This window comes from Lysinibacillus sp. AR18-8 (assembly GCF_001705465.1).
Taxonomy (GTDB): domain Bacteria; phylum Bacillota; class Bacilli; order Bacillales_A; family Planococcaceae; genus Lysinibacillus; species Lysinibacillus capsici.
Window position 1 is genome coordinate 1 of the sequence record NZ_MDGU01000054.1, and the last position, 55343, is coordinate 55343.

Genomic DNA, 55343 nt, shown 5'->3' on the forward strand with positions numbered 1-55343 from the left:
GTAGGTTCGTCGGCAGCGTCAGATGTGTATAAGAGACAGTTTTTAATCTACCTCTCTTAAAATGTGTTCGTGGTTGAAAACATTCTAACCAAGAGGAGAGAAAATGACCCCTTTTCTTTTTACACAATTATATGGACTTAATCATTCTATCCTGCTATTTGAGGGTTATCCTCCACTTTAAGCGTTCTATCCGCTACTTTTTCAGTTTTATCCTCCACTTTTAGAATTCTATCCTGCTATTTGAGGGCTATCCTCCACTTTAAGCGTTCTATCCGCTACTTTTTCAGTTTTATCCTCCACTTTTAGAATTCTATCCTGCTATTTGAAGGCTATCTCTCATTTTAAACGCAAGGTGTCTGATAATTACAGCCTGTTATATAGCATTTCTATATGTTCTATTCCATCTTCTAAATAAACTTCTGATGTCTTTTCAAATCCGAAGCCCTCATAGAATTTTAGCAAATATGCCTGCGCAGAAATGCGGATTGCGTCTTCTCCAATATCATCTAGAATGTAATCAATTGCTCTTTTAACCATTTCCAGAGACAATCCCTTTTTTCTGTAGGTTTGCTTTGTTAATACTCTTCCGATTGCTGCTTCTTCATATGCTATTCCTCTGGGGAGAATCCTTAAATACCCAACTACCTCTCCTTGGTCTTCACCAAATAAATGATAAGCATTTTCGTCTTTTGAATCTAGATCCTGATAGACACATTCTTGCTCTACCACAAAAACTTCCGCACGAACCTTCAGTATCTCATATAGTTCTTTTACGGTTAATTCATCAAATTTTTTTATCTTCCAATCCACTTTTATAGCCTCCTATACTATTCAATTTCATAAAGTATAGCAAAAGTAGAATAAAAGTGGATCAGCCCCCTTAAAAGATTAAACTACATATCTATCTAGAAATTTACTTGCTTCACTATTAAACTTCCATAGGATTCCGAATTCTAACTGATAGGTTCTCCATCTCTTCTATGAGCAGTTTTCGTTTGGCTAATATCACCATATCATCCATCTCAGACCGTTAAATCATTTTCTAATTTTATATTCGTCACTTCTTGTAGAAGCCGCTGGAGGACAGCCGCAAAAATGGCGATAACTAGTGAAACAAAAATGATGAGGAGTCCCACTATTCCAAAAGGAGGATCCATTTTGTTTGTTATAAAATGAAAAAGTGGTGAAGCTAATAGGTGCAAGCCACTGATTATTATCGCACACCACTTTATGTACTTTAATGCTTTTACAGATAATTCCGAGAAAGCTGTATTGGCTTCAATGTACCGTAAAAGATTAAAAGCCTGATAGAGAGCAATGTAAAAAGGTACAGCCGATCCATACATCACAATGAAAATGAGATAATTCATTGGGTAAAAATTCGGATACAAACTCGATGCGAAATGAGCCATAGGAGGTACAAAAAATATACATAGGGCAAGAATGGCCATCCCAGCCAGAAGAATCATTACCTTTAAAAAAGATGTTAAACCTGGTTTAACATTCATTGAAAGCACCTCACTTATTTAATGACACTATAAATTTAACACGAAATTTATTGATTAACAATAAATAATAATTGTTTTTAATTATATTATTATTGTTATTTTTATATTTAACATTCATTGAAATATTCACAAGCGCCTTACTACATTAGATTGTAGTAAGGTTATTTAAAAAGCATTTGACTTTCCCCTGCACAGGAAACTGTATACTTGCATTAAGTTATTAGATTGGAGGTGATATTTTGTTTAAAATCAGTGAATTTTCTAGGCTAAGCAAAGTATCCTTAAAAACATTGCGCTATTATGATCAGATTGGCATATTAAAGCCGAGAAAGGTGGACCATGATACTTGCTACCGATACTATTCAGCAGACCAGCTACTAGAGCTCAATCGGATCTTTCTCTATAAGGAATTGGGGTTTACCTTGCCACAAATTATACGTTTGCTCCACGAAGATATTTCGTTAAAAGATATACAAGGGATGTTTAAGCTGAAAAAAAGTGAGATTCAACATATTATCCAGACGGAACAGGCCAAGCTTGCACGAATTGAAGAACGTATGCAACTTTTAGAACGAGAGGGTCAGGTGGAATCAGATCAAGAAATCCGCATCAAGGCAGTGGATGCTCAGCAATTCCTTTCTTTGAAAGCACGCGGGAGAGAAGAAGATATTCCAGATCTGTTTCGTACATTTAATCAATTACTAACAAAGGAAATGCGCCAATTAGCTCAAAGTCCTCAGGTTGTTTTATGGAAAGAAATAGAGGAGAAAGAAGACGAGTTTGAATTTGAAGTCGGCTATTTTTTAACCAAGGAGCTTTCATCACTCCCTGATACATTTCAACTACGGACTCTTCCTCCTGAGCCAATGATGGCCACAATGACCTTTCGTTCAGATTCTAACTTTGCTTGTACAGCCTGTGTTGATTTAGCTAACTGGATTGTAGAAAATAACTATCAAGTCAAGGAAAACGAACCAGGTAGAGAAATCTATTTACCATTATCTACAACCCAAAACGTGCAATTAATGGAGATACAAATACCTATTATAAATAGCTGAAAGAAGCGTGAATTGAGTTGAAAAATAAGCTGATTATCTATGTTTTATCACTCATTGTTTTCCTAATCGGAACCGTTGAGTACATTATTACAGGCGTTATTGAAATGATTGCCGTCGACTTTGGAGTAACGATTTCAGAAGCTGGGTTATTAGTGACTTTATTTGCCCTAGCAGCAGCCATTTTCGCTCCAATTCTCATTGCGCTCACGATCAATGTGGATCGCAAAAAGTTGCTTATGGCTACCGTTAGTGTGTTCATTATTAGTAACGGATTCATGTTTATCAGCTCTTCTTTTGAGTACGCACTAGGGATACGAATTATTCAAGGGGTTAGCGGAGGAATTGCTACAGTGGTAGCCATGGCAGTAGCTACTCGATTAGTTGAAAAAGAACGAAGAGGCCGTGCTATCGGCATCATTTTGATGGGACTAAGCAGTTCGCTCGTGCTGGGTGTTCCAATTGGCACATTTTTTAGCGAAATATTTGGATGGAGAGTTTTATTTATGCTGATCGGTTTATTAACTATTCTTCCACTGCTTATCATCTATAAAAAAATTCCAGTTATCAAGGAGGAAGAAGCTGTTACACTCAGGTCGCAGCTTTCGATTTTAAAAGATTCAAAAATTCTAACTGCCCTGGCGATTACTTTATTTTATGTCGGTGGCTACGCTACCCTATTTACTTATATTACGCCTTTCTTGCAAGCCACATCCCCTCTTTCTATGACTGAAATTAGTGGCATTCTATTTTTAGCTGGCATCTGTAGCTTTCTTGGCTCAAGAGTGGGCGGGCAATTGGCTGATGCAAAGGGTTCGCGTTTTACCATTTGTTTTGGATTGCTGTTACAAGGAGTAACGCTCCTCTTATTCGCATTAGCTGGTATCAATCTCTTTGTATTGATCTTGATTTTAATGATTTTTATGGTAGCAACTTGGAGTATTTCTCCTGCCCAGCAGCTCCTTCTTGTTACACTAGTACCTCGAAATCCAGACATTGCCCTAAGCATAAATACCTCCTTTATCCAATTCGGTTTTGCACTGGGGTCTGCATTAGGCGGGTTTGTCATCAGTCATACCTCTGTCCTAAATTTGAATTGGGTCGGTTTTGGTACTGTAAGCATGGCTTTATTCCTTGCTATCTGGCTATTCCAAAAATTGAATAGTAGAGTTGAAACCCCTATTATCACTAAAGTCAAATATTAATTTTTTTATCCTACCTTTATATTGAAAATGGCATATTCAATATGAAGGTAGCTTTTCTAAATATGTACTCTTGATTAAAAACATTTATATTTAAAAAATAACAGGTAAAAGCCCCATTGGATAAACCTGTGGCAGCTTCCACATCAATGCCATAGACTGGGCAAAAGTTTCGGCTCTCTGCTATTCCTTCCTTTTTAATAATAATCTTGGTCTTCAAGAATTTTTTAGGCAATGGATCGCAAACTTTTCTAAAAAATTCCATTTAAAATCATCTGTGGTAAAAATAGAAATATACTGGTATATTATAGGTTATATTCTATTTATTTCATGAAGGATGGTGCGTTGATGGATAAAACACTGGAAGATTTACAAAAGGAAATGATCGTTGAAGTAAAAAAGGGATTTCCCATTTTACTTTCTGGTGCGGTTGTCTTTTTACTTTTTACTCTAATGCCCTTAGTTTTGCCAATCGAAGCAGTTCGTTTAAGTTGGATATTTGGCTTAGGTGCCATTTTCCCTATCGGTTTAGGTATTAGTAAAATTCTTGGGATTAATTTAAACGCTACTGGCAATCCTTTAGGGACGTTAGGAGGAATCGTTGCCGCTCCTCAAGCTTTTTACATACCTGTATTTATCATTGTGTATATGAACATACCTGAATATCTTCCCTTTACAATTGGTTTACTTGCAGGCTCTCATTTTCTACCATACATATGGATTTATAAAAGTAAGGCTTATTTATTTGTGACTCTAGGCGTCTGCTTTTCTGCTCTGATTTTAGGTGGCTTCTTTGTCGATCAAGCCTTCACACTTGTACCTTTAGCCATTTCTATTGTGTATGGAATGGGCGTTCTTTTAATTCTAAGAGAACTTAAAGTCAATCCGATTTAATCACCTTCCTCTAGGTGATTTTTTTAATATTCCAGACCTCTTTTAATCTGAGAAAAAAGGATTCATTTCCTATCCCGTGCTTGTTCCTATACAATAAACCTATTAATAAATGAAAGGATGTATAGATGTGCTATTTCCATATCGTAATGATCTTAGGAAAACGTTAATACCTTACCTAAGCACACTTGATGAGACGTTTTGGTTTAAGACATCTGAGTTTTATCCAAATAATGTAGCATGGATTATTTCTCATTTATCAAGTAGCGAAGACTATTGGGTGAATGAAATTGGACTTAAAAATCCTTGTATATTAAACCTTCACGATGATTGTTCGCCTAAGGAAATACTAGATAGCTATATTCAAATTAGAAATTATACGGATGACATTCTACATACATTAGACGAATCGCAGCTCAATGAAATAGTCGAGGTGCCGAAGTTTTCCGATGGTTGGACGCCACCTTCCGTCCCTACACTTAACTGGTTGTTTCATCATGTTTACTCACATGAAGCTTACCATATTGGGCAAATCTCTGTTATCGCGCATCTTAGTGGATTGCCAAAGCCTTTATTTTAATAAAGGCAAAGCAATGAAAAGAACAACTTGTTTAAATGGAGGAACAGTAATTTGAAAAAATTTCGTGGGAAAAAGCGTTATTTCCGTAACTTATGGCGAGAAACAACGGCAGACCCATATGATGTAGACTTTGGCAAAGAAGGTTGGTTTGACTTGTGGCACACCCACCTTGATTTTTACGGGTATGGCAATAATAGTTTGAAAATACGAAGAGAGCATATAAAAGCACATATCGCCTTGTATAACCATTTATCAGAAAAGCTTTCGACACTCGGAAAACCCTATCAATTGTGGATGGAGTTCGTGGAGGAAGACGCTAGTTTGGATTCAGTAAATATACATACGCCTAATCCAGCTGAGGATAATTTCCCACTAACAATAGCAAATGTAGATTGGGATTGCCATGTCCCAAAATTCTTTAAGGATTTAATAAATCTGAACGAATTGAATGTAGGACACTATAAGCAGGAATCAACTAATAGCTATTTCATCCAGTCTAAAAATAATGGGGTGAAATTGTAAAGGCGGAAATCTACAAAAGGAAGGTTTCCTCCACCATACTCTCTGTTGTGGTGATTAACAGAATGCAGGTTTGTTCTTCACGTTTCTTCCCCTCTATCTCGTATGGAAGTAATGCCCTTTGCATCCCTCTCCCTTGGAAAACAATGTATATTCTATTATACTTAATAAAAAATGACTTGAGGATGGTGGGATGATTATGATGTTTGCTCCATTATTTGAACAGGATGTACCAGCACTTCTTCTTCCTTAACGGTAGAAGCGCTTTTTCTCCGTTAAGGGCATAGGTATCTATGAAAACGGAGGAAAAAACATGGGAAATCTAGTAATCGGCGCCATCTTTTTATCGCTTGCCGCAAGTATTTGGGGTGCTATGTATGTCGTCGTTAAAGTAGTGGTGGAGGTTGTGCCACCATTAGAGCTTGTTTGGATGCGTTATTTAATTGCGGTGATTGCACTCGGTATCATTGGTATCGTGATGAAGCAATCTTGGAAAATAGTGAAAAAAGATTGGCTGATTATTTTTCTTGTTGGACTTATCGGGAACACCATTTCGATTGTTACGCAGGAAATGGGTACAATGCTGTCCACTGCGCAGATGGGGGCAATCATTACAGCGACAACTCCTGCTTTTATGGTCGTCTTTGCCCGTTTGATTTTAAAAGAAAGCATTACGCTGAAAAAGTGTTTGTCCATCGCTCTTGCCACGATGGGCGTGGGGATCATTGTAGGTAACGGTCAAATCGACGTGACACAGCAATTAGGTGGACTCTACTTACTGCTTGCAGCCTTAACGTGGGCATTGATGTCGGTATTAATCAAAAAGGTGCCAAGCCATTACTCACAAATTGTTGTTACGACCTATACATCTTTGATTGCCGTGATGCTATTGACGCCCTTTGTCCTTCCAAGGCTACAGGATTTGGATCTAGCAAGTGTTTTGCAGCCAACGATTTCAGGGGGCTTGCTCTACTTAGGCATTGTCTCAACAGCTGGTGGTTTTTTACTGTGGAATAAAGGGCTTCAACTAATGAATGCGTCTAGTGGTGGCTTATTTTTCTTCTTTCAACCTATTGTTGGCACATTTTTAGGCTGGCTCTTATTGGGAGAGACGATCGGGCTTTCCTTTTGGATAGGCTCCCTGTTAATTTTTAGTGGCGTTTTTATTGTCATTCGAGAGGAATAAATCGAAGTGCGTTTCTATGTTAGATAGAGACGCACTTTTTATGTTGGCTCAGCTTATGGTCATTGAACGTCTTGTTGACACATATATTGCAAATGCCTAAAGGAGTTGATATTCTGAACATCTTTTTAGATAACTTAAAGGATTTTACTTTATTAATTTTTTTACTTGCTAGTATGATCTATTGTCGACAGCTAAAATTAACGAGGTGGCAACGAAAATTATCGATTGGTGAATGGGGCATGTACATCCTGCTCTCTATTGCCCTTCCCCTTTATGCAGTGCTTTATCTTGCTTTTCTTTTAGGAGCATAGGAAAATAAGACATCATAGGCTATTTTTGGAGGGATTTCATGTTTCAAACAATCGATCATTTTTTACAGTCTTGGGCATTTGAAGCCGCTGCTACGCAAAAATTACTTAATCACCTTACAGATGAATCGCTACATCAGGCAATCACTCCCGAAAACTGGACTTTAGGACGCGTTGCTTGGCACACGGTTACTGCAATTCGAATTATTACCTCGAATTCGAATTTAGCGTTTGAAGCCCCAGCAAAGGATTTTCCAGTTCCTACTTCTGCTCGGTTCATTGCAGATGGCTATCACCAAGCGAGTGAAGCCTTTGTGCAAGCGATACAATCGCAATGGACTGACAAGACAATGACTGAAACGATTGAATTTATTGGTCAACAAATGCCCAATGGTTCCCTGTTATTATTTTTACTACAGCATCAAAGTCATCATCGCGGTCAAATGACGGTTCTGATGCGTCAGGCTGGTTTAACTGTTCCAGGTATTTATGGTCCAGCGAAAGAGGAATGGGCTCAGTTTGGGTTGGAAGCTCCTCAAATGTAGCTAAGCTTGTGCCAAATAATAAAGAGGTTGTCTATTTTAAGACAACCTCTTTTATTTATTGACTATAAAGATGCTAGCCAGTTATTAGTATCAGCGATGGTTGGGTTAGCGAGGTAATGTCCGCCTTCAATTTGCAGTGTTTGGCCCGTCATAAATTTTGATTCGTCAGAGGCTAAAAATACAACTGCATGGCCAATATCATCCGCTTCCCCATGATATGGTAGTGCATTAAATTTCGCATAAATGGCCAGCATTTCTTCTGGCATATTGTTTTTCGCGGCAGGTGTTAATATAAGACCTGGTGCAACCGCATTACAACGGATATGATCCTTCCCAAATTGTGTGGCAATGTTTCTCGTCATATTCACCACACCTGCTTTTGTTGCCCCATAGGCTGTACGAATTTGGTCACTGGCGAATGCAGCCATAGAAGCCGTATTAATAATTGAGCCCCCGCCCGCTTTTTGCATATGTGGGATGGCAAAACGACTTCCTAGTAATATGGATTTTAAATTCACATTGACTAAGCGGTCCCACTCATCTAAATCAATATTTAATATATCTAAATCTTTCTTCAGGTTAGTTAGACCAACATTATTAAAGAGCACCGTTAATGAGCCGTATCGTTCTACAGTGAAGTTCACGGCCGCTTCAATGGAGGAAGCATCCCCTGCATCAAGGAAAACGGCTGCTGCCTCATACCCATTATTGACTAAAGTTGCTGCTGCTTCTTTAGCACCCTCTACATTAAAATCAGCAATGACTACTTTTGCGCCCTCTTTTGCTAACAAGCTAGCTGCTGATAAACCAAAACCAGAAGCTCCACCTGTCACTAATGCCACTTTATTTTTTACTCGATTCATCTTAATTCCTCCTTCAAATTACACAAAAAAAGAGCAAATCAGCTCTCCTGACGTAAAATAGTTTAACATTAAACTATTTATTTTTAAACTAATATCCACTTAGCATTTTTATAGCTCTACTGTAAACTTGCTAATTTTACAAAGATCATGAAGAGGGCATACATGATTCATTAAACATTCTCTATGTTCATAACGCAGTTAAATAGCATATTTTCAGGAAAAGAGTATACACTGCAAGATGGTAGTAAAGGGATTTATTTTGATATCTTCTTGGCATTTATAAAGATAGCACGAATCAGGAAACACCCAATCTATTCGTTCAAATAGCCAATTCGATAAAGTCAAATGAAGTCGCAACATTTATATATTTTCCTTCATCTATACAATGAATAAGTTGTTATGCTATAATACTTTAGAAAACCTCAAGGGGTATCAACCAATTCTGAGCTACAGTGATGCATATCGCTGTAGTTTTTTCTATGCTATAATTTCCTTAAACTTACATTACGAGGTGAGACTATGGAAACAAATACATATAGTTGTAAAGCCTGTGGCAGTCAATCTTTTTCTGAAGGGAAATTAGATGGCTATGCTGCTTTAAGACCCGTGAATACCATCTTTTCCTCAGGTTCACCCCTTATTTTCACTGTCTGTACCCAATGTGGAGAAATTGCCTCTATTAAAGCCACAAAACCTGAAAAGTTTAAGTAAAAAAAAGAGAGCATCATTTCAATAATGAAATTTGCTCTCTTGCTTTATGTTTCTTTATTATTCTTCTTTCTCCATGGATACGGCTTTTTGGACCAATTCCACATCCAAACAAAGAAATAGATGATGACCATTGTGATGACCATCATCGTCACATTTTCTCCCCATGCAATCGGCTCATGCTTCCTCCATTGATTCATTGTTCTAACAATGAAGTACAAAAAAGGATAAATAAAATAACCTACTTGATCCCGTCGCATTCAAACACGCCTCCTTATAGAAAAGATGAGTTTCCCTACTCACCAATCATTGTCGCAAGCTTCATCATCGTTTTCCAATTGCGAGCTGTAGCGGGCACCTCTAGCTTAGTTAGTTGTTGACTAAGCTTGGCATTGCGAATGCTATCGTGAAATAACAGATAGACATCTCTCCCCTTGATAATGCAGCGCTCTTTTTCACTTACATATTGTAATAACTTAGCTCCGTTCTCTTCAGTTGGAACTGTTGAAAGTAGTGCAACATGGAGACTTTCCCCTGTAGCTGTAGCACTTGCATCTGCTAAGTCTTGTTCTGAGAAAGGACAATTGTTCACAATAGAGCGGAATTCTTCAGCTGTACGGATAATTACTGTACTCGTGATAGTGAAGGTACTTTGGATGGTCTCTTGAATTTGCCGTTGCAAAAATTCTTCTGATTCATTCGATTCAAACAGGATATTGCCACTTTGAATATATGTCCGAATGTTTTGGAGCCCCAGTGGTTGCAGCGCGTCTCTCAATTCAGCCATTTTTAATTTATTGTGCCCACCTACATTAATACCTCTTAAAAGTGCTACGTATTTAGTCATTCGCTTCCACCTTTCCTGTTATCTATAGTATAGCAAGAGTTAGGGAATAATAGGAAAAAACTGCATCCTTTGACGGAAGGTGCAGCTTGATTGATTATATTAAACGGTAGATGTCGTCTATTAAACGATCCACATTTTCTTTGGTCGTAGCCCAGCTTGTGCAAAAGCGCACAACCGTATGGGTATCATCGTATGCTTCCCAAATGGAGAAGGAATATTTTTCTTCTAACGTTGGAAGTAGATGGTTTGGTAAAATTGGAAATTGCTGATTCGTTTTTGAATCATAGCGCATTGCGAAGCCTTTATCGAGAAATGCCTGTCGTATAAGCATTGCCATATCTACCGCATGATGCGAAATATCCATATAGAGCGTATCTTCAAATAGCGTTTCGAACTGAATGCCTAATAATCGACCTTTGGCAAGTAGCCCTCCTCTTTGCTTAATCATGTAGCGGAAATCCTTTTGGTACGCAGGATTCACGATGATGACTGCTTCTCCAAACAATGCACCCATTTTCGTACCACCAATATAAAATACATCACAAAGCTGAGCCATGTCAGCGAGAGATAAATCACTGTCTTGTGCCACTAGACCATAGCCTAAACGAGCACCATCTATAAACAGTGGTAAGTCACAGTCTCGGCAAACTTCACGTAAGGCTGTTAATTCTGCCTTACTATAGGTCGTGCCATTTTCTGTAGGGTGTGATATGTACACTAAGCCTGGCTGCACCATATGCTCATGAGTGCTATCCAGCCAGTGCGCATCATAGCAGGCTTTCACCTGTGCCGCAGTTAGTTTGCCATCCTCGCTAGGTAATGTCAGTACCTTATGACCCGTTGCCTCAATAGCTCCTGTTTCATGCACCGCAATATGCCCTGTACTCGCAGCAATGACACCCTGATGAGGACGCAAAATAGATGCTATCACGGTTGTATTCGTTTGTGTACCACCAACTAAAAAGTGAATGTCTGCCTGCTCCGCTGCAATCGCTTTTTTTATATAGGCTCTTGCTTTTTCGGAATGCTCATCCATACCATACCCTGGAGATTGTTCTTCATTTGTAGCCACTAACCGCTGCAAAATTTGTGGATGGGCACCTTCTGCATAATCATTTTCGAATCGAATCATATCAACTACTACCTCCAAATTCTCTCTATCTATTCCTCTATCTTACGCCTGTTGCTTCATTTTCGCTATATCTTAAAGAACAGTTCACAACTTCTCTAGTAACAATAGTTACTAGTGGTGAGGTGATGAAATTTTACATATGTACTTCGGAAGAGATCGGTGCAAAACAGACCTCCTCCGCTTTTTATCACGTTATAAAAAATTTGCTCTTAGTTCGATTACTTTGAATCCTCGTAAGCCAATTTACTAGCAATATCTCCATAATTCAGAATGGGCCACCTTCATTCCCCACCGGAGCCACAGGATGAGTCACTCGTAGTAGCACTAGAATCAGCACACTGTTGGCTGTCCTGGGAGGAAAGATATGCATCATTTGTTGAAAATTCGTTAGTGGAATGGATATGGTGATTGTGCTCATTTGATTTGCTGTTATTTTTATTTGCATTACTGACGATGCCTATGACAACGACAACTCCAACAAATACGATAAATAAAATCATTTATTCCAGCTCCTTTCATTCATTCTATAAATTGTAACATTAAATCAACGCTCGGTAGTACAGTTCTATGTAAAAGTGGCAATAGATAAAATAACACCACAATCGGAAATGATTGTGGTGTTTACGTTATGATTGCGATTTGCGAGTGGCAGATTTTTTTGAACGATTTCCTTCGCTCGAATTTTTCTTTTGCTCTTGTGTTAAAGCATTTTCTTCGCGCACATCTAAATCATCTGGACTTAAATCTGTCGCTAATTCCGCCAACTCTGACTGACGTTTATATTGCTTGCCCTTTGTCAAAATGATCACCTCCAAGTAGTATTACATTGCCCTATTTGGTTTGATCTATTCCCGCGACGGTATGAAATGATTATTTCTAGCTAAACTAATTGCACCATCTGCTGGTTCAAAAGATGGTGATAAGCTTGTAAATCTTGCTCATATAAACGCTGATAGGTCGCTAGGCTATGCTGTTTGATATAGTCAAAGTCCTTTTCAGGAACTAAGTGATGTGTATGGTTAAGCATCCATGCATTTTCCCAAGCCGTTTGCTCAAATTGAATATTCATTTCATGTTCTTCAATCAGCATGGCTAGTAGTTGTTCCTGACGATATATTTCTTTTAAGGCATGTTGCTTTTTCATCGTAAAGATTTCAATTGTACGTGGAAGTGACGCCTGTAATGCTTGTCGATCCACTGCATGACCTAGCTCATGAAGGGTCATTGTTTTGACATAAATTTCAAGTGAAGTTGGAAGCATTAGTTCATTTCTTGCCTCTACTAATCGTTTCGCATCAAATCCTACATAATCCCCAATAAAGTTATAGCTCATATTAATACCTGAATCATCTTGTTTTATCTTGACCGTCATGTTCACAGCCTGCACGACGGATTGAATTACCTGAAATAGTTCTTTATCTATAAGTTGTGTCATTCTCTCTATCCTCATTTCCTCTAAAAACAAATAGAAGCGGATTAAATATATACTACAATTAGGAGAAATTCAACAAATTTATCCTGTGGATTGAGAGGAACTTAACAACAAAAAAGGCGCCTGTAGTTTAAAACTACAAACGCCCTGTGTGTGAAGGGTTTCAAGCTATTTAAAAGTGATTAGTTATTGTTGTTATTTCGACGATTTTGATTGCCGTTGGAGTTGTTACTACGCTGTTTACTGCGTGCTTCTCCACCTTTACGTCCTATTTCTTCATAAAAATCGTCGTCGTGCTTTTCAGAGGTAGCTTCTCCGCCTTTGCGGCCAATTTCTTCATAAAATTCTTCGCCGTGGTTTTCAGCCGTAGCTTCTCCACCTTTGCGGCCAATTTCTTGATAAAATTCATGTCCATGATTTTTAGACGTAGCCTCGCCGCCTTTACGTCCTATTTCTTCATAAAAATCACGGTCATGATTTCTGGAGGTAGCTTCTCCGCCTTTACGTCCCGCTTCTTCGACAGTCATGTTTTCATTGTTGTTTCTGTTGCGATTGTTTTGCTTGTTAGCCATTTCTATTCCTCCTAAATATTTTTTTGAGCTTTTTACTAGCTCGCTATTTATATTCCCAGTCAAAACACATCTAAACATATTTTTTTAAAAAATTGATTTTCTTATTGTAATAGAATACTGTTAGGAGCTGATTGTTAACAAGCCCATCAATCATATACATGTACCCTTTCCAATATAATACTAATCTATAGTATGTCATCGATGATGAAAGAAGGGTGATGGAAAAATGACGACGCTCACAAAGCCATCTATTGGTTTAACACAATTTACAGACTTCACAATGAAGGGAAGTGCAGCAAAGACAAAGTTTGTGAAGGATATAAAATATCAGGGAGAGTACCATCCAATAAAAGATTATTGGAAAGCCTTGCGTGATGGATTAAAAAAATACCATGAGCATCGTTTTAATGATACCTATTTACTCGACATCGTGGATAACGCCCTTCCTGCACGCCAGAAAAATTACCAAGAAGCCGTCAAAGCCTATATAAGATTCTTAAAAAATAAAAACGTACAGTGGTTTGAACCAGGTAAGGCGAATTGGTATTGTGACGATTTAATTGTGCGTTCCAATCCTGAGCTCGGTTTAATCATTGACGATGTGCCCTATTTAATTAAGCTGTATTTTAAAGGAAAAAATGAGCGCATCGATAAACATAAATGTCGATCTGCCCTCACTCTTCTAAAAGACTCCCACTATGCGATTGAACATCCAGACTCTGTTAAACATGCCATTTTAAACGTGCAAAAAGGTCGCTTGATTACAGATGATGATTCAACAGACTATCATCAAATTGCCCTCGAATCGGATGCAGCTCAATTTATGTTTATATGGAATAGGCTCTAGCTAATTGGAAATAGGTACTTCCTTCAATATAAAATGACTGACAAAAATATATTCAGATATGATATTTTATATTCTAATATGATATGCTTTTATTCCATTACAAAAAGACATTCTTTATAGGATAATAAAAATAATCTAGAAAACAGAAAAAAAGGAAGTGCTATTATGAATGCTGAATTGGTGATGCAGGAGCTAGAGGCTCTTGGCAAGGAACGGACGAAAAAAATGTATATGTCAAATGGCGCCCATGAGCCGTTATTTGGTGTGGCAACAGGTGCCATGAAGCCTATTGCGAAGAAAATTAAAATCGATCAGGCTCTAGCAGAAGAGCTTTATGCTACTGGCAACTATGATGCGATGTACTTTGCTGGCATCATAGCAGATCCAAAAGCCATGACTGTGGAAGATTTTAATCGATGGATGGAGGCAGCTTATTTTTATATGCTGTCGGATTATGTAGTAGCGGTTACTTTAGCAGAGGCACCGATTGCTCAGGAGGTGGCAGATGCGTGGATTGCCAGTGGTGAGGAATTGAAAATGTCTGGGGGCTGGAGCTGCTATTGCTGGCTATTAGGAAATCGCAAGGACAGCGAATTTTCCGAGAGCAAGCTGGCTAACATGCTGGATGTCGTGAAAAATACCATCCACGACGTACCCGAACGTACAAAATCGGCCATGAATAATTTTTTATATACAGTGGCTATTTCCTATGTGCCGCTCCACGAACAAGCAGTAGCAACCGCACAGGCGATTGGTCCTGTAGAAATGAAGCGAGACAACAAGAAAAGCACACAGCTAAATGCTTATGAAACAATTCAAAAGGAAATAGAGCGAGGCAGAATTGGCTTTAAACGTAAATATGTAAGATGTTAATCATCCCACTTAAAAGGCATCTATCCTATATGGATGGATGTCTTTAAAAACGAAAAAAATCAATGAATAGTAATATATTTTTATTGAAAAACGATAAATTTTATTTTAAAATCAATATACTATTACCAGTGAGGTGTTTTGTATGAAACATAAAAAGGGGTCAACCATTTTCCTAAAGAGTGTGATTATGCTGCTAGGTATCCCTGTATTAGCTTTAGGACTATTTTGGCTACCTGGGATAGCCAGTAGAGATGCAGCGGCACATCCCGAATCCTCCTATTTGTCTTATCTTTTTTTACTCTATGTGTATGCACTATGCATTCCCTATTACACGGCGTTGTATCAGGCCTATCGCCTCTTAACGAACATCGACCAGCATAAAGCGGTCTCCAAATCATCTGTACGGGCTTTGAGAACGATCAAAAATTGTGCTCTCACTATTGTAGCCGGCCTTGCGCTAGGTATTGCATCAATTATGATAATGTTTACTGGCAAGGAAGATATTACAGGAATTATTACGCTGACACTTATCAGCATCTTTGTAACCAGTACGATTGCAACCTTTGCAGCCGTTCTGCATCGACTGCTCCAAAAAGCCATTGATCTCCAAAACGAAAATCAATTAACCGTATAACAAAATGGCACTACCAATCTTGACTGGTAGTGCCTTTTAATGGGTTAAAACTAATTTCCTATAAAAACATATCAAAATTCTCTTTTCAATAGTATAATAATTACATATTTTGAGAATTGGAGGATTTATATGAAGAAATTGGTTTTGTTGATGGCGATGCTTACATTATTTTTCACCACAGCCACTATTGCGAGCGCACATCCAGGGCGTTTAGATAGCAATGGCGGTCACAACTGTTCTGACAAATCAAAGGCTAAAGGGCTTTGTTCTGGCTATCATTATCATAATGGCAATGGTGGCAATAATGCAGGGTCTTCTTCAGGCGGTCAAAGTTATGCTACGCCAGCACCTAAAGCAACGGTAGCACCTGTATTAACGAAGGTTGCTGTCTATTTAAATGACGTGAAGCAAAATTATACGCCTAGCGCTTATATGAAAAATGGCACAACCTTAGTGCCAATGAAGGCAATCTTTGAATCTCTTGGGGCAACGGTTAGCTATGATAATGCAACGAAAAAAGTAACGGCAACAAAGGACAGTAAAAAAATTGTGATTGGTGTGGGGAATAAAACGGCTTATGTTGATACAAATGGTTCTGCATCAACAATCACACTCAGCCATCCTGCTGAAATATATCAAGGTACAACAATGGTGCCTTTACGCTTTGTCAGTCAAGCACTTGGCGCAAATGTAACATTTGATGAGGCAGCACTTGTTGTTTATATCTCAACTAAATAATGGACAAGTCTTAAGCAGTATGCTCCTACAAGGTGCTGCTTTTTTATTGTTTCTTAAAGTTAAAATCATACTTCTTGTTGATTTTACCAGCAATCGTTTCTAGAAATAAAGCCACTGTCATATTCTCGACTTCATTTGTATACCATGCTAGCTTTGCACCATAGTTCTTTTTATTATAATTCACTTCTAATGGCCAGAAATTTTTTGTTTTATACGTATAATCAAATTTTACATAGAGTTGCTTACCATCGGGACATTCCATCACCACCTGGTATAATGGATTTTTTCTTTCTTGTTCAAATTTTACTTTTCTTATTTTGGTTAACATCAAAACCCCTCCTCTCTTCTACTACATTCGACAAAATTTTGAAAAAACCTTTATTCAATGAAAAAGGATAAAGCTCGTGATGACATAGGAGCTTTATCCTACACAATTAGTTGGCTATAAATTTGTCGTAATAGCGTTTCAGCATGGTCGCCATTTGCTCTCTTGTTAAGGCGCCTGCTGGATTCATGTTCTTACTTCCATCGCCTCGGATAATGCCTTCGCTAATAGCCCACTCCCAAGCCTCTTTATGGGCTGCTCCCACTTCTCTGCTTGTTTGTAAACTAGCTTTTTCAGCTAGTAAGCTTTTCAACGTTTCTATTTCTTGTTTTAGCTCATTATATTGTGACACTGTTAATCCCTCCTCAAGCCCATTTTTAATATCTTGCTGGAACTGTGCTTCTGTAATCCCCATACTTTTTAAATAGTCAAAAGGATCTTTGTGCGTAGTGCCTCCTAGATTTTCCGCAATCCATCGATGTGACTTAATGCCGTTGCCGCTACCATCTAAAACAGTGGGAATCCCTGCCTCTATCGCAAGCTTACGTAACAGCCAAATATAAGCCGCATAGTCCTTTTTAAATTGTTCCTTATCAGCAGTCCGTGCCAATTCCACCTGGGCATAGCTATACGGATTTCCCTTTGGTCCACAGCCATATTGCACGCGATTGACTGGGGCTACTTGTACGATTCTTCCACCACCGCCTACCCAGTGAGAAACAAAGGCATTGGCTTTATTTCGATTCATATAGGCAATTTCGTTTTCCAATGCATTTGGACCTGTATTGCTGCCATTACCTGATTCATGCGCCACAACGTATTTGACTGCCGTTAGCGCTTGATTCGGTAGCCCTGACATCATCTGTTTTTCAATAACATAACTCATGTTGCACCGTCCTTTCCTATTATTTTTAGCGACTGACGCTATGTTATTCTTTTCTTCTTTTTGGGGTTTTTTAGGGTAAACAACAGATAATTAGAGGTTCCTTTTGAGGCTTATTAGCTTCTTTTCGCGCTTAAGGCTACTGCGATCGTTTCACCTCTCTTTCCTCGAAGCTATGAAGTGTGAATGTCACAAGGACATCCACTTACTATTAGTAAATGCGCGCACAAAAGTGTTTTCTAGTTAGTTGTGCTCTTTTACTATTTTTTCATTATGATTTTATAACCTCTTTTCTCGCTTCCAAGCATTGACAAAGTATTGTTTTCTGTAGTATTTTAGTTCTTCTAAAATATTGAAAGCGAGGAAAGAAAGTGTGCAGGCAGTAGAGATTATTCGTCAATTACCAAGCTTACACGGCTTTACACAGCTAGTGAAAATTAACAAAGGCTATTCACCTGATAGCAAGTATCTGGTAACAGTTGGTGAAACGCGCTATTTGGTGCGCTTGTCAGATCTAGCACATCATGACAAACGTGCAGTAGAGTTTTCCTTGCTCCAAGAGTTAGCAAAGCAGGGTGTAAGAACACATAAAGCCGTTGACTATACCTTGTTTCAGGAAGCCAACGTATCCGCAATGGTCGTTAGCTTTTTAGAAGAAACACCAGCAGATGAAATTATTCAGGAACTTTCTGACTCTGAGCAATTCCACCTTGGTCTTGCGGCGGGGAAAGAATTGAGAAAAATACATCAAGTGAGCCCTCCGCAAATAATTCATTGGGAGACAACACAGCTCAAAAAGTTTTCTACCTATTTGAAGGCATACCAACAAGATGCCTATCAACTTCCACAAGAAGCTAAACTATTGCGCTTTATTGAAACGCACTTACCACTGTTAAAGCAACGCCCCATCACCCTGCTTCATGATGATTTTCATCTCGGTCACATTATTTGTAAAGGACATACTTACAATGGGGTGATAGATTTTAATGGCTATGATGTGGGCGATCCTTATCATGACTTTTATAATCTTGCCTTGTTTAGTAGACGACAAAGTATCCCCTATTGTATTGGGCAGATTGATGGCTATTTTTCATCTTCACCAGACGATATGTTTTGGCAGTTATATGCCCTCTATGCAGCCATGACTGTCTTTTCAACCATTGTTTGGACTCGTCACTATGACCCACGCTCCTTTGACGATGCGTTGGAAAGAATTCACATGATTTTACAGGATCATGATAACTTTTCATCGATTAAGCCTTTATGGTATGCGGAGAATTTATTCACTCCGTAAGAGGGCTAAAATTTTTTGTCGTTCTGCTGCAAAATCAATTGTTGGCTGAAATTCTTGTTCCTGATCACCACGCTGCTGAAACCACTGCGGAATGATTTCCCGTCGTCTAGCTTTAGAATGTGATGACACTTGCTGCTTGTGGGCTTGAAAACGCTGCTGGTCGATAGCAATATCTGCAAGACTCTTTATGTTCTGATGGCACCAATTTTGTAAGATGCTCTCTACATACCGCCAGCGTAAAACATTATGCTCCACCGCTAGCTTCATCGCATAGATGACCATGTCCTCTGAAAAAATAGTGAGCCAGTGACGAATTTTACTAGCAATATAGGCTGTTTGTTTGCCAAAGCCTTGTTGCACATAAAAGTGGTAGGCAGTGTTAGTAGACTCCTTATCATCTTTATCTTTTAGTAATTGATTATTTAGTAAATTATTATTTAGTAGTGTGGGCTTTTCCGTCGATGGTACGACCGTTGACGAATTTCCCGTTGACGGTATAGCAGCACGTTTTGATGCTTCATAGACGAAAAATTCTACCCTACCGAACTTGCCGTCTTTTCCTCGTTCCTGTACTTTTTGAAGATAGCCCGCCTCTATGAGTTCGTCCAAAATTTTGGCTGTCGCTTCCCGCCCACATTTACTACGTATTGCTAAATCTGCAAGACTAAATGACCAATCATCTGGCAAAGACAGCATATAGGCAAGCAGACCCTTTGCTTTCCAGCTTAATTGCTCATCATTTAAAAATGCTTTATCCAAAACCACATAATTCTCCTTTTTGGCTACTCGATAAATCATGACGATCCCTCTTTCCATCTAATGTCCTTTCTAACTATATAAAGAAAATTTTTAAAAATGGGACATAAAAAAAGAACATGCCATGAAGCATGCTCTTTTAAGCAGGTGAAAAAATTTTTTTAGCGAATTCCTATAATAACAAGCGAAAGGTGGTAGAAAGAATGAATTTTGTAACGTCCCCTCTTACCAAGAAGGTGAATAATGTTTTTATTCATGTCCGAGATTTACGTCAATCAGCAGAATGGTATAGCCAACTTCTTGGTCTGCCCTTTTGTGAAGAGAAGGTAGTTTCGCCTGTCTACAATTTACCCATTTCCTCTGAGACGGGAATTACCTTAGACGATCACACATTTGATCCTGGCTTTCAGTTACAGCCGTCCAAGCATGTGTTGTTTAATTTCTACACAAACAATATTGACGATGCCTATCAGTCTATGCAAGACAAGGGCATTCCGATTGTTCGGCCTATAGAACGTTTTGATGACTTTGCTTACTTCAACATTCAAGATTTAGATGGAAATATAATCATGATCTGTAATGGGTAATGCAAGCAGCAGAAGCAAACAATTGCTTCTGCTGTTTGTTATTCATAAAGCTCTTTATAGACAATGACTTTTAAAGCTGCAATCTCTTCATCGGATAATTTGCCTTCCACCATTTGTAGAGCTTCTTCCTGCGTCATCGAGCCGTCCTGCAATTTTACACGCATGTCGTTCAAATCGGTAATGCCCACTTTTTGAATTAAGACTTTCGTTGCCTCTTCTTTTGTCGTAAACGGTAATGTACTGCTATCGACCGTTTTCGCCTCTTCCATATAGGCTTTTAATTGTGGGTCATTTTCAATGGTATTTTTGATTTCTTCCTTTTGTCCGCTATTTTCTAATTCTGTCGACAAGGTATCTACAATTTTTTCAGAGGCAAATTTTGTGCCGAAATGTAGTACACCATACCCCACTACACCAACAAATATAGCAATTACCACTAGAAATTTAATCAATCTCAACTACGCTCACTCCTTTATACACGTTCATCATACTATATGGAGCGGTTGTTGAGAAACAATTCTCCCTAGAAATTATGTAAAAAAACCCCATCTTTGTAGATGAGGCTTATTTAACGTATTTCAAATACTTCCGCACAAATTCAACAATGTAGAGAACTTCCTCTTCCGTCATCGTTAGCAGCTTGCAAACACGTTGTAGTCTAGCAGGTAATGCTAATTGCTGACGTACCTGATGAATATACATATATTTGCATTTCCGCGGATTTACTTTGTCTCGTATTTGCTTATATCGTAGGTATGCATAGCGGGCAAAGGCGTTGAGCATCTCCCGCTCCTGCTCATCACGCTCCCTCTTTTTAGCAGCCTCATCAATGATGTCCGTGTCAAATATCTGTGTACCATCTGTTAATTGCATAGTACCACCTCTCTATTGCAAATGTACTCCTCTCTATTAAATGCAACAAAAAAAGCCACACCTAGGGTAGATGTGACACTTTTTATGATTTTTATATGTAATGATTGGTGGATAGAATTCTAAATGTGACGGATACAATGTCTAATTTTACGGATACAATGCTCATTTTGATGGATAGAATCGCTTAGAATGGATTGCTCATTTCAAATCGGTGGATAGAATGCTAAATGTGACGGATACAATGTCTAATTTTACGGATACAATGCTCATTTTGATGGATAGAATCGCTTAGAATGGATTGCTCATTTCAAATCGGTGGATAGAATGCTAAATGTGACGGATATAATGTCTAATCTGACGGATACAATGCTCATTTTGATCGATAGAAATGTTTAGAATGGATTGCTCATGCAAATCGGTGGATAGAATGCTAAATGTGACGGATATACTGTCTAATCTGACGGATACAACGGTTATTTTGATGGATAGAAATGCTTAGAATGGATTGCTCATGCAAATCGGTGGATTGAATGCTAAATGTGTTGAATGCAAGGCTTATTCTTAATTGATGGCTGCTATTAGCTTCATAAATAATAAACAAAGATTGCTACGATAATGTTTGGTATTGCTAATAGTAACGCATTATTCATGAGAAGATTGCGTTCGTTTCTGTCTTCATTGGTTTCTGTTGCGAAATTGGCGCGCATTCTATCTCCGCTTGCGATGGCTCCTGACAATAACATGGCAGAAACGATGAAAATTCCACCGAGTAGCCCTGAAAGCAAATGGGCTTTCTCTGTACCCCATATGAGAATGGAGCATATCACACCTAGAATGGACAAGATGGTGCCAATGCCTATATACTTCATTTTCAGCCCCCCTTCGTTTATTATACGGCTAACCGCTCTTTTTCGTTTCAATAAATCCCTATGTACCTATACAAAATTTTTCCTTTTCCAGTAAAATAACTATAAGGAGGGAGGCTATGCAAATGAAAGACAAAATAAGAGCATTAACGAAAATGACCTTAGATGATTTAGTACATAATAGATATGAGAAACTTCAACAGGAGAAGATATTAACAGAGGATACTGCTATATTTCTGCAGGAGGTTTTCGCCTTGCAAGGTACCTTAACATGGCCGTTGGATGAAGCTTCCGTAGCTATTGATGTGTATGAAATGAATGACCAAAGTTGCTTTACAACAGAAATTCGCTATTTATGGTTTGATGATGAAGAAAGTGCTGTGGTTCTTTTTTGCAAGGCCTATACAAATGCAGATCAAACGGAGATCACTGCTTTCATGATTGATACGGTTGATGCCTAGTATAGTATCCGCGCCAAACGTTCATAGTAAGTATGGTGTGAAACTCACGCCGAATCATACGACGGAGGGATCAATTTATGAATGGAATTCGTGAAGGTTTAATCCCCACTATACTCGGGTCAGCTGTTACGGCGGCAGGCTATGCAATGAAGCAAAAACATGGCTCTAACAAAATGGTGGCCAATACGATTTTTGGCTTTGGCTTAGCACACATTGTGTTAGGTGCGATTGACCTGGTAGAGCATCGTCGTTAACGAGAGAAGGGCACGCAATGTGCTCTTCTTTTTTTGTATTTTTTTCTATTAAATGCTAACATTGTCATAAAAGCTTAAGGAGTACAGAGATGGCGACAATAGAAGATTTTATAGCACTTGATATACGAATCGGCACGGTATTAGAGGCTGAGGAACTGCCAAAGGCTCGGGTTCCTGCGATTAAAATGAAAATTGATTTTGGTGAAGAATTGGGCATTAAACAGTCTTCCGCACAAATTACGAAGCGTTATACACCCGAAGTCATTATTGGGAAGCAAGTAGTGGCGATTGTTAATTTTCCGCCACGTCGCGTTGCGGGTTTTAAGTCAGAGGTATTAGTCATTGGTGGTGTACCTGTGGAGGGAGATGTAATCCTGTTAACGCCCGATCAGCAGCTGCCCAATGGAACGAAAATACAGTAAAAGCCTCTCGCATTATGCAAGAGGCTTCTTTTTCTGAAGTGGTATCCAGATTTCACTTGTAAAGGTTGGTGAGGAAAAATCCGTGCTTGTATGGCGCACGATTTCTGGACCAGCAACCTGTTCATAGCCAGATGATGGGAACCACTCCGCATAAATGCGCCCCCATGTTTCCTGCAGTGTTTGTGGGAATGGTCCAACCGCTTCAAAGACAGCCCACGTACAAGCGGGTACATCCAACTGTGAAAAATGGTGTGACGTTTCGGTTGTGGCTACGCCGATATAATGATCAAGCTCGCCCTTTTCCTCCATTCTGCCCTCAGAAAAGTTTGTGGAGGCTTGGATGATTCCTGTTGGTTCTACATTCGACAGCTTTTTTAGTTGCCCAATATCCTCCATTGTTAATGCACGTGCCATTTCAGTTATCGCTTGATTTTCTCCTTGAAAGACGATAGGTACTCTTTTCATAAGACCCACGATGTGAAACGCTTCTTTTTGTTCGAGTCGGTAATTCATTTCACAACCTCCTTGTATGGTAAGTTGGAAGGTCATTCGTGGAAACGCTTTTAGGTGCTGACCATTTTGCCTCGCCTCCGATGGTGTGATGCCATGCATTTGCTGAAAGGCTCTTGTAAATGCATCTGCAGAGCGATAGCCATAACGAATCGCGATATCGAGAATTCTCATAGATGAATCTGATAGTTCCAGTGCGGCAAGCGTCAGACGCCTACGACGAATATACTCTGATAGCGAGATGCCTGCTAGAAAGGAAAACATACGTTTAAAATGGTATTCCGAGCAATAAGCTAATCTCGCAGCTTCTTGCACATCAATTTCCTCTGTTAGATTGGCCTCGATATACGTAATCGCCTTATTCAACCTTGTTAAAGAATCCACTTCTATCACCTTCCTTATCTTTACTTTAGCAGGAATAGTAGCCCTTCATCCGACAATTGGTGCCCCATTTAGTCGCCTTCCAAAAAATAATCTATCGAGCAGGCAGATAACTAGCTTTTGAAGCTACTTTCACATACATATAATAGTGTAAAGCTAATTTTAGCCTTACACCTCCTGACTTGATACTTAGGGTCACTGCTCGCACAGTGGCCCTATGAAAATAAAAGATCATTGTGTCGGATCATAATTTCCGTTACAATATTTGTAAAAATAGTCTATTGAGCTGGAGGCAGCAACATGGATCGTCTTTTCCAGTGGTACAAGTATTTAAAATACATACTCATTCCTATAATTATTTTAAAATACTTTCATGATGAGGATGTACCGAATGCGCATCCTCTAATCATTTTTGAATATGCTCTCCTATTTGGTGTGAGCTTTTTACTCATTATTCTACAGGATTTTTTCGCCATTCGTAAAAAAACAAAATTCCTACTCCGTCTCATCATACTGATTATTTTATTGTTTTTGTTCATAACTGCCATTGTCTATCAAGCGATAATGTCTATTATTTTTTCAATTCTACTACTATGCGTGTTAGGTATGGCACTTTATTTACATAGAAATGAAGAAGGAGAACAATAAATGGTACATGAAAATAATAGTAAGCGATTACTTTTAATCATCGGTTGGGTCAATGTGGTAGTAGCCCTTCTCCTATTCCAAGCTTTTTGTGGGCTCATGGCTATCTGTATGGGGATTATACTTAAAAAGGATTATCAAGCACCAACCCATGGGCTGGTCTTGATAGTAGTTGGTATCTTGAGTACTGTTATAGGTTGGTTGCTCAATCACTTCTATATGTAAAAATGACCAAGAACCTTGATTCTTGGTCATTTTACAATTAACGATAACTATTATGTGTGGGTTCAAATAATGCTTCGTCGGCGTTTCGTACAAGTGAGAAATGATCCACATTGTAATGGCCATGTAGGATGTCGTTATGGTGTGCAACCGTATCTTCTGGTGATAAGTAGTCGGAACCATTTGTTGAATGGCCATCTCCCACTAAAGTGACATCAAAGCCCTGTATAGTTGCTGCTCTAACTGCTGTATCCACGCAATGCTCGGTTTTGCAGCCCATCATCACCAAATGCTCTACCTCATTGGCCTGTAAGTAATCGAGTAATCCCGTCCTATAAAAAGCGTTTGTAGCCAGTTTATCAAAATAAACAGCGGTAGTAGGTACTTGGATCGCTTGATGTACCTGAAAGCCTTCCCCTTCTCCACCCGCTACATCCTGATCACGTACAAAGATAATATATGCCTCTGCCTCAATAGCTTTTTGAATAACGGCATTGATTGTTTTAAGCAATTCATCCTTGCGATAGACGGCTTGTTCATCCTGATTTCCCTCGATTAATTCTTGCTGTGCATCAATGACCACTAATGCTTGCTTCAAAAGCATCTCTCCCTTATCGTTTGCTAACAATATTTTACCATTAATAGTTAATTTCTGATATGCATTATTTTATAACTTTTGAAACCGTCATACCATCACCAATGGGTAAAAGAATCGAATCCAGCTGCGGATGATTAGCCACTGTGACATTGAACTTTTTCATGATGGCTGTATAGCGCTTGGGTGTCGCCATAGGGTCTGCTACACTGCCTCCTGCTAGGACATTATCTGTCACAATGAATGCACCAGGGCTTGCTAGCTGTATGCAATAGGCTAAATAATTTTCATAGTTATCCTTATCAGCATCAATGAAGAAAAAATCAAAACACTGTCCCGTTGCCACAAGCTTTTCAAGGCTATCCAATGCAGGACCTGTCATATACGTTACCTGCTCGGCAAAGCCTGCCTTGGCAAGATTTTTGGCGGCTAGCTGTGCATATTTATCCTCTAACTCTAGGGATGTCAGTTTGCCTTTCCCTTCCATTCCTCTCGCCAGACAAATACCACTAAAGCCGCCAAGAGCACCAATTTCTAAAATAGCCTTTGACCTAGTAATCGATACAAGCATCGTCAACAGCTTTCCTGATGATCGAGAGACAGAAATAGCAGGCATACCATTTTCGGCAATAGAGGACAGGACATCCTCTAATAGGGCATCGTCCTGATAAAATACCTCATCTATATAGTTATTCATTTGTTTCATGTGCGTTATCTTCCTCTTGTAGACTGTTGTTGGTTTCATTTTCCTGAATATCAAACAACTGGCAAAATTCTTGGATAACTAGATCGATGGCTTTTAATTCACCGACTAAAATTTGCTGAATCGATTGAAATTCTGGCTGTTCTAATTGCTGTTTAATGGTAGCTCGCTTCACATGCAGCATCTCTAAAAATGAAATCGCTTTGCCGCGTCGGAACGTTTTTGCTCCTCGCTGTGGCGCGCCTTCCATGCCTCTGTGGCGTCCTCCACGGTGATGTCCCTCTCTCATATGCTCTCTAAATCCAGATCCTCTCATTTCTAAAACACTCCTTTTGTATACATTTGTATACATTAATTTAAACTAATTGTATACAAATGTATACAAATCGTCAATTAAACATAATGCTTTTATGCTTCAACATATGTTAGACAGTAGGGTAAACGTATCGAAATGGAGGTTAGATGAGTGAAAAGGGTTATAAAATATGTGTTGGGCATCGGTACATTATTGATACTGTCAGGCATATTTTTGATTGGAGCACAATCTCACTATAATCAGAAGGAAATTAAAATTGCCAGTAAGCTATGTCTTGAAAATGGCGGACAGCCCACTATCATCCGCGATTATTTGGCTTTGAATTACTCCTTTTCATGTCAGAAGAACTGAGGTAGTACATATATGGATAGTGAACTGAGTTGCTAGAAAATCGGGTAAATTTCATCTATCTTTCAGGCAAATGGCTAGCTAACAAGATTACTTTTACATACAAATAGTAGGGTAAAGCAAATCTAGCCTTTCCACAGCTCTCCTGTTTTGAGGTCACTTTCCTTGGAAGGTGGCCTTTTTGGCATGAAAAAAGACGTCATGTCGACGTCTTTAATGTTTGATCGATATCCTCAATCAACCTATCCACTTGTTCCTTTGTTATCTTGATGACATATAATTCTGTCGTTTCGATTCCATCAAGGCTTGTTAGGTGTTTAGGATATTGATAGTTATTTGATATCTCCTTGTCCATACAATCACCTCTTCAATAGATATATTCGACATAAAGTATAGCAAACCTTCTATAAAAAGGAAAATAACAGTATATTTTTTCACTAAAATAGCTATCATTTAGACGATTTAGGATAAAGAAAGGTTAAAGGGATAAGTCCATTTAGACTATCCTTATGTAAAAGTGCTTATTGCTTACCAAATTTCGCAATTTTTTTGAGGTAGAAAGAGCCGATGGACACAATAATAGCTCCATAGACTTTCAGCATCACATTTCTAACAGGCGCCTCCTCTATGGTTGTACTGAGAAAGGCACATCCAACCACAATGATTACCATCCCGAAGATGGCATGAATATATTTCACTTTATTTCCCCTTTTCTAGTAGGCAAGTCCGACGCGTGTTTTCAAAAATTCCTCACTGAAGATTTGTTGGTAGGCAAAATCTGCTGTATCCGCTACTGAAATTTCGCTACCTCCCTCTGGCAAGAAGTTACGTTCAACGCGGTAGTTTCCTGTCCAGGCCCCATCAGGTAAATAGGTAGGACAAACAATTGTCCAATCCATTGCAGATTGCTGTAGCTGTTCGAATACACGTTGGTGCTCCTGTGCAGCAAAGGTCGATTTTCGTTTCGATTCCGTTGATTGGTAACGAAGAAGAGTCGGCGTTACACGACTTTGTAGAATCCCTGCTGTTCCAATCGTAATGATTCTTGTCACCTGTTGCTTTGTCATCGCTTCAAGAATCAATGGTAAGCTAGCCGATAATGTAGTGCCTCCATCTGTATTTAATGCACTCACCACCACATCCACATGATGCATTGCCTGCTCGATATCCTGCTTGTTTAAAACATCCCCTTTCATTACACACAGCTGTTGATGATGGTGCGGTAATTTATCGGGATTTCGGACTAATAGGGTGACCTCATGCTGATCCTTTATTGCTAGTTCTACCAAATGGCTGCCGACACGACCACTCGCGCCTAATATTAATATTTTCATTTCTCTCACCTCTTTATCATTATATTACAATTCCCTTTATATGTAAAAAGGCACAGTTCACAGTGCCTCCCGTCTACTATTCACGCTCTAGTAATTGAACATCAACCATAAATAGATGCATATTATTCTTTTCAGCTAGCTCATCGATAATCGATTGAATTTCACTTTCTGTACTTACATCAATTTCTTCCCCATCGTGTAATTGAATAGTGATGACTTGATGCGCTGGAGAGTCTATTAGATAACCAACTGTACTATCAGGCGAGTAACCTGCCGACCGTATCGCCTGTAACACTTGTTTTGTAAAATTCGTAGCTTGTAATTTTTCGCCAAGCTCCTCAGCATAGGAAGTTGCTCTTTCGGTGCTCGGAGCTATAGCTAAAGGCTCCCTTTGTACCATCCACAATGACATCACAACCAGTAAGCACATGAATAAAAAGAAGATTTGCAGGACACTTTTCATACATTCGCTCCATTTCTCCATGAAATTTACAGGCGGAAGTCTAGCAATCTTTTTCCCTGAAATTGTTATTATTCTCACAGCTATGTATGGCTATTTCTCTCTTTAATTATTAAAAAATAATTTTCTTTTTGTACAAAGGGCAAATTACCAAGAAGTTTTGTTTGAGGCTTCATAGATTAGAAATGTAAAGGTTAGCGCTACCATTACTAAAAAACTAACAAAAAGGGAGATTAAAAGATGCAGGATAGTAGATATAGTCAATATATGAATTGGAATCATAAAAAAGAAAAGTGCTGTGAACAATATGTAAAATGCTATTGTCATTTAGAAAAAAAATGTGAACACAAACAAGAAGGATGCAAATGCAAACACAAGCATGAGCATTGCAAATGGGAACAGAAGCATCAGCGATGTAAGTGTCATGAAAAGGATGACCATTGTAAATGGGAACATAAGGAGGATTCTTGCTCTTGCAAAAAAGAGGAGGAAGAGTACTACTACGAGAAGGATTATTCCAAAGATCACAAGTGTAAAGGCTGTATTTGTCATCTATTAAGATGCTTATCTCCTGGCACTTTGGTAGATGTTATTTTAGCAGGTGGCGGTAGCTTTGCAGGAATTTTATTCATCAGCTTAGATCCTAAAACTTGCTGTGCTACATTCTTAGAGGTAGATGCAGCAGCAGCAACACCACTTATCATTGATTGCCAGCAAATTATTGCCATTAGAAACGCGTAACTGTTCCATTATCCTACTTGACACCAATTCATATACCATAATCCTACCACTATAAGCACATTTAATCTTCTGCCAGGTTCGTGAAACCATACCTGGCAGAATTCATATTTTTTCAGCTATTCATTGACAATGACTTTGACAATGGGCTCTAATTTCCCTCTATTCACATCGCCAAGATAATCAACATCTACTACGACAGCTCGTGGCTCAAAACGTTGTATACATTCTATGAGGCGTTTTGTGTTTATTTTCTTCATACGCTGGAAGGGTTTACGAATATCAGACCTTGTCACATATTCGCGGAGCGGACAAGGAATCGTAAACGTCGATAAAATAAATGCTACATTTTGTAATATACCTTCCACGCCTGTAGCATTACCATTAACATTACTTAAAGCCGTTACTTGATGTGTCATTCTATCAACCTTTCTTCTACGTTCATACAATTGGTACTTTGGAAAAGAGCACTTTGTTATTTATGCTTGCTCATTAAAAATTATGAACGCTTTGTTTTTATGTACCCAATGTTATTTTTATTCAAACAACATCTTAGTTGATAGGCTGACCTACAAGCTTAGCGCATGATGGCGTAGTAAATAACATACAGCCAGCTAAAACAGCCATGGATGATTGCCCAAATGATGGAGTGATGCACACTCCAGGAGATCGTAATCGCTAAAACCGAACCAAAGCCAATGCCATTTTTGACCACCGTTTTATGCTCCACTTTTTTCACCTTCCTAGTGCTTTTTAACTCTCCTTCTTGCCATCGCAATCGGTTTCCCTCCTATCGTTTTCTATGTTTATGCAGGAACGAACAAGGGCAATCTGAAAGAAAGGATGTGATGTTATGACAATTGTCATGCTGACTGCCACGATTGGTATCCCCAGCCTTATGGCATATCTTCAGCACAAATGGGCTAGCTTTCGCCTTCTTTTCAACATACTAGGTGTCCTTGCTGCTATTCTGTTTAGCACGATTGCCGCTACAGCTATAACGAACATTATTCTTGAGGATGTAGTCTTTATGACAACGATCCATGCTGTGTTCTTAAACCCTGTCTTTCTAATTACAGGGGCGTACCTTGGCTTATATCTGATTTACCGGTTCATCATGATGACAATTCATGAAAGAGACAGGCCGCCATCCCTTTAGTAGAAATCACAATAGACGTGCCAAGTCTGGATGGTTGGATTGTAGAAAAAATAAAAATTACCATGATCCACGATGTTCAAACGTGCTTTTGCATCGGAGGCAATTTGGAGGACAAATGGCGCATCGTCACCGAAATCAACGCCACTTTGACAAAAGCTTGGATAGCCACCAATTTTATGGAGTGGATAGAGGTCTTCAACAATATCCTCAAAATAGTCGAGCTGCTCTTCATGCTCCAACGTCAAAATCTCTTCCTCCAATTGAGCAGGAATACCGCCCCCATCCCATGTTGGATAGTCGTTCGTGATATGCTGTGGTATGAGTGGAAACGCGCGAATTTGTTCATGCTGCCATTCGCGCTTTACTAAGCCTTCCAAAGTGGTGTACGTTCTAATATCAAAATAAGAACCAAGATCATCCTCCAACAGATGATCAAATAGACGTTCATCGACAAAAACTGTGACTAATTGAAAAGGCTGTAATGCCATCGGTACATAGGGTAGACCTTTTAGAAAAAACGTAGCGAGCGGCTGATAGCCAGATGGTGGCTGCTCTTCTGGTAAGGACCAGCCCACATAGCCAATCCAGCTTTCCAATAAATCATGTGTAGGTCGAATACCACCCGTTTGAAAAATCGTGGCCTGCGTGGCTAGTTGAGCCCGAATTTGTTCAATTGCCATCCGCTAGCTCCTTTTGTCGACAGCAGCAATCTGTTGTATGGTCGTTTACCATGCCCACTGCCTGCATAAAAGAATAACAAATTGTACTACCGATAAACTTAAAGCCATCTTTCTTCAATTGCTTGCTCATACGATCACTAATTTCTGTCGTCACAGGCACCTCTTTGATGGATGCCCACTCATTCATAACTGGTTTGTAATCTACAAAGCCCCAAATATAATCTGAGAATGAGCCATGCTTTTCCTGTATTTGGAGATATGCTTTAGCATTTGTCACCACGCTAGCTATTTTTAATTTATTGCGTACAATCCGTGTGTCTTGCTGCAATTCCTCTAGCTTGTCTGCAGTATAATGGATAATTTTTCCCACATCGAATTGATCAAATGCCTCACGATAGCCTTCTCGCTTTTGGAGAATCGTCCACCAGCTCAAGCCAGCCTGTGCCCCCTCCAAGCAAAGCATCTCAAATAAATGCTGGTCATCATAGACCGGTACACCCCACTCCTTGTCATGGTATTCCACATACAAAGGCTCATCTAGCTTGACCCAATCACATCTTTTCATTTTTATACCCTCCATTTTATGTATCCTTTACTTAATAGCTGTAATGCAAAGCCATCCTTTACTTGATTTTTCGGTGACATACACGGTTTGAAAACCGATACGTTCTAATAATTGCTTCGTTGCTTCAGGTGTTTGATAGGCTTTCATATGATAGTTCATTTTGTAGAGCTCTGCTATGATAATAAATTTCCCACCGTTTTTCAGAACCCGCCATACTTCCTCTACATCCTGCTCCAAGGATGGCCAAAAATAGTGCGTTTGAAAGGCTGTAATCGCATCAAAAAACTGATCATCGTATGGAATGCTTGAAACGCTTGCCTCTTTCACAATGACGCAACCCCTGGCAACATTTGCTTTATTCAATTTGATTGATTCCTTCACTGCCTGTGTGGAAAAATCTATCCCATATATTATACCATTTGGATTCAATTTGGATAAAATTTGGAGCGTTTTCCCACCACCACAACCTATGTCTAACACACGATCACCATCATTGATAGCACCTTGCCTGATGAACCATGCATTCATACCACGATGGGCAAAATTCATAATTTGTAGCATCGTTGAGCCAATCCATCCATTTGGCTTTTTCGCTTGTTCAATTAACGTTTGTAAGAGTGACATGATTGGATTCCCCCCTCAAGTAAGATTGTTAAAATAGAATTAGAGCTTTAAAATAAAAACGCTTACTAGTTTGTACGTACTTCAAAACAATTTGTTTCATTTTTTACAAAGGAGGAAAATTTTATGATTCAACAAGCAAACCAGAAGGACGCTCATGCTGCGGCCTCATTAGCCTTACTGCTCTGGCCTAATCATACACTAGAGGAATTTACCGAAGAGATGACACAGCTGCTAAAGGAAGAAAACGCAGCTATTTTTCTTGTCTATGACGATGACGAAGCAGTTGGATTTGCCCAATGCCAGTTAAGAACAGACTATGTAGAAGGGACTGACTCGAGTCCAGTCGGCTATTTAGAAGGCCTTTTTGTGAGAGAGGAATATCGCCAGCAGGGCTATGCAAGACTGCTTGTGGAGAAATGTGAGCAATGGGCAAAGCATAGGGGCTGTCTAGAGTTTGCCAGTGACTGTGAATGGGACAATGACGAAAGCCTAAGGGTTCATCTTCAGCTCGGTTTTACAGAAGCTAATCGCATCATTTGCTTCACAAAAAAATTATAAAAATGGCTGACAAAAAAATCACAGGCGTTGCAAACATAGCACCTGTGATTTTTCGACATTTTTTTAGTTTAGATATGTATTGTTGGAAATATTTCGTTCGCGCTCATCTATGATTAAATGGATCATTAATGCGAGTTGTTGTTCGATTCGCATATTATTTAGATGTAAGATATCAGCAATCACATTCTTGTGCTTCTCTGCTAATTCCATCTCCTCTAGCATTAACATAATTTCTTCTTTTGTCAGCCCAAACATACTCATATCACCCCAATACTCTCTCTATTTATTATTGTAAAATCATTACTCCCATTTCATAATTAACGAAAATTTATCTTATTGGATGAACCATTTTTACTAATTATAGGTTTAAACATAGAAAATAATCAATCTATTATCCACATTTATTTAATATTTATTTTACATTAAGTAAAAACTTTTATTATGTTGGTTATAACTTATACAAAGATTGTATAAGTTTCCCTGTGGAATATTTCAAAATATTGCAGTAATTGCAACAAGACATCTATACCATTATAAAAATATTCTTGCATTTTGTCGAATTATAGATTTTTTTTGCACAAATTAAAGTTAATTAACAGCCCAAACGTATTTCTTTACCCATTTTTCACATATATGAAATATCAATACACGAATCCATAAAAAAAGTAATTTCAAAATTGAAACTACTTGTCTTATTTGTATAATCGGCTTTTATATTATTTTTTTAATATCATATTTCACTATTTCTAATTTCATGTCCTCAATTTGAGAAACCTTTGATGCTGTATCCTTCTGCCATGCCGCTGACTGCACATGTCCTTGTACAAATAATTGGCTGTTTTCCTGTACCACCGCTGGAGCCTTTACTGCGGCTATATCAGTATGACGCATTTCCAATAATGATTTATTGGACAGCGCTAAGAATGGTCTAGCCGCCTTATCCACCCTACAATTTTCAATACGCCCCATTGATTGATCTGACCAAATCATGGCATAAGAGCTTTCTTGACCATCTTTAAAATAGCTATTAGCTATCTCAAAAATTGCATCAATGCAAGTAATTCCGTTTCCTTCCATTTGTTCAAACGTGCAATATTGTGTAAATAATCGGGCATTGTTGATATAGATATGATGGCTTTGCAGCTCTCGAATCGTTGTATGATGCATCATGATTTTGGCATGTTCATTACCATAAACACCACCTGATTGCCCAAATTGAATAATCGATTGCTGTAGCTTTAATCCACTAGCATCAACAATAATATGAAATTGCTGATGGTTTTGAATTTTACATTGGTTCATCGAAACATTTGCCTCATCCACAATGGTAAGCCCGACAGCCATGCCATTACGAACATGACATGTATGAAATTCCACCTTGCTATTTTCTATCAACACCTGTGCCTTGACATGCCGAGAAACTTGACAATCATAGAACTTGGCTTCGGTTTTTTCTCCAAGATACAACCCATGACTTTGACCATCTGAAAAAATAGAATCAGATACCATTAGTTCACTGCGATGAACCACCATATTCGTATCAAGATGCTCTTTTATTTCACAGCCATCCATCCTGAAAGTCGTGCTATCAAACAATTGAATGCCTACCCCTTGCCCTTGGTGCACTAAACAATTGGTCATCGTCATCTCACTCGACGCAGCTATTACTTGTGCCTTGTCATGCCCATGAATTTCACAGTCCTCCATTGTCATCTTGACATGGCGAATCGCAAAAATACCATGCTTCTTCCCTTCCAACAGCATACAATTCGTCAAGGTCAGCTCACAGTTTTGAGCGATAATCTGTGCCTTCCTATGATGCTCAAATGTCGTGTCGACTAGAATAACACTGGATCCATTCGCCACACGCAAACCAAAATGATTCAGTGGCGTAGCAAGCACTGCACAATTTTTCATCAGCAAACTACCATAGCTCACCATCATCTGCGTTCGAATCAATTGCTCCTCAATGACACAATTCTCTAGCTGTAAATCACCTTTCACATATAGCCCCTGCCCTTGCCGGAACCGTAAATTACGCATCGCGACAGGAGTTTGATAGCGAATAAATACACCACCCTTGATGGTCACATTGCCAACCCCATACAACGTCAGCCGCTTGGCAATATCCAAGCTTTCCTCATAAATCCCATCCCGAATTTCAATCATATCCCCAGGCGCCGCCTCTTCAATCGCCTGCCCGATACTTTGATAACGATGCATTATGCTCCTCTTCACCACAAGTACAGCCATTTACACACTCCTAACCAAAAAATGTTCGTACCCTATTTATATACCGAACATGCTTGTGCTTATTCAATTTTGTGTAAAATTGCTGGAATATGCAGGTGTTTATTTGGAATGTTTGACGGTTTAATGAAAGTGGGGAAAAATGAAAAAACCACCAACAACCGAATTCCCTCGGTTATTGCTGGTTTTTTTCATTTACATTATTTCTTGCGTTTCACAAATACAATAACAAAAATAGCGGCTAGTGCTGCTAGGATAGCGATCATCCAAACTGTGTTTGAGTTGGATGCTGTGTCATCTGCTGCGGCTGCTTGTTGCTCTTCTCTTGGTGTAGCGTTCGAAGACTCCATTTCTTTGGCATCCTCTTTCACCACTTGTGCAGTGCTAATTTGCACATATTGTAGTGTTGCTTCATTCGAGCCGGATGCTTCATGCTCGTGGCTGTCGCCATGGCCTTCTGCATGATCCCCGTGGCTTTCCTCTTGCCCACCGTCATGACCATGATGGTGATCCGCTGCTGTTGTAAAAATAGAACGTTCTAGCTGTTGCCCTACCCAGCTTTTGGCATCTGTTGAATCGGCAAAGATGCGAGGGTGTCCTGACAGCATGTATGTTTTACCGTCGATGATGATTCCTGTTTGGTCACCTGTGACAACGTCTTCAATCGTACCCGTTGGTCCTTCTGCAAAGCCGCCCATTTGAATAAGCGTATGTCCGCCCATATCAAATGTAAGGTGCTCTGTTAAGAATGCAATGTACTCTTCTTTCGTCATGGTAGCGTCAGGATTGGCTAGCTCAAGTTTATGATGAAAAAGTGCTGTATTTATTTCCTTGTACGTAATATCTCCCTCTAGCGAAGACACGTAATCCTCTTTTTGAGCTGCTTGTGCTAGCTCATCCACTGTTGCTCCCTCAAGGCCGAAAAAGCCACCTACCCAGCCTGCAAATTCCTTGCGTGAAAGATTGTCTGTTGGGTTTAAGGCCATATCCTTGCCATTGTACCCAAGTAGCCCAATACTGTGTAGTACCATAATGTCCTGAATATTGGCGGCTGTTTCAGGGACATCCGTGAATAGTGTACTTTTATCCATCGTATGGGCGTAGGCAACAGGTGCCATGAATAAAGTACTCATCAATAATAAAAGTAAATATTTTCTCAAAATGATTCCACCTTCCAATGCCTTAGTATACAGATGAAATGTGAGGGAAGTTTGAAATCCACAGGTATTTTCTATAGCTTAAATTGACGAATCAGGGCGTTTAGTTGTTCAGCCATTTCTGCTAAATGCTCGGCACTATGTTTAATTTCAGCCATGGAGCTTGCAGTTTGCTCAATGGTAGCCGATGTTTCCTGAATGCCTGCCGCTGATTGTTCGGAGACAGCAGCAATTTCATCGACTGCTTTATTAATCGTGACAGTATTGTGAACAACCTCAGCTAGCTCCACTGACATACCTTCAATGCCTGTCGCAATGGCCTCAATAGCATCCGCAATTTGGTTGAATGTCGTATTGGTTGCGGCCATTTGTGTTGTGCCCTTTTCGACTTCCTCATAGCCTTGCTCTAGCGAGGAGGTTACTGTATCGGAATCATCCTGAATTTTTCTGACAATCGCTGTAATATCATCGACGGAGAAGGCGACCTGTTCGGCTAATGTTCGAACCTCGTCGGCCACCACGGCAAAGCCTTTCCCCTGTTCCCCAGCTCTAGCTGCTTCAATCGCTGCGTTCAATGCGAGTAAATTAGTTTGGGCAGCAATCGTTTGAATGACCGCTACAAGCTTAGAAATCTCCTGTGTTTGCTTACTTAAGCCATTTACCTGATTCACCGCGTCCTTCACTGTATGCTGGATGGCTTCCATTTGTTTTGTGGAAGTGGTCATTAAGCTTCTACCTTCTTGTGTTAAAGCCTTTACATTCTGCGAATACTGTTGAACATCTTTACTGCCGTGATGAACCGTAGTAACTTTGCTAGTAAAATCATTCATGGCGGAAGCGACATCAGAGGCATGATCTGCCTGTAATTCTGTCCCACTTGCCATTTCTGTAACCGTATGAACAATTTGCTCTGTCCCTGTTTTGACCTCAGAAGTTGACTGAAGAAGCTCCTCACTATGTGCCGCTACATCATTGGACACCGTTTGAATATGCTTTAATAGACGATTTAAAATATCTGACATCGTATTGGTCGCTTCCATCAGTTGCCCTACTTCATCCTTCGATTGAACCTTCAAAGGCGGCTCACTTAAATCGCCATTGGTCATTTGTTGCATACGCTTGGTTAACGTCACGATTGGTCTTGAAATACCACGAGCACTTAATAGCTCAATTATCACTGCTAGAAGAACAATCACAATACCTACGATAATGGCGATTCGCTGTTTCTGCTCTCCAGCAGCAATACTGTCCGTCCCTACCTCATTAATGGCTAGCTTCCGTTGCGCCGCTAAGTCTTCGTAGCCTTCACGAATGGTCGTAGCTGTGTCATCCATTTTTGTGAGGTTTTGGGTAGCCAGCTCGGTGTTCCCTTGATCATATACCGCAAATACCTCTTGCTCAATATAACGGTTCCATTCCTTAGACATTTCCGCAAATTGTCCGAATTCGCCTGAGGAAGATAATGCTGATCGCTTTTCTTCATTGCTTAGTTCCTTTGCAACATTATCCTGAAATATCTCTTTATACTTTTCTCTCCCAGAAAGCACATAGCCTCTAGCTGCCGCTATTCTTAAATCAATGGACTGTGCCTGCTCGTAATCGATGATTAATAGTTGTAATTCTTGCTGTACAATTTGCTCTGTCGCATCATTGCTTTGCTTGATGGCAAAGTAATTGTAAACAATGTATCCTATCATGATTGCAATCACAATGCTAAAGGAAAAAACAATGCGTCTACTGATTGTTTTGAACTTCATTTGCAAAAACCCCTTATTTTCCTAATCTATTCCATCCTTAAAAATCTACCATTTAATTAGGACGATTAGCGGTTTTAGGAATTTTTGCTATATTTCCAGAAATAACTTGGTCAATATAATGTTTTTTATAGCATCTTTTATCGCACGCCTTTAGTACTATCCTTAATCCCAGCCATTGAACATTACATCGCCAATTGTTTGACTATTAAAATAAGAGACGTATTTCCATTCTGTAGCAGATAGGCTATGGAACGCCTCATCCTTTGTTAGTAATGTTGTAAGTGTCTCCGCTTCCAAGCATTTACGATTAGGAAAATATTTATGCAGGTGAGGCTTGGATAAAAAGGTAAAGCTATTCACCTCCTGCTTGGCAAATGCGATGTACGGCATCAAACGATGATGAAGAATCGTCAGTGTTTCTCCATCGATTTCAATCACTGCCTGCATATAGACAAAGGGCGCTTGATCAATAAATTGCCTTACTTTCGCTCGTTGTTCGCTTGTCACTAAATGGTACACCATCGACTGAAACATGCGCATGTCCTGCTCAATTAAATGCGCTGCATCGAAACCAGAAATTCCTTTTGTTAAACGCAAGCCTTCCATCACTCCTTGTTATTTGTCTCTATAATAGGACCTTCTCGTTCGGTTGAGGAAATTCCTGCCAATCTATGCATTTCTTTTAATATGATAATCAATTTGTAGGAATGGAATACCAAATAACGTCATCTGATGGCGTGCTGACAATGTCTTGTCATCTACCGCAGAAATTTGAAAATGCTCCTGTAGGGGTAGCCTCATCACATTTTTTCCTATCGCCAAATAAATTCCTGCATCTCCATCATGACGACTTGTTAGGTGTAGCTGACCATTTTCTTCATAGGCATACAAAATGCCAACCATTGTTGAGAACGGGAGTGGTAAGGCTATATTCATATAGGTCGTTTCGTCGCTTGTGTGCTTCGAATAAATCGCGACAAAAACGGTTTGCTGATGAATTGTCCGAATCCATGCACGTGGAGACGGACGGCTATCTCGTGCAGAATCGACCTGAACAATGCTACCCGTCATCTCAACTTGCTTACTGGAAAAGGGTAAATTGAGCTGTTGGAGCAAACGGCTCATTCCTTGATACAGAAAGGCAAAAGGTCGAAACCAAGCCTTCCATTGCACCGTCGAAAGCAGCCGATAGGTCGTCGTATACTCATAAAAATGTGGAATGACAGGCGGTAGCTTTGTAGTATCGACAAAATCCTGTAAGGCATCGACCAAGCCAGGGTGTGGTATATTCTCATGATGTAGCTTCCCGCGAATTTGGCTTACAGGGAACTCAAACGGACGCTGTGTTGTTGGGGGGACAGCCATTAGCCAGGCGATGACCCCTATCCCCCCAAAGAAAACACCATTGATCACACCATGGAATTGAAGCATTTCTGGAATGCCGATGGAAACGTTTCCGCTGACACGACTGTAAACATACAGACAAGATCCAAGAATCGTCAGACAGAGCGCTCCATAGGAAGTCCTCAGCAATAGCCCCTGTCCAAACGGAAGCTTTGTTTTGAGCGCTAAGAAAAACAAGCCGTAAATGGCGAAAATATAAAGAGCGACGGCGATGATTTCGATGAGAATGGAAAAGGCAATACCTACCGCAACAAGGATTGGTCCTGCCAGCAACATCATCACCATAACACGATAGCCGCTACTATCATGTAATCGACCTAAAAGTCCGACTGAAATGGGTAATAAACAAGCCGAATAATGAAAGTGAATGGCCGTTAACCACGTTATTAATGGTGAAAAACCAGTATCCATGTTGGTGACATAGGCGAAAACCCACAGACCACCGAGGGCTAGGTAGAAAAGCCCCATGTCGATAGCAAACTCCGCAATATTCGTAAAACCTCGTTGTAAAAATCTTTTCACGCCTTGTATGGCGATATAGAAGGTATACAGTAAATACATACCTGCCAAGATATTAGCCAAAACGCCATCCGTCGACCAATGCAGCAGTGTAACGGCTAGCATCATCCCCATAATAATGGCTGTGCCGACTTTCTGAACATCCACAACCATTGATACCATGGTGGGAACGAAAACTAGTTGAGCAACAGTTAGTAGCCATAAGTAATTGGGTTGCCCACTAAGCACAAAGCAAATCACCGTGAACAAAATCCCTAGTAAAAAAATGAAATTACTTCGATTGTTGTGTAAATTCACCAGCATACATCATGAGCCTCCCTATGAATGGATTATGGATGGAGACATGAATGGTAAAGACATTTTTAGATTCATCAAAGCCTTCCTCTACAATGACTCGACCCTCTAACAGTCTAGGCATCGGGCATTCAAAACGCGAGAGGACAAAGCGCTGCTTACCTGAACGAATGACCAATGTCCCCGCTCGTGTCACCTTAAAGTGCAAATCGGAATAAAAAAGAGCGGGTGTGCCTAAATAATCTTTCACAATTTTTTGGAATGGATCAATGGTCATCCTTGCATCAAAATGCCTTGTTTTCTGCGGGAAATAAAAGGTGCGCTCCCATAGTACCTCTAGTTCCCCACTTGGCAGGGCTCTGCATGTATTCGAAATAGTAAAGGGGATATCCTCCCCTGACTCTGGGAACAGAAATCGCGTTTTCGCAGCCAGTGTATAGAAGGGACACATCCATTTAGCACCAGATTTTATTTGATGCATCACGCCCTTAGCAAAAAATGGTTCATCAATTGGTAACGTATAACGCTGTTGTAGCATCGGATGAAGTCTTGCAAAATCATCCCCTAATAATGTTTGATAGATCGTCATCCTTGTTATCCTCGCTTTCTTTTACAACTTTTAGCACTCGGTACATCCTTACTTAAGCTAAATCCGACAATCGACAACACCCATAAAGCACTATTAAAGGTAAGTGGATTAAAGGGTGCTTGTACACTTGTCGGGTCCGCAGCAATAGCAGCTATCGTCAAGAGCGGAAAAACGATGATTTGCATGCCAAAGAGCCAGCGTTTTCCTCGCGGGTAAAGCCAACAAAAAGCAAAGAGAATTTCCGCAACCCCTATCCACATAACTAGCTGATCTGCATGGTTTAGTAATGAAGCGGTCATCTTTAATTCCTGCGGATGCATATGGATGATCTTCGGTACAAGACCATGATAGAACCAGACAAAGCAAAAGAATAGACACAGAAGCATCGTTAAAAAGAATCGTCTATACTGTGCGGTAGGATTTTCTCCTTTTTCTAGCCATCTTTTTAAAACGTCAAAGCTGAGTGCCGTCGCCCACCCCATTAATGGACGAAAAAATAAATCAAAGAATACGCCAAGCTTGCCATAGCGTGTATCATAATCATATTGGGTCAGAAATGTCAGCCCCTGTTGATGCGGGATATATTGCCAATAGCCTTTTCCCTCCGCTATGGGTGAGCGCTTTTGAGGCGTACCAAAATGCAGTGAGGATGTTCGCGTGCCATTTTCTTTATGATGCTCCCCCTTGCTTTCTCCCCAGCCGCTTACCTGTAAGCCTGGCATTACCTTCGTTTCATAGGTAAAACGCTGTGGCTCCTCGGGTGCTTTTTTCGGAATATATGTAATCGATGTAAAACGTAAATCCCATTGCTCATGCAGATGAGGATTTTGTGTATAATCCCACGCTTTCTCTATAGGAGCCTGAATGTCTATCTCGACATAAATAGGCTTTCTGCTCATAAACTCACTCCTTTTTTTGATGAAGCCACTATCATTATAGCAGTAAATTGATAACCTTCTATTAAATGGGTATGCTTATGACGTTTCTCAATAAAAATAAAAAACTTGAATCGAAATGATGACTTGCTGAGTCTAATGGTCGAAAAGGAGGCGATTTTCATTAAGAGCACCCAACAAACTCTTGTAGCCTTAGCCCAACAAGGTGATGAGCAGGCGTTTTATCAGCTCATTGAGCAGGAGCAGCATAAGCTTTACCGAATGGCCTATGTCTACGTACAAAATGAAAACGACGCCGTAGAAGTTTTTCAGCAAACCATTATTCGAGCCTATGAGGGGCTACCGCAATTAAAGGAGCCTCACTATTTTGCCACTTGGCTTACCCGCATTATGATAAATTGCTGTAAAACCTATATTGCGAAGAAAAAAACAGTTATGCCTGTTGAACCACAAACTTTCGAGGATTTAACAAGCGCATCTCCTACATACATCGAAGAAGAGCTGGATTTATGGCAGGCTCTTTGCCAGCTCGAGGAAAAGTACAAAACGGTGCTATTGCTACGATTTTATCAAGACTACTCTGTCAAGGATATTGCGGCGATTTTGCAATGCCCTGAGGGTACCGTGAAAACACATATTCGCCGTGGCTTGCATGCATTACGACAACAATTAAAGGGGGCATATCTCGATGAGTGGGTTCAATCCGCTGAAAGAAGTCATTAATGCAATACCCATCCCTGAAGGACGTTTAACAGAGGTGCTACGTGTTGAAGGGATGTCCAAAATTTATCAGCAAAAGCATCATACTGTGAATGCCTTGAAAAATATCCATTGCACCATTTATCAAGGAGAAATGGTGGCGATTATGGGGACAAGCGGCTCTGGTAAAAGTACTCTTCTGAATATGATCAGTGCAATCGATGAGCCAACAGATGGAGCATTATTTTTATTTGGCAGGGAAGCGCAGGCTATTTATCAAGAGCCAAAAGCATCGCAATTTCGAAAAGAAAATATCGGCTTTATCTTCCAATCCTTTCATCTGCTAAAGGATTTAACCGTCGAGGATAATATTGCACTTCCCCTTATTTTAAATGATATTCCTAGCAAGGAGATTAAGGTGCGTGTGCAGCACATGATGGAAACCTTAAACATCGCTGCTTGGGCAAAGCATCGACCACATGAGCTTTCTGGTGGACAGAAGCAACGTGTCGCCATTGCGCGAGCGATTATTGCCAATCCTCCTATTTTACTGGCAGATGAGCCAACGGGGGCTTTGGATGTTCATACAACAGATGAAATTTTAGAACTGCTTGTTGCTCTGCAAAAAAAGAACCAGCAAACGATATTACTTGTCACACATGACCCCTATGTGGCTACCTATGCCAATCGGGTATTGTTCTTCCATGATGGGGCGATTGTGGATTTCTATCAAAACCGGCAAAATGAAGAGGATTTAGATTGTATTCTAATGAAATTCAAGGAAATAACGAGGGAGGATCGCTAATGTTTACGATGCGCAATATTGCCCTCAAGCTTTTTCGTGCCGCTTGGGCAAATGTCCTAACGAGTATTAGTATTATTACGATCTCGATTTGCCTGGTGATGACGATGACCGTCTACATTTGGAATGCGAATAGCCAGATGAAGGCAGACATCCAAGCGTTGTATGGGGAAATGGATTTAATGGTTGGTTATAATCCCGATCAGCAAAAATTGTTGACGACAAATCAAATAGAGGAGCTTTCTACTCTAGCCGGTGTCACACAAGTGTCCCGCTTATCGATAGCTCATACAATCGTTGAACATGAAAAGTACACCGCATTTTATACCGTTGGCGTCGAAAATGATGACCTTGTGAAAAGTCGCTACCATTTTGCGGTCAATCTTGGACCGAACGATGCCATTCTTTCGGAAAATGTTGCCCGTCTTTTCAACAAACGAGTTGGGGACTCCATTCATATTCAATCAAAGGATTTTATCGTGCAAGAAATTTTACCGACGATGAAAGGCACTGACAGCCCTAATATCATCCTCTTAGCGAATGACGTAGTTAAGGCATGGATGAACAACAGTCAGCCACAAACGGCAGGCATATTTGCGCTCATTAAAACTGATGAGGGGCGTGCCAAGGCTGTAGGCGCAGAAATCAAACAACTGGATGCAACATTACGTGTTGATGTCATGAGTGATTACGATGTCATTAAAAGAAATTTACAGAGCTTAATGGTTTTTATGATTGTACTATCTGTTTTTATTTTACTCATTTCGAGTGTCCTATTGCTGTCCACATTCCAGCTATTATTTTATAAAATTAAAGAGCAGCTCATGATCTTACGGGCTCTCGGGGCATCCGTGAAACAGGTTGGACGTATAGTCAAGCTCCAACTATCACTGATTATTAGCTTTGGCGTTATGCTTGGAACAACGCTGAGCCTTGTGATAATAAAAAGCTGGCTACCACAATTAATTAGCTTTTTGCATTTACCCGAAGCTAAAACAGAGCTTCCTATTGTGTTTATTCTTTTAATTGCCCTTTCTAGCTTCATCATTCTTCAAGTGATGACAAAATGGCAAGTAGCGAAAAGCTCTCGACTACTGCCATTACAAATCGCGACAGATAATGAAAATTTAGAGCTGCGTTGGACAAAATGGAAAACAATTATTGTCAGTATTGTAGGTGTGTCAGCTACCTTCTTCTTTTTACAAGCCTATTTAGCTGGGACAGGAAGCGATCAAGGTGCCTTATTTATTTTACTCGGAACACTATTTGTATGTGGAATTTTACTGTTACTAATCCCCTATCTATTTACAGCCATCCTTCATCTGGCTTTAAAGCCGATTCGAAGGGTACTTGGCAAGGAAGCCTATTTAGCATGCCAGCAGCTCATGCCACAAGTACGCAAAAATATGCCCGTGGTGCTCAGCATGATAGGATTAATGGTTATTTTAACCTTTGGAAGTTCATTAATGAAAACCTTACAACACAATGACCTTGCCTACACAGAATCACAATACGAAACAGCCATAAAAATCAATAATGAATTAAATGATCCAACTATCACGCCTGCAATTATAGAGGAAATAGAAGCATTGCCAAGCGTACAGTACGCGTATACACAAAGTAATAATGCGTATATTGCTCTACAACTCGGTGATGAATGGCTACCAGAGAACTATACAACCATTGATATTAAGAAATTTATGCAATTAAAGAAGTTGCCTCAAATTGAGGAAGGAAATTTGCAAAATGGCCTTGTCGTGACAAAGGGCTTTGCCGAGCGTTATCATTTGGCAGTGGGTGATCGTGTAACGATGGGTACCTATGATTTTACTGCCCAGCAGGATATGCCTACTGGTGAGTTACAAATTATAGGAATTACTGATACACCTATTCACCGTGCTGATTTAATCGTTGATTGGTCATCATTCCTCACGGCACAGGATCACCCAATTATCGAAGACATTATGGTCGAAACATCCCACCCAGAGCATGCATTGGCGGAGCTGTCATTCTTGGAACAGCGCTGGCCAGCCCTGAAGTTGACAGATAAAGCGACCATATTAGCACAATCCAATGAAATGTTCTTCCAACGGTGGAGCTTATTTGTTGGCGTCTTTGTTATTTTAATAGCTGCTACGGGGCTTGGTGTCCTCCAAACATTACTGCATACCATTTATACAAAACGCAGTGACTATGCCATCCAACGATTAATTGGTCTGTCACCAAATGGGCTGATGAAGCTCATACTGACACAAGTCCTATCGTTTGTCCTTTATGGTCTCACAGTCGGGACATTTCTTGGGTTCGTCTTAACGAGGATGCTAGGCTTCATTGATGATGGCTCGCCGATGTCCTATGACTTTCTAACATTGGGCCTCACAAGTCTCGCGTTCCTAGGGTCAACCCTCATTGTCTTTACCCTCCAAGGCTACTGGATGAGCAGACAAAAATTAGCGAATGAGATCGTGGAAATATAAGTAAAACAGCCCCTCTATGGTTAGAGGTGGCTGTTTTTTTAGAAGCGGGGCTCTCTCTTGAGCGAGCGCTTTTACCCCTCTTTGGAGCGGAGCACCCTCACTCCTTTTATAAATGAAATTCTCCCTAAATTTGAAGAAATTCTATCATTTCCTTTATGATAGCCTCTTGATCTCGTCCTAATGTCATGAGATGCTTAGAATTTCCAAAGCCTTTCTTCTGCTTTCTAGATGAATGAACGTGCTGATAGATGGTTTCAGCACTTTGCGTGTATAAGGCATCGTCTTTTTCACCATAGTAGATAGCGATAGGAATGATAATTCTATCAAGCTGCTCCATCGTTGCTTGGATAAATGTTTGGAATGCATTCATCGCATGTAATGGCATGTTCTCAAATGGCTCCATTTCCTGAGCGATTTGAAGTGGTGGCTTGCCCTCTATTGTTTTGTAATTATGGGCATAGTCAATAATCCTTTGTTTTAATTGCTCTGGCTCCTTATCAAACGGCACAGATAAGACAATGATTTGCTCGAGCCTTTCTAATTGAGCAAGCCTCAACGCGAAAATTCCCCCGATGGATAGACCGATGACCGAAATCTTTTGATAGCCTTCATCCAATAAAAATTGATGAGCATTCACTACATCCTGCCACCAGTCGTCTACCTGATAGTGTAATAACTGTTCTGGATGAGTGCCATGTCCACGATACAGCGGCGCATAGCAAGTATAGCCTTGGTTATGTAATGCAGTGGCTACTGTCTTCATATCTCTTGTATGACTTGTAAAGGAATGTAAAAGCAATAGGGCATGCTCATTTCCCTGTAAATAAATCTCTTTTGCTGGTAATATGTTTAGCATTTCATCAAGCCCTTTCTTCCATCTACCTTTATTTAAGCCCCAACAAACAGCACTGCCTGTCCGATGGCAATAAAAAAGGCTTCCTGCTGAATGGGACTGCTGTCTTCAATTTGTAGTGTAATGTTAAAATGCGTCTCGCAGAAAGTCGCTTGCCAGCGTGCGATGGGCTGCTCATTCACAGTAAAAACAGACCAGTCCTCCATTTCTTTGTTGAGCTTGATCTGCTGTTCGCCATCGGTAATAACTAAATCAGGAATCATAATTTGCCAGCCATCATAGGCAATCATATAGTCTTTACCTGTTACCAAATCCTTACCACGAAAATGCACGCGCCCGCGACGGGATACTTTTTTACACGTAAAAAGTGGCTGACCATTGCGATCGTGGACATCAAAACGAACGAAATAACGATAGTCCATCGTTTTATCGAATGCTTTTTTTAGTGCATTGGAATACACACGTTGAACGGTGGACGATACCTCCCCCGCTTCATTTAAAATTTTAACGGCCTCTGTTGACTCGATGGCCGCTGGTTGCTTGTATGTATAGGTCTTCAATCTATTCGCTCCTTTGAAACATTGCTTTCTTAAAACTACCATAAAATAAGCGTCAAATACAAAGGATGTATTTGACGCTCCTATTATGGTTATTGTATTTATTTCAATCAAGTAGCCTACTCCATTTTCTATCGATCTAACTTAAAGGTAATTTCCCCGATGCCCAATTCCGAATTGACCTCTAGCAAGACATCCGCCTTGTCGTAAGCTTCGTTGACATAGACACCATTCCCTTTTGATATAAGGCCCTCCACATTAGACGAGCCAATGCCTTTTTCTGTCGTTAATTTCACGCCAACCTTTGAAGGTAAAATAACTGTTGTTTGACCGACACCTGTTTCAATAGTCGTTGTAAAGCTCTTTTTCCAGTCGCCACCTAGATTAACCGTTAGATCACCGACACCCGCTTCAATATCGAGCTTTTCCAGCTGAAGACCCTGTAAATCAAGATTGGCAAGAGAGGCACCCGTTTCCACATTCAGATCTATGGGGATGCTGTCGTTCAGTTGAATCGCCCATGTGTTTTTAATATTGGAGAGCCCCAGCCTTGTTGAGCCCTTATGCTTGATTTCCACTTCTCCTGTATCGCCATGTAGATCATAGTCTACCTGAGGGGCTAGCTTTTTTACATTATATTCTGCGTTGCCCTCAACCCATTCCTTTGCACCACTCGATACATTCATTTCGCCAACACCTAAATCAATGTCTACCTCTAATGCTTTCGCTTTATCCTTTTCCACCAAAATGGCTTCCTCTCGCATTTTATTTGGAATAAAGGAAAAGCACCCTGATAATACCAATGCTGACGTGCCTATCACGACACCTAAACCCACTAATTTTTTCACTATTATTTCCTCCCACCGTATAATCTACCAATAATTTCATTATATAGAAGGGAGGAAATTAAAATACGACCCTCCGCTCGAAATTCATCTAAGACCTAAGACGTAGAGAGGCTTACTGATAAGGAATGTCATGCCCCTCCAGCAATGCCTTTAAATTCGCAAGAGAGGCATCATAGCCTGACGAATTAAAGCTCACCGTAGTGCCATTACCCTGTTGGGCTAACGTAATAGCAATCAATGTTTCAGGAACTTCTAGATAGAAGGAAAATTCCTCATTTTTCTTCACTTGCTGAATCGTTAGCTCCATCGGCAGTTTTTCAGAAAGCTGGTTATGCGCATTTGGCATTAAGGTAAATGTCATCTTTTCCCCAGCTGTTAGTATAGGGATGTCCCATATGGAGCCTGGTGCGTACCATCGGGAGAGGGATTGCTCCTCTGTAATCGCCTGCCATACTTTATCTATCTTTGCCTCAATCCAAATCGAACTGGTCATTCGTCGCAACCTCCATTTCCTCTTTTCCATTATTTTACCGAACTTTCAGAAGTTAAACTACCTTGGGATGTTCTGTATAAGTGAAATGCCCCCAGTATAACCATCACAGCGATAACATCCAAAGCGAGCTGATAGTTGGAAAAAACAGTAACCAATAAACCATAAACCGTTGGTGCCAAGACAATAAAGAACTGATTAATTGTTAACGCTGCACTAACAGTTAGTCCTACTGCTTGCGAATCGGATTGCTCCGTGACACAAGTGATATATATGGAATACCAGCCAAGCGCTAAAAACCCAAATAAACTGCAAAATAAAATCATGAGGCCCTTGCTATGTATGACAAAGGGCAAAAAGCCAAGCATCAGGAATGTAGCGAGCATGACGAGCACTAATAATGGCTCTCGTTTTTGAGCGAAATAATGATCACTCATCCAAGCAAGTACAATTCTCCCAAGCATCCCACCAAATAAAATCAGACTTAAATAGCGCCCTGCCTCGGTTAATGTATACCCACCTTCATGATGTAAATAGCTCATAAAATGAGCAATGATAATCATTTGGAGGGACATCATGACCATGCCCACAAAAAATAAAGGATAGAGCGCCCGATTGTGCCGAATAGCACGCATCTTCTCTTTAAAAGGAATGAGAGGTGCCGTAGCGGTGTCATGCTGTTTTGGTTCTTTGTACAGCAATAAAAATAATAGTCCCCCACCAATCGCCATCAAGCCCTGTGCTAAATGGACAGAGGATAGATGATGATGTTGATACAAATAGGTCAGCAAAGTGGAAGCCAATGCACCTCCAATCGGAATACCTGTTTGGCGTATCCCAATAGCAAGTCCTCGATGCTTGTTAGGAAACCATTTCACAATAGCAGTACTGCCACCTGTTTGCGCACTGCCATACCATATCCCCACAACTATTAATACGAGAAGCAATGTCGTATAATGATTCACGGGTATTAGCAATAAGGCTGACAGGCCCAGTAGTATCGAGCCCCATCCAATAATCTGCTTTTCTCCCTTTTTATCCATGAGATAACCAAATAGCAGCATGGAGAAAATTGGCCCTATATTGACGGCTGAAACAATTAGCCCTGTTTGGAAGGACGTTAAGTGCCATTCCATTTGATAAAAAGAGGCAACTGGCCCCATTCCGTAGGTCACAAAGGTTGCGGCTGTTTGCGAAAGTGTAGCCACAAGCAAGATGACCCATCGATAATATGTATGCATAAAAACCCTCCATCAGGTTACTGCTTTTGCAGTCTACCTTTTCATTATCTAGAGTGTACGTGGACAGCTCGCGTACGTAAAATGGAGGAAAATGATAGCGGCTATTAAAAAATTCTATAGGTATGTGAGGAACAACATGAACATTGAAGAAATTGCCTTAAAAATGGAGCTTTTAGAGAGGCAAAACTTGAGTAAATCGGCTGAAATCACCAATTATACACAATCTGCCTTAACAGCAAAGGTGAAAAAAATGGAGCGTGAAATTGGGCAGGACATCTTTAAACGAACACCCCAAGGCTTAAAGCTGACAGAGGTAGGTCAACATTATTTACAGTTTTTAAAGAAAGTTGCCGAGCAGTATGAAGACTTTTTACATACCATCGGCCCTACACAAACGAGCATTTTGGTTGGTACATCTCATACAACCATTAAAATATATGGACCATCCATTATGAACGCACTGCAAACTAGTCGAAGTCCGATAGATGTTGATTTCACTGTGGAATCAAGTACAGCCTTAAATCACAAAGTTCATCTGGCGGAAATAGATTGTGCATTGACAAGTAATCCAATCAAGCATTATAGCGATCTACACTATGATGTACTAGCCACAGAGACGTTTGAAGTTATCTCAAGCTCCGCTCATATCATTGACTTTGATCAACGAACACCTGTCACATTGCTTGTGTTAAGTAAGGGCTGCATGTATACCCATGCATTAGCACAATGGCTCACTGACAAGCAGGTACCTTTTACGATGAAGGAAATTAAATCAGTTAGTAGTATTTTAGATTTTCTTGAAATCGAGCATACATTGGCTGTATTAAATACCAAATTACTAGCACTTTATCCTTGTCCCGACCTGCATTTTTATGATTTAGATGGGCTTCACAGTGTGATCGAAACAGTTTATATCTATAAAAAAGATGACAGTAAGCAGCCCTTCATCCTGCAATTAAAACAGGTCATTGAATCCTTGCTTGAGCAGAATTAGCTCCATAAACCTATTTTGTGCTAATATTCTAAAAACCCTATATTATTCATGCGGACTACACTATAATAGGTTTGTCATTATTAATCTTGTAAATGCTTAGGAGTACATCATGTTTTATTACATCTCGTTATTTTTTGCAGTATTTGCATTATCTACCTCAGCAATCTTTGTTAAGCTAGCTGATGCACCACCAGCGATTACAGCCTTTTATCGACTATTTTTTGCGATGCTAGTTCTTCTTCCATTTTTATTGGCACAGAAGAGCTTGCGGCAGGAGCTTACAAGTCTCTCGAAAAAACAATGGGGACTCGGCATTTTATCAGGCTTATTTTTGTCCTGTCATTATGTGTTATGGTTTGAATCATTAAACTACACATCTGTGGCTAGTTCAACCGTCATTGTGACACTACAGCCACTATTCTCTTTAATAGGCAGTTATTTTTTATTTAAAGAGCGATTTTCAAAAGGAGCGATTGTTGGCTGCTTCGTAGCGATCATCGGCTGCTTCATTATTGGCTGGCAAGATTTCCAGATTAGTGGACAAGCCCTTTATGGCGATATTCTTGCCTTTATTGCGGCAGGTATTATTACAGCCTACTTTTTTATTGGGCAATCAGTGCGCAAGGATTTATCGCTCATTCCCTATTCTATTATCGGCTATGGCAGTAGCTCGATCTTTTTAGCCGTTTATGCCCTCTTTATGAAAGAATCGTTTTTCGATTATTCAGCCTCCACCTGGTGGTCCCTTGTAGGGCTGGCTGTCATTGCAACGATTTTCGGGCAAACCATTTTTAATTGGCTATTAAAATGGTTAAGTACAACGGTGATTTCCATGAGTATTTTAGGCGAAACAATCGGCACATGTATATTAGCTTATTTTATTTTAGATGAGATGATTTCCGTTCAACAGGGGATCGGTATTGTGGTCATTTTACTAGGACTTGCCCTGTTCTTACTACAGCAACGAAAATCAGTGTAAAAGAAAAAACAACGGCAAAGGCTGCCGTTGTTTTTTATTAGTGTGTAAAGTAGAAGGTCGTGCCATTTTTGTTTGATTGTAAGGAAGCTTCGATATTCAATGTTTTAGCAATATCCTGAATGATTTTAAGCCCAAGTCCGCCATGCTCATCTTCAGTCGTAAAGCCAATACCATCATCACACATGACAACTTGCCCGTCCTTGATCGTCACCTCTAGCTTGGATGCTTGGGCATGCTTTAATGTATTTTGCAAGACATTATCGAATAAACGCTGTAGCCACAATTCATTGCTAAGCCAAGTTGCTTGTAAATCATCGTGCTGAAAATGCAGCGTAATATTCTGCATGCGATATAGATACTGCCACTTCTTTATCATCATTTGTAACAATGGGACAAGTTGAACCTCCTCCTGCATGACATAGGACTGTTCACTCGTATCAAAGGACTGTAACTGAAATGCATTAGTTAAATTCGTGATATATTGAATTTGTGCCTGTAAGGATTCCACCAATTTGGGCTGCCCCTGTAGCTGATCCTCTAGATAAAACAGCTGCAAACGGATAGCCGTTAACGGCGTATGAATGTCATGTCGCAACTTTTGTAGCAGCTCTTTTTGAAGCTCCTGCTGCTGGGCAAGCTCTAACTCTCGGTAAGTTGTACGCTCAATTAAAAGATTGACAGATTGGCTAAGCTGTCCAATTTCATCCTCACTTTTTATCGTTAACGTGTCAGGTATTCGCTCATTACTTGCTAGTTCTCGTATTGTTTTATTAAGTAGTGTAATTTTGGATAGTAACGAATGAATCGATGTGGAAAATAGCCATGCGAGCATTCCTAACGCTAGCACAAACGCAATCAGCATCATAGGATAGGCATAGGACTCATGAAACGGAATGCCGTCATTTTTCATTTTAAAGGCCTTGTCATACAAAATTGACATGGCCACACTAATGCCTAATAGTACAACAGGCACACTCCCAATGGCTACAAATAACAAAGTACGGTATTTTGTTTTTAAGGTCATTTTTTATTATAGGTATTTAAACGATACCCTTCTCCATAAATATTTTGCACAATAGTGCCTGCTGGGTCTTGTAGCTTTGTTCGAATTTTTTTAATATGGACATTCAAAATATTATGATTGCGTTCATCGAGCGGCCAAAGATAATCAAAAAAATGTTCCTTTGTTAATACTCTGTCTCGATTGTCAAATAAATAAAAGAAAATTTTTCGCTCAATCGCTGTTAGGGCGATTTCATCATGGATGCTATGATGAAATACTTGACGGCGCTCTCCATCGATCAATAAATGCTGAATTTGCGTAAGTGTACCATACTGTTGTGCTAGCATTTTTTGCATTCTTAGCAACAGCTCTCGCGGATCAAATGGCTTTGTCAGGTAATCCTCTCCAACCATCAACCCCTCTAGCTTACTTTCAATATCATTACGTGCCGATAGAAAAATGATTGGAATATTTAAGCCTAATCGTTTAATATTTTTGCTCAATTGATAGCCATCCTCTCCTGGCAGCATAATATCCATTATGACTAAATCCACCTGCTGAATCAGCGCCATCATATCCTTGCCATCTGTTTTCCAGATTGCCTCATAGCCCTCACGCTGTACTATTTTTTGCAGTAGATCACCAATCATGTGATCGTCTTCTATAATTAAGATTCTAAATCCTTTCATACTTATCGACCTTTCTCATCACCCGTTGTTTTCATAAATTCCATTGCCAGTTGATAGATTTCATCTGGCTGATGGAGATAAATACTATGTGTCCCACTGACCTCTTTCACCTGTGCATTATTGAATTGCTTTGCAAAGTCAGCATAATCCTGCCGATTTTGCTTCGTATATTTCGAATGTTTGTTTTCTTCCGCAATCGCATCAATCAGTAAGATAGGCGTGTCTTGCGGCTTTTTGAGCTGTTCTGATTGTAAACTATTTTCGTAGACCTGCAACAGCTCATTTTGCATATCTTCATTAAAAAATTGCTTAAAGGACAACGCCTGATAGATTTCCTTTTCCTGTGCTGTTAAAAACGACAGTTGAAGTACTTGCGGATTATAGACCTGTGTTGGCAAAAGTCGATGTAAGCCGAGTTTAGTAGCGAGGTGCATGCCTCTCACCATCCAACGATCGACCGTCCCCATTTTATGCTTTACATATTGACTAGGTAGGCCAATGTCTAGCGCGATGATGCCCTTTACTTCCTCTGGGTATTTTTGCGCCCAGTAAATGGCCTCTAGCCCTGAAATGGAATGTGGCACAAGGACATAGGGCGGTTCAAGCCCACTTTGCAGAAGTGCCTGTCGTGTTTGCGCTAAAATCGTATCGATTCCTCTATCATCATGGGCTACGTCGCTATAGCCATAGCCAGCTCGATCCACTACTGCAATTTGATGATGCTGTGAAAACTTACGATACAGCCCTTTTAGCTCATATACGGGTGCTGCGATACCTGAGCCAGCCATAAAAATATATGTATCCACGCCAGCCCCCTCCTGATAAACATGGAGATTTTGACCATCTACATTATTTAATGTGCCGTTAGGTTGTAAAATAGCTGATTCATTCTGTATTAAGCTATAGTGATAAATACAAATTATCACCATTCCAAGCACAATCAATACCCCCATATAGACAATCATTTTCTTTGCTTTCTTTTTCATACGTATCTCCTCTTTTCGTTGATACTTGCAAGGATACACGGTAAAAATAAATTTCTACTAAACTTTTGAAGAAAATAGATAAATTTCATACAAAAAAGCTACCTAACTAATAGGCAGCTCTCTTGATTAAGCATCTGGATAGGTTTTTCGTAAAAAATCGATCGTTTGTTGTATAAGGGCTTTTAAGATGTCTTCATGCACATCAGCTAGCTTATTAATATAAACGCAGGCTTTTCCTGTTGTGTGTTTACCAAATTGTTGTAATAGTTGCTCTCGTTCATCCCCTGGAGCAAAATATAAGCTAATTTTCGCTTTGCGAGGGGAATAGGCAGCTAGTGGGGCATCCCCTTCATGGCCTGTTTGATATTTGTAATGATATTTACCAAAGCCTATAATACTCGGTCCCCACATTTTGGCTTCATAGCCTGTGACCTCTGTAAAAATGTCCAATAATCGATAGGCGTCTTCTCGCTTTTTTGGATGGTCTACACTTTCAATAAATTCAATGACACTTACATCGGTTTCTTTGGTCTTTAATTCATACATGTCAATCCCTCGCCTTCTGGAAGATGTACCTTCATTATTCCCTATTCTACCTGCTCTAACAATAGTTTTTGTTGAAGGTGACGATAGATCCCCTGCTGTTGCATCAGCTCTTGGTGATTGCCCTGCTCGACAATTTCTCCCTGCTGAATCACGAGGATTTGATCGGCATTTTCGATTGTTTTCAGACGATGGGCAATGACAAAGCTTGTGCGTCCCTGCATTAAATGCTGTAAGCCTTTTTGAATATCGACCTCTGTTTGGGTATCCACGCTGGATGTCGCTTCATCCAAAATTAAAATATCGGCATTCTCTAA

76 protein-coding genes (1 of these 76 running past the window's edge) are annotated in these 55343 nt (G+C 39.9%); 29 read left to right on the top strand and 47 right to left on the bottom strand.

The window, feature by feature from the left end; genetic code table 11:
* Positions 1–363: 363 nt before the first annotated feature.
* Positions 364–810, bottom strand: coding sequence for a GNAT family N-acetyltransferase (locus tag BFM98_RS22720; protein ID WP_066038465.1), 447 nt, complete (start codon positions 808–810; stop codon positions 364–366).
* A 212-nt stretch (positions 811–1022) separates the two neighbouring features.
* Complete coding sequence (locus BFM98_RS22725) at positions 1023–1508, bottom strand: DUF2975 domain-containing protein (RefSeq protein ID WP_066038466.1); 486 nt, start codon at positions 1506–1508, stop codon at positions 1023–1025.
* Between the two features lie 239 nt (positions 1509–1747).
* On the opposite strand from BFM98_RS22725, the gene BFM98_RS22730 reads away from it, so the two are divergent.
* The 8 genes from BFM98_RS22730 to BFM98_RS22765 all read left to right on the top strand — a co-directional run bounded on the left by BFM98_RS22730 (position 1748) and on the right by BFM98_RS22765 (position 7794).
* Entirely contained in the window at positions 1748–2566 is an 819-nt protein-coding gene (locus BFM98_RS22730; RefSeq protein ID WP_066038467.1) for a MerR family transcriptional regulator, read from the top strand.
* A 17-nt stretch (positions 2567–2583) separates the two neighbouring features.
* Positions 2584–3768 carry an MFS transporter gene (locus BFM98_RS22735; protein ID WP_066038468.1) on the top strand — a complete coding sequence of 395 codons (1185 nt, stop codon included), beginning with the start codon at positions 2584–2586 and terminating at the stop codon, positions 3766–3768.
* A 345-nt stretch (positions 3769–4113) separates the two neighbouring features.
* On the top strand, positions 4114–4659 hold the full coding sequence (locus BFM98_RS22745) for a DUF7010 family protein (RefSeq protein WP_048393824.1): 546 nt from the start codon (positions 4114–4116) through the stop codon (positions 4657–4659).
* A gap of 127 nt (positions 4660–4786) precedes the next feature.
* Positions 4787–5236, top strand: coding sequence for a DinB family protein (locus BFM98_RS22750; protein ID WP_054549402.1), 450 nt, complete (start codon positions 4787–4789; stop codon positions 5234–5236).
* Positions 5237–5287: 51 nt separating this feature from the next.
* Positions 5288–5758, top strand: coding sequence for a hypothetical protein (locus BFM98_RS22755; protein ID WP_066038471.1), 471 nt, complete (start codon positions 5288–5290; stop codon positions 5756–5758).
* Positions 5759–6068: 310 nt separating this feature from the next.
* Positions 6069–6941 carry a DMT family transporter gene (locus tag BFM98_RS22760; RefSeq protein WP_066038472.1) on the top strand — a complete coding sequence of 291 codons (873 nt, stop codon included), beginning with the start codon at positions 6069–6071 and terminating at the stop codon, positions 6939–6941.
* 62 nt (positions 6942–7003) lie between these two features.
* Positions 7004–7252, top strand: coding sequence for a hypothetical protein (locus BFM98_RS23580; RefSeq protein WP_254660078.1), 249 nt, complete (start codon positions 7004–7006; stop codon positions 7250–7252).
* A 38-nt stretch (positions 7253–7290) separates the two neighbouring features.
* On the top strand, positions 7291–7794 hold the full coding sequence (locus BFM98_RS22765; RefSeq protein WP_066038473.1) for a DinB family protein: 504 nt from the start codon (positions 7291–7293) through the stop codon (positions 7792–7794).
* A gap of 62 nt (positions 7795–7856) precedes the next feature.
* Here the strand turns inward: BFM98_RS22765 and BFM98_RS22770 are convergent, their stop codons facing one another.
* A complete protein-coding gene (locus BFM98_RS22770; RefSeq protein WP_066038474.1) occupies positions 7857–8657 on the bottom strand; it encodes an SDR family NAD(P)-dependent oxidoreductase in 801 nt (266 codons plus the stop codon).
* Positions 8658–9176: 519 nt separating this feature from the next.
* Here BFM98_RS22770 and BFM98_RS22775 point away from each other — a divergent pair.
* On the top strand, positions 9177–9368 hold the full coding sequence (locus BFM98_RS22775; protein ID WP_048393836.1) for a hypothetical protein: 192 nt from the start codon (positions 9177–9179) through the stop codon (positions 9366–9368).
* A 44-nt stretch (positions 9369–9412) separates the two neighbouring features.
* On the opposite strand, the gene BFM98_RS22780 is transcribed toward BFM98_RS22775, so the two are convergent.
* The 7 genes from BFM98_RS22780 to BFM98_RS22805 form a co-directional block, all read right to left on the bottom strand.
* The gene (locus BFM98_RS22780; RefSeq protein WP_066038475.1) at positions 9413–9625 is read right to left on the bottom strand and encodes a hypothetical protein; all 213 of its coding nucleotides are present in this window, start codon (positions 9623–9625) and stop codon (positions 9413–9415) included.
* Positions 9626–9660: 35 nt separating this feature from the next.
* Entirely contained in the window at positions 9661–10212 is a 552-nt protein-coding gene (locus tag BFM98_RS22785; protein ID WP_066038476.1) for a DUF1697 domain-containing protein, read from the bottom strand.
* A 94-nt stretch (positions 10213–10306) separates the two neighbouring features.
* Positions 10307–11344, bottom strand: coding sequence for a threonine aldolase family protein (locus tag BFM98_RS22790; protein WP_066038477.1), 1038 nt, complete (start codon positions 11342–11344; stop codon positions 10307–10309).
* Positions 11345–11625: 281 nt separating this feature from the next.
* Positions 11626–11844: a hypothetical protein gene (locus BFM98_RS22795; protein ID WP_066038478.1), complete on the bottom strand. Its 219-nt coding sequence runs from the start codon at positions 11842–11844 to the stop codon at positions 11626–11628.
* Between the two features lie 126 nt (positions 11845–11970).
* A complete protein-coding gene (locus BFM98_RS24100) occupies positions 11971–12153 on the bottom strand; it encodes a hypothetical protein (RefSeq protein WP_227744851.1) in 183 nt (60 codons plus the stop codon).
* A gap of 71 nt (positions 12154–12224) precedes the next feature.
* On the bottom strand, positions 12225–12779 hold the full coding sequence (locus BFM98_RS22800) for a hypothetical protein (protein WP_054549408.1): 555 nt from the start codon (positions 12777–12779) through the stop codon (positions 12225–12227).
* Between the two features lie 179 nt (positions 12780–12958).
* On the bottom strand, positions 12959–13348 hold the full coding sequence (locus BFM98_RS22805) for a KGG domain-containing protein (RefSeq protein ID WP_066038479.1): 390 nt from the start codon (positions 13346–13348) through the stop codon (positions 12959–12961).
* A gap of 226 nt (positions 13349–13574) precedes the next feature.
* Between BFM98_RS22805 and BFM98_RS22810 the strand changes: the two genes are divergently transcribed.
* The 4 genes from BFM98_RS22810 to BFM98_RS22825 all read left to right on the top strand — a co-directional run bounded on the left by BFM98_RS22810 (position 13575) and on the right by BFM98_RS22825 (position 16440).
* A complete protein-coding gene (locus BFM98_RS22810) occupies positions 13575–14195 on the top strand; it encodes a hypothetical protein (RefSeq protein ID WP_066038480.1) in 621 nt (206 codons plus the stop codon).
* A 165-nt stretch (positions 14196–14360) separates the two neighbouring features.
* Entirely contained in the window at positions 14361–15068 is a 708-nt protein-coding gene (locus BFM98_RS22815; RefSeq protein ID WP_066038481.1) for a DNA alkylation repair protein, read from the top strand.
* Between the two features lie 142 nt (positions 15069–15210).
* A complete protein-coding gene (locus BFM98_RS22820; protein WP_066038482.1) occupies positions 15211–15702 on the top strand; it encodes a DUF2975 domain-containing protein in 492 nt (163 codons plus the stop codon).
* A gap of 129 nt (positions 15703–15831) precedes the next feature.
* A complete protein-coding gene (locus BFM98_RS22825; RefSeq protein ID WP_066038483.1) occupies positions 15832–16440 on the top strand; it encodes a copper amine oxidase N-terminal domain-containing protein in 609 nt (202 codons plus the stop codon).
* 43 nt (positions 16441–16483) lie between these two features.
* Here the strand turns inward: BFM98_RS22825 and BFM98_RS22830 are convergent, their stop codons facing one another.
* The gene (locus tag BFM98_RS22830; RefSeq protein WP_048393855.1) at positions 16484–16768 is read right to left on the bottom strand and encodes a hypothetical protein; all 285 of its coding nucleotides are present in this window, start codon (positions 16766–16768) and stop codon (positions 16484–16486) included.
* A 106-nt stretch (positions 16769–16874) separates the two neighbouring features.
* Positions 16875–17651, bottom strand: a complete 777-nt coding sequence (locus BFM98_RS22835) for an N-acetylmuramoyl-L-alanine amidase (protein WP_048393857.1) — start codon at positions 17649–17651, stop codon at positions 16875–16877.
* A 370-nt stretch (positions 17652–18021) separates the two neighbouring features.
* On the opposite strand from BFM98_RS22835, the gene BFM98_RS22840 reads away from it, so the two are divergent.
* Complete coding sequence (locus BFM98_RS22840; RefSeq protein ID WP_066038484.1) at positions 18022–18942, top strand: phosphotransferase family protein; 921 nt, start codon at positions 18022–18024, stop codon at positions 18940–18942.
* On the opposite strand, the gene BFM98_RS22845 is transcribed toward BFM98_RS22840, so the two are convergent.
* Positions 18928–19740 carry a DnaD domain protein gene (locus BFM98_RS22845; RefSeq protein WP_048393860.1) on the bottom strand — a complete coding sequence of 271 codons (813 nt, stop codon included), beginning with the start codon at positions 19738–19740 and terminating at the stop codon, positions 18928–18930. The two genes, BFM98_RS22840 and BFM98_RS22845, sit on opposite strands and share 15 nt — an antisense overlap.
* Before the next feature lie 161 nt (positions 19741–19901).
* On the opposite strand from BFM98_RS22845, the gene BFM98_RS22850 reads away from it, so the two are divergent.
* A complete protein-coding gene (locus BFM98_RS22850) occupies positions 19902–20285 on the top strand; it encodes a VOC family protein (protein WP_066038485.1) in 384 nt (127 codons plus the stop codon).
* A 38-nt stretch (positions 20286–20323) separates the two neighbouring features.
* Here the strand turns inward: BFM98_RS22850 and BFM98_RS22855 are convergent, their stop codons facing one another.
* From BFM98_RS22855 to BFM98_RS22865, 3 genes are all read right to left on the bottom strand, one after another.
* Complete coding sequence (locus BFM98_RS22855; RefSeq protein WP_048393864.1) at positions 20324–20743, bottom strand: hypothetical protein; 420 nt, start codon at positions 20741–20743, stop codon at positions 20324–20326.
* 106 nt (positions 20744–20849) lie between these two features.
* Complete coding sequence (locus BFM98_RS22860; RefSeq protein ID WP_004228634.1) at positions 20850–21158, bottom strand: hypothetical protein; 309 nt, start codon at positions 21156–21158, stop codon at positions 20850–20852.
* 584 nt (positions 21159–21742) lie between these two features.
* The gene (locus tag BFM98_RS22865; protein ID WP_048393866.1) at positions 21743–22027 is read right to left on the bottom strand and encodes a DUF5316 domain-containing protein; all 285 of its coding nucleotides are present in this window, start codon (positions 22025–22027) and stop codon (positions 21743–21745) included.
* Between the two features lie 122 nt (positions 22028–22149).
* Between BFM98_RS22865 and BFM98_RS22870 the strand changes: the two genes are divergently transcribed.
* From BFM98_RS22870 to csaA, 3 genes are all read left to right on the top strand, one after another.
* The gene (locus tag BFM98_RS22870) at positions 22150–22485 is read left to right on the top strand and encodes a DUF7668 domain-containing protein (RefSeq protein WP_254660080.1); all 336 of its coding nucleotides are present in this window, start codon (positions 22150–22152) and stop codon (positions 22483–22485) included.
* Between the two features lie 77 nt (positions 22486–22562).
* Positions 22563–22739, top strand: coding sequence for a hypothetical protein (locus BFM98_RS22875; protein ID WP_004228639.1), 177 nt, complete (start codon positions 22563–22565; stop codon positions 22737–22739).
* Between the two features lie 89 nt (positions 22740–22828).
* A complete protein-coding gene (csaA, locus tag BFM98_RS22880; RefSeq protein WP_004228641.1) occupies positions 22829–23161 on the top strand; it encodes a chaperone CsaA in 333 nt (110 codons plus the stop codon).
* 12 nt (positions 23162–23173) lie between these two features.
* Here the strand turns inward: csaA and BFM98_RS22885 are convergent, their stop codons facing one another.
* Positions 23174–24055: an AraC family transcriptional regulator gene (locus BFM98_RS22885; RefSeq protein ID WP_066038487.1), complete on the bottom strand. Its 882-nt coding sequence runs from the start codon at positions 24053–24055 to the stop codon at positions 23174–23176.
* Positions 24056–24352: 297 nt separating this feature from the next.
* On the opposite strand from BFM98_RS22885, the gene BFM98_RS22890 reads away from it, so the two are divergent.
* A complete protein-coding gene (locus BFM98_RS22890; protein ID WP_066038488.1) occupies positions 24353–24700 on the top strand; it encodes a hypothetical protein in 348 nt (115 codons plus the stop codon).
* Positions 24701–24922 (top strand): hypothetical protein, encoded by a 222-nt coding sequence (locus BFM98_RS22895; protein WP_066038489.1) that lies wholly within the window; start codon positions 24701–24703, stop codon positions 24920–24922.
* 37 nt (positions 24923–24959) lie between these two features.
* Here BFM98_RS22895 and BFM98_RS22900 read toward each other — a convergent pair whose 3' ends face one another.
* The 3 genes from BFM98_RS22900 to BFM98_RS22910 form a co-directional block, all read right to left on the bottom strand.
* Positions 24960–25517 (bottom strand): isochorismatase family protein, encoded by a 558-nt coding sequence (locus BFM98_RS22900; RefSeq protein WP_048393872.1) that lies wholly within the window; start codon positions 25515–25517, stop codon positions 24960–24962.
* Positions 25518–25581: 64 nt separating this feature from the next.
* Positions 25582–26220 carry an O-methyltransferase gene (locus tag BFM98_RS22905; RefSeq protein ID WP_066038490.1) on the bottom strand — a complete coding sequence of 213 codons (639 nt, stop codon included), beginning with the start codon at positions 26218–26220 and terminating at the stop codon, positions 25582–25584.
* On the bottom strand, positions 26204–26533 hold the full coding sequence (locus tag BFM98_RS22910) for a hypothetical protein (RefSeq protein ID WP_066038491.1): 330 nt from the start codon (positions 26531–26533) through the stop codon (positions 26204–26206). The genes BFM98_RS22905 and BFM98_RS22910 overlap by 17 nt, the downstream gene beginning before the upstream one ends.
* Before the next feature lie 150 nt (positions 26534–26683).
* Here BFM98_RS22910 and BFM98_RS22915 point away from each other — a divergent pair, with 150 nt between their 5' ends.
* On the top strand, positions 26684–26884 hold the full coding sequence (locus BFM98_RS22915) for a hypothetical protein (RefSeq protein ID WP_016993987.1): 201 nt from the start codon (positions 26684–26686) through the stop codon (positions 26882–26884).
* A 196-nt stretch (positions 26885–27080) separates the two neighbouring features.
* Here BFM98_RS22915 and BFM98_RS24105 read toward each other — a convergent pair whose 3' ends face one another.
* The 4 genes from BFM98_RS24105 to BFM98_RS22925 form a co-directional block, all read right to left on the bottom strand.
* Complete coding sequence (locus tag BFM98_RS24105; RefSeq protein WP_016993988.1) at positions 27081–27236, bottom strand: hypothetical protein; 156 nt, start codon at positions 27234–27236, stop codon at positions 27081–27083.
* 166 nt (positions 27237–27402) lie between these two features.
* The gene (locus BFM98_RS24110) at positions 27403–27579 is read right to left on the bottom strand and encodes a hypothetical protein (RefSeq protein WP_175400806.1); all 177 of its coding nucleotides are present in this window, start codon (positions 27577–27579) and stop codon (positions 27403–27405) included.
* 15 nt (positions 27580–27594) lie between these two features.
* Positions 27595–28215: an NAD(P)-dependent oxidoreductase gene (locus BFM98_RS22920; RefSeq protein WP_048393876.1), complete on the bottom strand. Its 621-nt coding sequence runs from the start codon at positions 28213–28215 to the stop codon at positions 27595–27597.
* A gap of 76 nt (positions 28216–28291) precedes the next feature.
* The gene (locus BFM98_RS22925) at positions 28292–28699 is read right to left on the bottom strand and encodes a hypothetical protein (protein WP_254660081.1); all 408 of its coding nucleotides are present in this window, start codon (positions 28697–28699) and stop codon (positions 28292–28294) included.
* A 555-nt stretch (positions 28700–29254) separates the two neighbouring features.
* On the opposite strand from BFM98_RS22925, the gene BFM98_RS24340 reads away from it, so the two are divergent.
* On the top strand, positions 29255–29416 hold the full coding sequence (locus BFM98_RS24340) for a hypothetical protein (protein ID WP_233732648.1): 162 nt from the start codon (positions 29255–29257) through the stop codon (positions 29414–29416).
* A 116-nt stretch (positions 29417–29532) separates the two neighbouring features.
* Here the strand turns inward: BFM98_RS24340 and BFM98_RS22935 are convergent, their stop codons facing one another.
* Both BFM98_RS22935 and BFM98_RS22940 read right to left on the bottom strand, forming a co-directional pair.
* Complete coding sequence (locus tag BFM98_RS22935) at positions 29533–29832, bottom strand: GPW/gp25 family protein (RefSeq protein ID WP_048393880.1); 300 nt, start codon at positions 29830–29832, stop codon at positions 29533–29535.
* Positions 29833–29990: 158 nt separating this feature from the next.
* On the bottom strand, positions 29991–30191 hold the full coding sequence (locus BFM98_RS22940; RefSeq protein WP_048393883.1) for a hypothetical protein: 201 nt from the start codon (positions 30189–30191) through the stop codon (positions 29991–29993).
* Between the two features lie 87 nt (positions 30192–30278).
* Between BFM98_RS22940 and BFM98_RS22945 the strand changes: the two genes are divergently transcribed.
* A complete protein-coding gene (locus tag BFM98_RS22945; RefSeq protein WP_254660082.1) occupies positions 30279–30572 on the top strand; it encodes a transposase in 294 nt (97 codons plus the stop codon).
* Here the strand turns inward: BFM98_RS22945 and BFM98_RS22950 are convergent.
* Genes BFM98_RS22950 through BFM98_RS22960 form a run of 3 tightly spaced genes read right to left on the bottom strand, consistent with a single transcriptional unit; the run spans position 30569 to position 32441 of the window.
* Entirely contained in the window at positions 30569–31252 is a 684-nt protein-coding gene (locus BFM98_RS22950; RefSeq protein ID WP_066038493.1) for a DUF1963 domain-containing protein, read from the bottom strand. The genes BFM98_RS22945 and BFM98_RS22950 overlap by 4 nt on opposite strands.
* Positions 31242–31817 (bottom strand): DNA-3-methyladenine glycosylase I, encoded by a 576-nt coding sequence (locus tag BFM98_RS22955; RefSeq protein ID WP_066038494.1) that lies wholly within the window; start codon positions 31815–31817, stop codon positions 31242–31244. The genes BFM98_RS22950 and BFM98_RS22955 overlap by 11 nt, the downstream gene beginning before the upstream one ends.
* Positions 31818–31844: 27 nt before the next feature.
* Positions 31845–32441, bottom strand: coding sequence for a class I SAM-dependent methyltransferase (locus BFM98_RS22960; RefSeq protein WP_066038495.1), 597 nt, complete (start codon positions 32439–32441; stop codon positions 31845–31847).
* A 123-nt stretch (positions 32442–32564) separates the two neighbouring features.
* Between BFM98_RS22960 and aac(6') the strand changes: the two genes are divergently transcribed.
* Positions 32565–32999, top strand: a complete 435-nt coding sequence (aac(6'), locus tag BFM98_RS22965) for an aminoglycoside 6'-N-acetyltransferase (protein ID WP_066038496.1) — start codon at positions 32565–32567, stop codon at positions 32997–32999.
* A gap of 63 nt (positions 33000–33062) precedes the next feature.
* Here aac(6') and BFM98_RS22970 read toward each other — a convergent pair whose 3' ends face one another.
* From BFM98_RS22970 to BFM98_RS23005, 8 genes are all read right to left on the bottom strand, one after another.
* Positions 33063–33260 carry a hypothetical protein gene (locus tag BFM98_RS22970; protein ID WP_254660083.1) on the bottom strand — a complete coding sequence of 66 codons (198 nt, stop codon included), beginning with the start codon at positions 33258–33260 and terminating at the stop codon, positions 33063–33065.
* Between the two features lie 450 nt (positions 33261–33710).
* Positions 33711–35222 (bottom strand): right-handed parallel beta-helix repeat-containing protein, encoded by a 1512-nt coding sequence (locus BFM98_RS22975; protein WP_254660084.1) that lies wholly within the window; start codon positions 35220–35222, stop codon positions 33711–33713.
* A gap of 227 nt (positions 35223–35449) precedes the next feature.
* Positions 35450–36409, bottom strand: a complete 960-nt coding sequence (locus tag BFM98_RS22980; RefSeq protein ID WP_066038498.1) for a hypothetical protein — start codon at positions 36407–36409, stop codon at positions 35450–35452.
* Positions 36410–36480: 71 nt separating this feature from the next.
* Complete coding sequence (locus BFM98_RS22985) at positions 36481–38163, bottom strand: methyl-accepting chemotaxis protein (protein ID WP_066038499.1); 1683 nt, start codon at positions 38161–38163, stop codon at positions 36481–36483.
* Between the two features lie 162 nt (positions 38164–38325).
* The gene (locus tag BFM98_RS22990) at positions 38326–38769 is read right to left on the bottom strand and encodes a hypothetical protein (RefSeq protein ID WP_066038500.1); all 444 of its coding nucleotides are present in this window, start codon (positions 38767–38769) and stop codon (positions 38326–38328) included.
* 63 nt (positions 38770–38832) lie between these two features.
* Entirely contained in the window at positions 38833–40389 is a 1557-nt protein-coding gene (locus BFM98_RS22995; RefSeq protein WP_066038501.1) for a YndJ family protein, read from the bottom strand.
* Positions 40358–40969, bottom strand: coding sequence for a DUF4166 domain-containing protein (locus BFM98_RS23000; protein ID WP_066038502.1), 612 nt, complete (start codon positions 40967–40969; stop codon positions 40358–40360). The genes BFM98_RS22995 and BFM98_RS23000 overlap by 32 nt, the downstream gene beginning before the upstream one ends.
* A gap of 5 nt (positions 40970–40974) precedes the next feature.
* Positions 40975–41868: a DoxX-like family protein gene (locus BFM98_RS23005; protein WP_066038503.1), complete on the bottom strand. Its 894-nt coding sequence runs from the start codon at positions 41866–41868 to the stop codon at positions 40975–40977.
* Positions 41869–41973: 105 nt separating this feature from the next.
* Here BFM98_RS23005 and BFM98_RS23010 point away from each other — a divergent pair, with 105 nt between their 5' ends.
* Genes BFM98_RS23010 through BFM98_RS23020 form a run of 3 tightly spaced genes read left to right on the top strand, consistent with a single transcriptional unit; the run spans position 41974 to position 45843 of the window.
* On the top strand, positions 41974–42588 hold the full coding sequence (locus tag BFM98_RS23010; protein ID WP_311198636.1) for a sigma-70 family RNA polymerase sigma factor: 615 nt from the start codon (positions 41974–41976) through the stop codon (positions 42586–42588).
* Positions 42589–42640: 52 nt separating this feature from the next.
* Positions 42641–43369 carry an ABC transporter ATP-binding protein gene (locus tag BFM98_RS23015; RefSeq protein ID WP_066038524.1) on the top strand — a complete coding sequence of 243 codons (729 nt, stop codon included), beginning with the start codon at positions 42641–42643 and terminating at the stop codon, positions 43367–43369.
* Complete coding sequence (locus BFM98_RS23020) at positions 43369–45843, top strand: ABC transporter permease (RefSeq protein ID WP_066038505.1); 2475 nt, start codon at positions 43369–43371, stop codon at positions 45841–45843. The genes BFM98_RS23015 and BFM98_RS23020 overlap by 1 nt, the downstream gene beginning before the upstream one ends.
* Before the next feature lie 124 nt (positions 45844–45967).
* Here BFM98_RS23020 and BFM98_RS23025 read toward each other — a convergent pair whose 3' ends face one another.
* From BFM98_RS23025 to BFM98_RS23045, 5 genes are all read right to left on the bottom strand, one after another.
* A complete protein-coding gene (locus BFM98_RS23025; RefSeq protein ID WP_066038506.1) occupies positions 45968–46699 on the bottom strand; it encodes an alpha/beta hydrolase in 732 nt (243 codons plus the stop codon).
* A 32-nt stretch (positions 46700–46731) separates the two neighbouring features.
* A complete protein-coding gene (locus BFM98_RS23030) occupies positions 46732–47256 on the bottom strand; it encodes a tubby C-terminal domain-like protein (protein WP_048390662.1) in 525 nt (174 codons plus the stop codon).
* A 128-nt stretch (positions 47257–47384) separates the two neighbouring features.
* Positions 47385–48101 carry a toast rack family protein gene (locus BFM98_RS23035; protein ID WP_054548757.1) on the bottom strand — a complete coding sequence of 239 codons (717 nt, stop codon included), beginning with the start codon at positions 48099–48101 and terminating at the stop codon, positions 47385–47387.
* A gap of 112 nt (positions 48102–48213) precedes the next feature.
* Entirely contained in the window at positions 48214–48594 is a 381-nt protein-coding gene (locus BFM98_RS23040; RefSeq protein WP_048390658.1) for an SRPBCC domain-containing protein, read from the bottom strand.
* A gap of 29 nt (positions 48595–48623) precedes the next feature.
* Positions 48624–49832, bottom strand: a complete 1209-nt coding sequence (locus BFM98_RS23045; protein WP_066038507.1) for an MFS transporter — start codon at positions 49830–49832, stop codon at positions 48624–48626.
* 136 nt (positions 49833–49968) lie between these two features.
* Here BFM98_RS23045 and BFM98_RS23050 point away from each other — a divergent pair, with 136 nt between their 5' ends.
* Positions 49969–50826 carry a LysR family transcriptional regulator gene (locus BFM98_RS23050; RefSeq protein WP_066038508.1) on the top strand — a complete coding sequence of 286 codons (858 nt, stop codon included), beginning with the start codon at positions 49969–49971 and terminating at the stop codon, positions 50824–50826.
* Between the two features lie 109 nt (positions 50827–50935).
* Positions 50936–51805: a DMT family transporter gene (locus tag BFM98_RS23055; RefSeq protein ID WP_048390652.1), complete on the top strand. Its 870-nt coding sequence runs from the start codon at positions 50936–50938 to the stop codon at positions 51803–51805.
* A gap of 37 nt (positions 51806–51842) precedes the next feature.
* Here BFM98_RS23055 and BFM98_RS23060 read toward each other — a convergent pair whose 3' ends face one another.
* The 5 genes from BFM98_RS23060 to BFM98_RS23080 all read right to left on the bottom strand — a co-directional run.
* Positions 51843–52829 (bottom strand): sensor histidine kinase, encoded by a 987-nt coding sequence (locus BFM98_RS23060; protein WP_066038509.1) that lies wholly within the window; start codon positions 52827–52829, stop codon positions 51843–51845.
* Positions 52826–53497, bottom strand: a complete 672-nt coding sequence (locus BFM98_RS23065) for a response regulator transcription factor (protein ID WP_066038510.1) — start codon at positions 53495–53497, stop codon at positions 52826–52828. Before BFM98_RS23065 ends, BFM98_RS23060 begins: the two co-directional genes overlap by 4 nt.
* 2 nt (positions 53498–53499) lie before the next feature.
* Positions 53500–54483: an alpha/beta hydrolase gene (locus BFM98_RS23070; protein ID WP_066038511.1), complete on the bottom strand. Its 984-nt coding sequence runs from the start codon at positions 54481–54483 to the stop codon at positions 53500–53502.
* Positions 54484–54609: 126 nt separating this feature from the next.
* Positions 54610–55029, bottom strand: coding sequence for a DUF1801 domain-containing protein (locus BFM98_RS23075; RefSeq protein ID WP_066038512.1), 420 nt, complete (start codon positions 55027–55029; stop codon positions 54610–54612).
* A gap of 41 nt (positions 55030–55070) precedes the next feature.
* Positions 55071–55343 carry the final stretch of an ABC transporter ATP-binding protein gene (locus BFM98_RS23080; RefSeq protein ID WP_066038513.1) on the bottom strand. The gene runs 1539 nt beyond the window's last position, so 273 of the gene's 1812 nt are visible here — the last part of the coding sequence; the start codon falls outside the window, past its right edge; the stop codon is at positions 55071–55073.

Bases quoted from the DNA above. Each gene is read 5' to 3' on its own strand.
- BFM98_RS22820 (WP_066038482.1), top strand. From the start codon at position 15,211: ATGAAACATAAAAAGGGGTCAACCATTTTCCTAAAGAGTGTGATTATG.
- BFM98_RS22925 (WP_254660081.1), bottom strand. From the start codon at position 28,699: ATGGAGAAATGGAGCGAATGTATGAAAAGTGTCCTGCAAATCTTCTTT.
- BFM98_RS22945 (WP_254660082.1), top strand. From the start codon at position 30,279: ATGCTGACTGCCACGATTGGTATCCCCAGCCTTATGGCATATCTTCAG.
- BFM98_RS24105 (WP_016993988.1), bottom strand. From the start codon at position 27,236: ATGGACAAGGAGATATCAAATAACTATCAATATCCTAAACACCTAACA.
- BFM98_RS22830 (WP_048393855.1), bottom strand. From the start codon at position 16,768: ATGTTAACCAAAATAAGAAAAGTAAAATTTGAACAAGAAAGAAAAAAT.
- BFM98_RS22975 (WP_254660084.1), bottom strand. From the start codon at position 35,222: ATGCATCGTTATCAAAGTATCGGGCAGGCGATTGAAGAGGCGGCGCCT.
- BFM98_RS22905 (WP_066038490.1), bottom strand. From the start codon at position 26,220: ATGAAACAAATGAATAACTATATAGATGAGGTATTTTATCAGGACGAT.
- BFM98_RS22790 (WP_066038477.1), bottom strand. From the start codon at position 11,344: ATGATTCGATTCGAAAATGATTATGCAGAAGGTGCCCATCCACAAATT.
- BFM98_RS22895 (WP_066038489.1), top strand. From the start codon at position 24,701: ATGGTACATGAAAATAATAGTAAGCGATTACTTTTAATCATCGGTTGG.
- BFM98_RS22765 (WP_066038473.1), top strand. From the start codon at position 7,291: ATGTTTCAAACAATCGATCATTTTTTACAGTCTTGGGCATTTGAAGCC.
- BFM98_RS22825 (WP_066038483.1), top strand. From the start codon at position 15,832: ATGAAGAAATTGGTTTTGTTGATGGCGATGCTTACATTATTTTTCACC.
- BFM98_RS23005 (WP_066038503.1), bottom strand. From the start codon at position 41,868: ATGAGCAGAAAGCCTATTTATGTCGAGATAGACATTCAGGCTCCTATA.
- BFM98_RS22770 (WP_066038474.1), bottom strand. From the start codon at position 8,657: ATGAATCGAGTAAAAAATAAAGTGGCATTAGTGACAGGTGGAGCTTCT.
- BFM98_RS23040 (WP_048390658.1), bottom strand. From the start codon at position 48,594: ATGACCAGTTCGATTTGGATTGAGGCAAAGATAGATAAAGTATGGCAG.
- BFM98_RS23045 (WP_066038507.1), bottom strand. From the start codon at position 49,832: ATGCATACATATTATCGATGGGTCATCTTGCTTGTGGCTACACTTTCG.
- BFM98_RS22815 (WP_066038481.1), top strand. From the start codon at position 14,361: ATGAATGCTGAATTGGTGATGCAGGAGCTAGAGGCTCTTGGCAAGGAA.
- BFM98_RS22860 (WP_004228634.1), bottom strand. From the start codon at position 21,158: ATGCAATTAACAGATGGTACACAGATATTTGACACGGACATCATTGAT.
- BFM98_RS23020 (WP_066038505.1), top strand. From the start codon at position 43,369: ATGTTTACGATGCGCAATATTGCCCTCAAGCTTTTTCGTGCCGCTTGG.
- BFM98_RS22960 (WP_066038495.1), bottom strand. From the start codon at position 32,441: ATGTCACTCTTACAAACGTTAATTGAACAAGCGAAAAAGCCAAATGGA.
- BFM98_RS23015 (WP_066038524.1), top strand. From the start codon at position 42,641: ATGTCCAAAATTTATCAGCAAAAGCATCATACTGTGAATGCCTTGAAA.
- BFM98_RS22800 (WP_054549408.1), bottom strand. From the start codon at position 12,779: ATGACACAACTTATAGATAAAGAACTATTTCAGGTAATTCAATCCGTC.
- BFM98_RS22955 (WP_066038494.1), bottom strand. From the start codon at position 31,817: ATGAAAAGATGTGATTGGGTCAAGCTAGATGAGCCTTTGTATGTGGAA.
- BFM98_RS22985 (WP_066038499.1), bottom strand. From the start codon at position 38,163: ATGAAGTTCAAAACAATCAGTAGACGCATTGTTTTTTCCTTTAGCATT.
- csaA (WP_004228641.1), top strand. From the start codon at position 22,829: ATGGCGACAATAGAAGATTTTATAGCACTTGATATACGAATCGGCACG.
- BFM98_RS23060 (WP_066038509.1), bottom strand. From the start codon at position 52,829: ATGACCTTAAAAACAAAATACCGTACTTTGTTATTTGTAGCCATTGGG.
- BFM98_RS22805 (WP_066038479.1), bottom strand. From the start codon at position 13,348: ATGGCTAACAAGCAAAACAATCGCAACAGAAACAACAATGAAAACATG.
- BFM98_RS23070 (WP_066038511.1), bottom strand. From the start codon at position 54,483: ATGAAAAAGAAAGCAAAGAAAATGATTGTCTATATGGGGGTATTGATT.
- BFM98_RS22780 (WP_066038475.1), bottom strand. From the start codon at position 9,625: ATGCGACGGGATCAAGTAGGTTATTTTATTTATCCTTTTTTGTACTTC.
- BFM98_RS22845 (WP_048393860.1), bottom strand. From the start codon at position 19,740: ATGATTTATCGAGTAGCCAAAAAGGAGAATTATGTGGTTTTGGATAAA.
- BFM98_RS22785 (WP_066038476.1), bottom strand. From the start codon at position 10,212: ATGACTAAATACGTAGCACTTTTAAGAGGTATTAATGTAGGTGGGCAC.
- BFM98_RS23055 (WP_048390652.1), top strand. From the start codon at position 50,936: ATGTTTTATTACATCTCGTTATTTTTTGCAGTATTTGCATTATCTACC.
- BFM98_RS22725 (WP_066038466.1), bottom strand. From the start codon at position 1,508: ATGAATGTTAAACCAGGTTTAACATCTTTTTTAAAGGTAATGATTCTT.
- BFM98_RS22795 (WP_066038478.1), bottom strand. From the start codon at position 11,844: ATGATTTTATTTATCGTATTTGTTGGAGTTGTCGTTGTCATAGGCATC.
- BFM98_RS22875 (WP_004228639.1), top strand. From the start codon at position 22,563: ATGAATGGAATTCGTGAAGGTTTAATCCCCACTATACTCGGGTCAGCT.
- BFM98_RS22990 (WP_066038500.1), bottom strand. From the start codon at position 38,769: ATGGAAGGCTTGCGTTTAACAAAAGGAATTTCTGGTTTCGATGCAGCG.
- BFM98_RS22935 (WP_048393880.1), bottom strand. From the start codon at position 29,832: ATGACACATCAAGTAACGGCTTTAAGTAATGTTAATGGTAATGCTACA.
- BFM98_RS23075 (WP_066038512.1), bottom strand. From the start codon at position 55,029: ATGTATGAATTAAAGACCAAAGAAACCGATGTAAGTGTCATTGAATTT.
- BFM98_RS23065 (WP_066038510.1), bottom strand. From the start codon at position 53,497: ATGAAAGGATTTAGAATCTTAATTATAGAAGACGATCACATGATTGGT.
- BFM98_RS22950 (WP_066038493.1), bottom strand. From the start codon at position 31,252: ATGGCAATTGAACAAATTCGGGCTCAACTAGCCACGCAGGCCACGATT.
- BFM98_RS22970 (WP_254660083.1), bottom strand. From the start codon at position 33,260: ATGAGTATGTTTGGGCTGACAAAAGAAGAAATTATGTTAATGCTAGAG.
- BFM98_RS22745 (WP_048393824.1), top strand. From the start codon at position 4,114: ATGGATAAAACACTGGAAGATTTACAAAAGGAAATGATCGTTGAAGTA.
- BFM98_RS22995 (WP_066038501.1), bottom strand. From the start codon at position 40,389: ATGCTGGTGAATTTACACAACAATCGAAGTAATTTCATTTTTTTACTA.
- BFM98_RS22865 (WP_048393866.1), bottom strand. From the start codon at position 22,027: ATGAAGTATATAGGCATTGGCACCATCTTGTCCATTCTAGGTGTGATA.
- BFM98_RS22835 (WP_048393857.1), bottom strand. From the start codon at position 17,651: ATGAGTTATGTTATTGAAAAACAGATGATGTCAGGGCTACCGAATCAA.
- BFM98_RS22920 (WP_048393876.1), bottom strand. From the start codon at position 28,215: ATGAAAATATTAATATTAGGCGCGAGTGGTCGTGTCGGCAGCCATTTG.
- BFM98_RS23050 (WP_066038508.1), top strand. From the start codon at position 49,969: ATGAACATTGAAGAAATTGCCTTAAAAATGGAGCTTTTAGAGAGGCAA.
- BFM98_RS22760 (WP_066038472.1), top strand. From the start codon at position 6,069: ATGGGAAATCTAGTAATCGGCGCCATCTTTTTATCGCTTGCCGCAAGT.
- BFM98_RS22910 (WP_066038491.1), bottom strand. From the start codon at position 26,533: ATGAGAGGATCTGGATTTAGAGAGCATATGAGAGAGGGACATCACCGT.
- BFM98_RS23025 (WP_066038506.1), bottom strand. From the start codon at position 46,699: ATGCTAAACATATTACCAGCAAAAGAGATTTATTTACAGGGAAATGAG.
- BFM98_RS22810 (WP_066038480.1), top strand. From the start codon at position 13,575: ATGACGACGCTCACAAAGCCATCTATTGGTTTAACACAATTTACAGAC.
- BFM98_RS22890 (WP_066038488.1), top strand. From the start codon at position 24,353: ATGGATCGTCTTTTCCAGTGGTACAAGTATTTAAAATACATACTCATT.
- BFM98_RS23000 (WP_066038502.1), bottom strand. From the start codon at position 40,969: ATGACGATCTATCAAACATTATTAGGGGATGATTTTGCAAGACTTCAT.
- BFM98_RS22870 (WP_254660080.1), top strand. From the start codon at position 22,150: ATGAAAGACAAAATAAGAGCATTAACGAAAATGACCTTAGATGATTTA.
- BFM98_RS22850 (WP_066038485.1), top strand. From the start codon at position 19,902: ATGAATTTTGTAACGTCCCCTCTTACCAAGAAGGTGAATAATGTTTTT.
- BFM98_RS22775 (WP_048393836.1), top strand. From the start codon at position 9,177: ATGGAAACAAATACATATAGTTGTAAAGCCTGTGGCAGTCAATCTTTT.